This is a genomic window from Jiangella asiatica (assembly GCF_004349065.1).
Lineage (GTDB): Bacteria > Actinomycetota > Actinomycetes > Jiangellales > Jiangellaceae > Jiangella > Jiangella asiatica.
Map to the genome: position 1 here is coordinate 1 of NZ_SMKZ01000050.1, position 49,971 is coordinate 49,971.

Below are 49,971 nucleotides of genomic sequence, written 5' to 3' on the forward strand. Positions count from 1 at the left end.
GCCCAGGAGTCCGGGCGGGCCTGCAGGGCGGTGACGTGGTCGGGCAGCTGGTCGGCGATGACGTCGGCGACGGTGGTGGCCTCGAGCACGTCGCGGAGGCTGGCCCGCACCGCGACCCACACGCGCGTCAGCGGCTCGGCCGGCCCGGGGTAGACGGTGTCCTCCGGCGGCATGCCGCGCACGGCAGCGAGCGGTCCCTCGGTGGCTCGGACGATGTCGGCCAGGGTGATCTCGGCCGGTGGTTTGGTGAGGCGATAGCCGCCGGTGGCGCCCCGCTGGGCGTCGAGCATGCCGGCACGCCGCAGGTCGCCGAGGATGGTCTCCAGGAACTTTCCCGGGATGTCCTGAGCCTCGGCCAGCTGCTGCCGCGTGGCCGAGTCCGGCTGGAGTGACGCGAGCTGAACCACGGCCCGGACGGCGTAGTCGGCGCGAGCGGTGATGTGCACGTTCCCGATCCTGCCACTGCGGGTACGATGGAGCCAGTTACTAGGACGTCCAACTAAATGGAGACCCCATCATGGACGCGCAGGAGATCGAAGCAGGCCGGCGACGCTGGCAGGAGCGGCTCGACGCGGCGGTCGCCGCCGGACAGGTGCGCGACGCCGACTTCACCACGCTGTCCGGCGTCGAGGTCGACCCGGTGTACGGCCCGCCGGCCGGCACCGCCGACCCTCGCTTCGACCGCATCGGCTGGCCCGGCGAGTACCCATTCACCCGCGGCCTGTACGCCACCGGGTACCGCGGGCGTACCTGGACCATCCGCCAGTTCGCCGGGTTCGGCAACGCCTTGCAGACCAACGAGCGCTACAAGATGATCCTGCGCTCCGGAGGCGGCGGATTGTCCGTCGCCTTCGACATGCCTACTCTCATGGGCCGCGACTCCGACGACCCCCGCAGCCTCGGCGAGGTGGGGCACTGCGGCGTCGCCATCGACTCCGCCGCCGACATGGAGGATCTGTTCGCCGGCATTCCGCTGGGCGAGGTCACCACGTCCATGACCATCAGCGGTCCGGCGGTGCCGATCTTCTGCATGTACGTCGTGGCCGCCGAGCGCCAGGGTGTCGCCGTCGGCGACCTCAACGGCACACTGCAGACCGACATCTTCAAGGAGTACATCGCGCAGAAGGAATGGCTGTTCGAGCCCGAGCCGCACCTGCGCCTCATCGGCGACCTGATGGAGTACTGCGTCCAGAGCGTGCCGGCGTACAAGCCGCTGTCGGTCTCGGGCTACCACATCCGCGAGGCCGGCTCGACGGCGGCGCAGGAGCTGGCGTTCACCCTCGCCGACGGGTTCGGCTACGTCGAGCTGGGCCAGTCCCGCGGGCTCGACGTCGACGTGTTCGCGCCCGGGCTCTCGTTCTTCTTCGACGCGCACGTCGACTTCTTCGAGGAGATCGCGAAGTTCCGTGCCGCGCGGCGCATCTGGGCCCGCTGGATGCGCGACGTCTACGGCGCCGCCACCGAGAAGGCGCAGTGGCTGCGTTTCCACACCCAGACCGCGGGCGTGTCGTTGACCGGGCAGCAGCCGTACAACAACGTCGTCCGGACGGCGGTCGAGGCGCTGTCGGCGGTCCTCGGCGGCACGAACTCCCTGCACACCAACGCCTTGGACGAGGTGTTGGCGCTGCCGACGGAGTCCGCGGCCGAGATCGCGCTGCGCACCCAGCAGGTGCTGCTGGAGGAGACCGGCGTCGCCAGCGTCGCCGACCCGCTCGGCGGCTCCTGGTACGTCGAAGCACTCACCGACCGGATGGAGGCCGAGGCCGAGGCGATCTTCGCGCGCATCCGCGAGCTGGGCGACGGCACCTCGATGACCTCGGGCATCCTGCGCGGCATCGAGGACGGCTGGTTCACCGGCGAGATCGCCGACGCGGCCTTCCAGCACCAGCAGCGAATAGAGAAGGGCGACAAGCGCGTCGTCGGTGTCAACGTCCACACCGACACCATCACCGGCGAGCTCGACATCCTGCGCGTGTCCCACGAGGTCGAGCACGAGCAGCGGCGCGTGCTGGCCGCCCGCCGCGCCGAGCGTGACGACGCCGCCGTCCGGGCCGCGCTCGACCGGATGATCGAGGTGGCGCGCACCGACGCCAACGTCATCCCGGCCATGCTCGACGCCGTGCGCGCCGAGGCCACGCTCGGCGAGATCTGCGACGCCCTGCGCGCCGAGTGGGGCGTGTACACCGAGCCCGCCCGCTTCTGATCCCGATCGTCTGCCCCTCCCGTGTCCCAACCGGGCGGGCTGTCTCGTCTCGGGTCCCGAAGACAGGCTTCCGGAAATCGGGAAGGTGATGGGACATGCGGGTGTTCGTGGCAGGCGGGACCGGCGTCATGGGGCGGCGGCTGGTGCCGCAGCTCGTGGCCCGGGGTCACCAGGTGACGGCGACGACGACGAGCCCAGCCAAGGTGGGACAGCTGCAGCAGCTGGGCGCCGACGCCGTCGTGATGGACGGGCCGGACGCGGCGTCGGTCGGCGAGACCGTGGCGGCGGCCCGGCCGGACTCGATCGTGCACCAGATGACGGCGCTCTGCGTGGTGCACGCCGGCGAGCCCGACTTCAAGCACCCCGACCGCTGGGCCGCCACCACCATCCGGCGCGCACCGAGGGGACGGATCACCTGCTGGCTGCCGCCGAGGCGACCGGCGTATCCCACGTCGTCGCGCAGAACAATGCCCAACTGGTTCGGAGACGTCGAGGGCGAATGGTGTCGTCGTGTTGCGCGAGGTGTTCGGATTCGGTTTCTCCGAGGTCGCGGCGGCGGTGGGGCGATCGGAGACGGCGTGCCGCCAGCTCGCGGTGCGGTCGCGGCGCCACATGGACGCCGGGCGCCCTCGGTTCGAGGCGGACCGCGGGGAGCGGGAGGAGCTTGCGGCGCGGTTCTTCGATGCGCTCCGGGAAGGCGACGTCGAGGGCCTGCGGGACCTGCTCGCCGCTGACGTTCAGGTGGTTGGGGACGGCGGCGGCAAGGCGCCGCAGTTCGCCAGGGGCGCCCCGGTGGCGGACGCCTGGGCGATCGCCCGCAGTGCGCAGCAGGCTCGCGAAGGTCCTGGACCGGGTGGACGGCGACTCCCTGGTGGTGATGGCGAGGATCTGTCACCATGCGCACAAGCGTCCGCGCGGACCGGGAGGCATCATGATCGTGCCGATCCTGCTCGTGGCCATGGTGGCCGTCCTGCTCCTGCACGGCTATGTCCTGCGCAAACGCGCCACCCACGACGAGCACGGCATCTTCTTCGACGTGAACGGGTCGCACAACCAGACGTTCGCCAACTCACTGCAGGACTTCGCGCCGTCGCCGCGCAGCCACGGCTTCGACACCAAGCACTGGACCAGCGTCTACTGGGGCTGACCCTCCCGACGCCGACCCGTGTGGCACGCGACGCGGTGATCGGGAGAGGATAGGCCCCATGAGCTCGCAGAGTTTCAGCCGCCCCGGCGCTGTCGACCTGTCCGCGCTGAACGCGGCGCAGCCTCAGCAACAGGGCCGGCCGGCCGCCGGCGCAGGCGGCTTCGTCATCGACGTCACCGAGGCGACGTTCCAGTCCGAGGTCCTCACCCGGTCCATGTCGGTGCCCGTGGTCATCGACTTCTGGGCCACGTGGTGCGAGCCGTGCAAGACGCTGTCGCCAATCCTGGAGCGCCTGGCCGCCGAGTACGAGGGCCGGTTCGTGCTGGCCAAGATCGACGTCGACGCCAACCAGGCCATCGCGCAGGCCGCACAGGTCCAGAGCATCCCCACCATCGTGGCCGTGCTGCGCGGCCAGTTGGTCCCGCTGTTCCAGGGCGCCATCCCCGAGGCCCAGGCCAAGCAGGTCATCGACCAGCTGCTGCAGATGGCGGTCGCGAACGGCGTCGCCGGTCGCGCGGATCCCATCCCGGGCGCCGGCCCGGCGGCCGACGCGGCTGACGCGGCCGACGCCGAGCCGCAGGAAGAGCCGTCCGACCCCCGGTTCGACGCCGCCTACGAGGCCATCAACGCCGGCGACTTCGACAAGGCCGCCGCCGCGTACCAGGCCGTGCTGGCCGAGTCGCCGGCCGACGCCGAGGCCAAGGCCGGCCTGGCCCAGGTCGACCTGCTGCGCCGCACGGCCGGCGTCGACGACGCCGCCGCCCGGGTCCGGGCCGACGCCGAGCCGACCGACGTCGACGCTCAGCTCCTGGTCGCCGACCTCGACGTCGCCACCGGTGACGTCGAGGCCGCGTTCGACCGGCTCATCGGCACCGTCCGGCGCGTCTTCGGCGACGACCGCGAGCGGGTGCGGTCCCGCGTCGTCGAGCTGTTCGAGGTCATCGGACCCGCCGACCCGCGAGTGGCCAAGGCACGGTCCGCGCTGGCCAACGCGCTGTTCTAGCCGCCAGCGTCAGGGCAGCGGCGCCGGGCCGGTGAATACCTCACCGAGCCCGGCGTTCGTCGCGCGCCGGCGAGCCGAACTGCGTCCGCTCCTCGACCTGGCCACGCCTGCCGAGCGTCCATCGGCCGGGCGAGCTTTCGTCGCGCCCGCTGGGTCACCGAGCCGTCACGAGGATTCTGCGCGCCCCACCGGGCTTACAAGCCTGGTGCGGCATGGGTTTTCCTGCTGAACGTGATCAGTACGAAGCGGTGATCCAGTGACCGCGACGCGTCCCCCGAGCAGGCGCGAAGCGGTTGCCCGGATCACGGGTTCGTATCGGCGACTTGACGGGACCGTGTCGAGCGCGATCCAATGGCAAGCACACCTCGGAAACGTTTCCCAGCATCCCACACCCACACGCGGAAACGATTCCGAGCGCCCGGAGTACCCGAGCACCCGAGCACCCGAAGCGCCCGAGCGAAGGAGGTCCAAGGCGCATGACCCAACGGCATCGACCAACGATCCATGAGGTCGCGAAGGTGGCTGGCGTGTCGATCTCCTCGGTGTCGCGGGCCCTGAACGGCAACACGTCCAACGCCGACATGGTGGCCCGGGTCAACGCGGCCGTGCAGGAGGTGGGCTACGTCCCGAGCATGGTGGCGCAGTCGCTGAAGACGCGGCACACGGGGCAGGTCGCGTTCGCGATGGAGGACATCGGAAACGCCGCGTACCTGGAGATGGTGCGGCGCATTCAGCCGACGCTGCGCGAGGTGGGCTACCGGCTGCTGCTGCACAGCACCGGCGCGGACGCCGAGGACGAGCTCGGCGTGCTGGCGAGCCTCAGCCAGAACTACGTCGACGGGCTGATCCTGTGCCCGCTGCGGGTGACGGGCCGACACGTCGAGGCGCTGCGCCACCCGGCGGTGCCGGTGGTCGTCATCGGGCTGCTGCCCGACGACGTTCCCGTCGACAATGTGCGGGCCGACTCCCGCGTCGGGGCGAGGATGGCGGTCGAGCACCTCCACGAGGCCGGCGCCCGGCGCATCGCGTTCATCGACGGCCCACTCGACACCGTGCCGGGCCGGGCTCGTCATGACGGCTACCGGATGGGCCTCGAGGCGTGCGGGCTGAAACCGGACGATCACCTCATCAGGTTCGCCGACTTCCAGTTCGAGGGCGGCCGGCACAGCGCCCGTGACCTGCTCACCCAACACCCGGACGTCGACGCCGTCCTGGGCGCCAACGATCTCATCGCGATGGGCGCCATGCACGCGCTGCGGGAGCTGGGCCGCCACGTACCCGGCGACGTGCGCGTGGTCGGGATGGACGACACCCCGCTCGCCGCCACCAGCTTCCCGCCCATGTCGAGCGTCTCGCTGGGCTCGGCCGACCGCGGCCGCATCGCCGCCGAGCTACTGCTGAGGCGGCTCGACGGCGACGGCTCGCCGCCCGAACGGGTCACCGTCCCGCCGTCGCTGACCATCAGGGAGAGCAGCCGATGAGCGACACCGCCGTCGCCGCGAAGCCGAGGCCGACGCAACGAAAGCCGCAGCAGCGGCGGACCTGGCTGGGCCTGGACCGTGACGGCCTGATGCTCGCCGTCCCGGCGCTGATCCCGGTCGTGCTGTTCAGCCTGTATCCGCTGCTGCGCGGCATCTACCTCGGGTTCACCGATGCCCAGGCCGGGCGCGCCGCCACGACGGAGTTCACCGGCTTCGAGAACTACAGCCAGCTGCTGGGCGACTCGTACTTCTGGGAGTCGTTCCGCATCGGCCTCATCTGGGCCTTCGGCGTCACCATCCTGCAGTTCTTCGCCAGCCTCGGCCTCGCGCTCCTGCTGAACCAGAAGCTGCGGCTGCGCTGGCTGGCCCGCACGTTGGCGCTGGTGCCGTGGGCGATGCCGCCGGTGGTCATCGGCATCATGTGGCGGCTGGTGTACCACCCCAACGCCGGCATCCTCAACAGCGTCCTCAGGGACCTGGGCATCATCGACTCCAACGTCGAGTGGCTCAGCTCGCTGTCGCTGGCGCTACCCGCGGTGATCGTCGTCGGGGTGTGGTCCGGCATGCCGCAGACGACGGTGGTGCTGCTCGCCGGTCTGCAGAGTGTCTCCGAGGAGCTCAAGGAGGCCGCCGCGGTGGACGGGGCGGGCCCCTTGCAGCGCTTCCGCAACGTGACGTGGCCGGCCCTGCGCCCCATCGTGACGGCGATGACGACGCTGGACTTCATCTGGAACTTCAATTCCTTCAGCCTCGTGTACGTCCTCACCGAGGGCGGACCCGGCGGCTCGACGAGGCTGCCCATGCTCTTCGCGTACGAAGAGGCGTTCCGCTACGGCAACTACGGCTACGCGGCCGCCCTGGGCAACGCCATGGTGCTGGTGATCGGCGTGTTCGTCGTGTTCTACCTGCGACGGCGCTACCGGGAGGAGGGTTGAGCATGCGAGGCAGCAGCCGCGTCCTGGCGACACCGTCGAAGTACCTGGCCCTGGCCGTGTACCTGGTGTTCCTGGCCTTCCCGCTGCTCTGGCTGATCTCGACGGCGTTCAAGTCGCCGCAGGAGATGGCGCTGATCGAACCGACGATCATCCCGGAGCACCCGACGCTGGACAACTTCCGGCTCGCCTTCGAGCAGCAGCCGCTGGCGCGCGCCCTGCTCAACACGCTGATCATCGCGGGCGTCTCGGCCCTCGTGACGGTCCTGCTCTCGATACCGGCGGCCTACGTGATGGCCCGCTACCGCTCGGTGGTGAGCCGGATGACCGCGCTCTGGGTGCTGCTGAGCCAGATGTTCCCGTTCATCCTGGTGATCATCCCGCTGTTCCTGCTGCTGCGCGACGCCGGGCTCTACGACACGCAGATCGGGCTGATCATCGTCTACGTCGTCTGGAGCATGCCGTTCGCGCTGTGGATGCTGCGCAGCTACGTCGTGGGGATCCCGGTCGAGCTGGAGGAGGCCGCGGCGATGGACGGCGCCGGCAAGCTGCGCACGCTCAAGGACATCGTGGCGCCGCTGCTGGTCCCGGGCGTGGTCGCCGCGGCGCTGTTCGCGTTCGTCTCGGCGTGGAACGAGTTCCTCTTCGCCCTGGTGCTGCTGCGCACGCCCGAGCTGCAGACCATCTCGCTGACCCTGGTGAAGTTCATCGGGGCCGAGGGGGTGGCCCGGCTCGGCCCGCTGGCGGCCGCCGCTCTCGTCGCCACCATCCCGAGCCTCGTCTTCTTCGCCATCATCCAACGCCGTCTCGTCGGGGGGATGCTCGGCGGCGCGGTGAAGTCCTGACCACATCCAGAACGACCGAAACCACCCCCAGGAGGGATCGTGCGCAGAGCAACGATCGTGTCGGCAGCCGTCTTGAGCGCAGGCCTCGTCCTCGCCGGCTGCGGATCCGGCGACGACGCCGGAACCGGTGACAGCGGCGACGACGGCCCGGTGACGCTGACGTTCCAGAGCCTGGCGTTCCAGCCGGAGTCGATCGCCGCGAACCAGCAGATCATCGAGCAGTGGAACGCCGACAACCCCGACATCCAGGTCGAGTACCTGCAGGGTGACTGGGCGTCGGTGCAGGACCAGCTGGTGACGGCGTTCGAGGGCGGCACCGCTCCGGACCTGATCCACTACGAGTCGTCATACCTGCAGGACTTCGCCGACCGCGGCTGGATCCTCGACATCACCGACCTGGTGCCCGACGAGATGAACGACGACATCCTGGACGGCGCGTGGGAGGCGGTCACCTTCGACGACGCCGTCTACGCGGTGCCGTTCCTGCTGGACGCCCAGGTGATCTTCGCCAACAAGGCGCTGCTCGACGCGGCCGGCATCCCGGTGCCGGCGCCGGACGACCCGTGGACGTGGGACGAGTTCGCCGAGATCTCCAAGCAGCTCACCGACGCCGACACCTACGGGGTCGCGTGGACGCTGAAGGACCCGGCCAACCGCATGCTCAACCTCGCGCTCAACTTCGGCGGCGGGTTCTTCGAGGAGTCCGACGGCGCCAGCACGGCCGTCTTCGGTGACGCGGAGAAGGAGGCGTTCCAGCGCATCCACGACCAGCTGTACGTGGACAAGACCGCCGCCACCGACGCCATCGGCATGGGCGGTTCGGACCCGCTGCCGGCGTTCTTCGCCGGCCAGTACGCGATGCTGCCGAAGGGCATCTGGTTCCGCCAGCAGATCATCGACCAGGCCCCGGAGGACTTCGAGTGGGTGACGATCCCGGCGCTCGAGGGTGACTCCCAGGCCCAGGCCGCGGCACCGCAGACGATCTCGATCGCGGCCGAGTCCGAGCACCCCGAGGAGGCGATGGCGTTCCTCGAGTACATGCTGAACCCGGAGAACCAGGCACTGCTGGCCAAGGGCGACTGGATGATCCCCGCGAGCGAGGCCGCGGCCCAGGACCCGGTGCTGACCGAGACGCCGGACTGGGCCGTCGCGGCCGCCTCCGGCGAGTTCCTCGAGCAGGCTCCGTTCCAGCGCGTGCGCGGCTACGAGGAATGGAAGAACAAGGTCGCCAACCCGTCGATCGAGGAGTACTTCGCGAACTCGATCTCGCTCGACGAGCTGGGCACCAGACTCACCGAGGACGGCAACGAGATCTTGGAGCGGTACAACCGTTGATGAAGGACAGGGCGGAGGGCTGCCTGCTGGGGCTCGCCGTGGGCGACGCCATGGGCGCGCCCGCGGAGAACCTGACGGCCGAGGAGATCGCGGCCAGGTGGGGCACGATCACCGGTTTCCTCACCGACAGCCCGTCCGGCACCGACGACACCGAGTACGCCGCGTTCAGCGCGCTGCTGCTGCTCGAGCACGGGCACGCGCTGACCAGCGACCACGTCGCCGACGCCTGGATCGAGCACCTGGCCGGCCGTGAGGGCGGATTCCCGGGTGCCGGGTTCAGCGAGCTGGGCACCATCGAGAACCTGCGGGCCGGGCTGCGCCCGCCGGCCAGTGGGCGGCACCTGCACTCGTGGAGCGACGGGCTGGCCATGCGGGCCGCGGTGCACGGCATCTACGCCGTCGGCGACCCCGCCGGCGCGGCCCGCCTCGCCACCATCGACGGCGTGGTGAGCCACGACGGCGAGGGCATCCACGCCGGCGTCGCGGTGGCCGCCGCGGTCGCGGTCGCGATGACGGGGACCGCGACGCCACGCGAGATCGGGGCCGCCGCGCTGGCCGCCGTCCCCGCCGACTCGTGGACGGCGCGGTCGCTGCGGGTGGCGCTGGACCGGGCCGGCGACCTGCCCGGCCTGCTGGACGCCGTCGTCGTCCGGGCCTATCCCTGGACCGACCTCGCACCGGAGGCGGTGGCGCTCGCGTTCGCCGCGTTCCTGGCCGCCGACGGCGACCTGCCGCGGTCGGTGACGGGCGCCGTCGCGATGGGCCGCGACGCCGACACCACCGCGGCCATCGCCGGCGCGCTCGCCGGCGCCCACGGTGGGCTGGACGCCGTTCCGGCGGACTGGCGCGCGCAGATCGGGCCGGTCACCGGCCGCTGCCTGGGCGAGGTCGTGGCCGGGCTGCACCCGATCGACCTCGCCGACCGACTCGCCGCGCACATGGAGGCTCCGTCGTGATCGACAGGTTCGGCCGGCGCGTGGGCGCGCTCATCGGGCTGGCCATCGGCGACGCCGTCGGCTGGCCGGCGGTGCGGCACCGGGCCCAGCTGCTGCCGCCGTGGACCCGCAGGCTGCACCGCGAGCTCGACGCGTTCGCCGAGGTTCAGCAGGTGACGACGATGCCGGTGCCGTTCGCGCTGAACCAGCCCACCGCGCCGCTGCGGCTGGGGCCCAGTGACGACGCCGAGTGGGTCGCGTGGACGCTGACCTGGCTGCGTGCCGCCGACGGTCCGATCGGCCGCGACGACGTGCACGCCCGGTGGCGCTCCGCCGTCGCCGACGGCACCCTGCCGCGCGGCCGGATCAGTGTCGCGACGGCGGCCGACACACTGCGCCGCGACGTCGACCCGCCGCGGACCGGGCACGACAACCCGCACCACTTCGACGACGCCGCGGCGGTTCGGGCGGTCGCCGCCGGCATCGTCGCGGCCGACCCCGTGCAGGCCGCGACGCTGGCCGGCTGGGACGCGGAGGTCACGAACGCCGGCGACGGGCTGGCCGCGGCGACGGCCATGGCACAGACGATCAGCCGGCTGGTCGCCGGCGAGTCCGTGACGACGGCGTGGGCGACGGCGGCCGTGTCGCTGCCGGCCGGTGGCCTGCTCGCGGGCACCGTCGCCCAGGCCCTGGAGGCCACCAGGGACGTGCCGTCGCCGGCCGAGGCGGTCCCGCTCCTCGCCGACCTGGTCGACCACGTCTACAGCTACGGCGTGGCGGCCGCCCAGACGATGCCGGTCGCCGTCGCGCTGGCACACGTGACCGAACGCGGCGGTGCCCGGCCGATCGACGCCGTCACCGCCGCCGCCTGCCTGCCCACCCTGGCCGACAGCGCGCCCGCGCTGACCGGGGCGCTGGTCGGCGCCGGGGCCGGCATCACCGCGCTGCCGACGACCTGGATGGAACGATGCCGGCGGCTCGCCGGCTGCTGTGCGCCTGGCCTGGCCGGGACCGACCTGGTCGATCTCGCCACCGGCCTCGACGAAAGGACGATTCGTGACCAGTGACGCACTCGTGGACACCGCGGTCGGGTGCCTGACGGGGGCCGCCGTCGGCGACGCACTCGGCGGCGCGACGGAAGGCTGGTCACCGCAGCAGATCCGGCAACGCTGGGGCGGCTGGGTCGAGGGCATCGTCCCGCCGTACTACGAGGACTGGCGCACCGCACGGCCCATCGCGCCGTACCACAAGGGCGACGGCCACGTCACCGACGACACCCTGATGACGCACCTGATCGTCGAGGTGTACGAGCAGGCCGAAGCGCACCTGACCGCCTACGACGTCGCCGAGCGGCTGGTGCCGCTGATGATCGGGCGGCAGGTCTGGATCCCGGAGTTGGAGACCGAGGCGCTGCCGCTGCAGCGGGTGTTCCTGGCCGAGAAGTACATGGCGCTGCGGCTGCACTGGGGCCACGCCGACCCGCGCGAGGCCGGCGTCGGCAACGCGGTCAACTGTGGCGCGGCCATGTACATCGCCCCGATCGGCATCGTCAACGCCGCCGACCCCGACGGCGCGTACGCCGAGGCCGTCGACGTCGCAGGTGCTCACCAGTCGTCGTACGGGCGCGAGGCCGCCGGTGTGATGGCCGCGTGCGTCGCGGCCGCCGCCAGAGCGGGTGCCACCGTCGACGACGTGCTCGGCGTGGCGGTGCGGCTGGCCAAGGACGGCACCAAGGCCGGTATCGAGGCGGTGCTCGAGACGGCGGCGTCGATCGGGCACTGGACCGAGGCGGTGGAGTCGGGCAAGCTGCGCGCCGCCGTGGCGCCGTACGACACCGTCGGCGACGACTACCGCGACCAAGGTCTCGGCGCCCGCCGGCCCAGCCGGCTGCACACGATCGAGGAGCTGCCGATCGCGTTGGCGATGCTGGCCATCGCGGGCGGAGACTGGCGGGAGGCGGTGCTCGGCGGCGTCAACTACGGCCGCGACTCCGACTCCATCGCCTCCATGGCCGGTGCCATCGCGGGGGCGATGGGGGGCCGGGCCGCGGTGCCGGCCGACCTGGTGACGGCGGTCGCCGAGGCCAGCCGGGTCGACCTGGTCGGCCCGGGGGAGCGGCTGGCGGCCGTGACGGCGCGGGTGCGGGCCGCGGACCGGGACCGGCGCGCGGCGGTGGACGAGGGGTTCGGGGGACTGACGTGAGACTGACCTGGGTGCAGCCGGAGGATCTGGTCGGGCACGCGCTGGCGCAGGCCGGCGAGGACGGCGTCGACGTCGCCGACCTGCGGGCGCGGTGGATCGAGGCGGGCGGCGACCCGGCGCCGGCGGTCACCGGAGCGTCCGGCCGGGCGGCGTCACCGGCGCTGCGGGCCCTGGCCGGGGACGTGCTCGACGAGATCGACGCGCGGCCGTCGCGGTACGACGAGACCGAGCCGACCGACCTCGACGCGATCACGGACCTGACCGGTGCCGCCCCGCGCCGGGCCGCCGGTCCGCCGGCCCTCGACCGGGTGCACGGCGCCTGGCTGGGCCGGGCCGCCGGCTGCCTGCTCGGCAAGCCGGTGGAGAAGATCCCCCGGCGGGGCATCCGCGAGATCCTCGAGGCTACCGGCCGCTGGCCGCTCGCCGACTGGTTCACCGCGCGCGGCCTGCCCGACGACGTCGCCGCCCGGTGGCCGTGGAACCGGCGCAGCGCCACCACCAGCCTGGCCGAGAACATCGACGGGATGCCTGAGGACGACGACCTCAACTTCCCCATGCTCAACCTCGCGTTGCTGGAGGAGTACGGGGCCGAGTTCACCACCGAGGACGTCGCGCAGCGGTGGCTGGCGGAGCTTCCTGCCGGACGGGTGTTCACCGCCGAGCGGGTGGCGTACCGCAACCTGCTCCTCGGCCGTTTGCCGCCGCTGACCGCGCGGGTGCGCAACCCGTTCCGCGACTGGATCGGCGCGCAGATCCGCGGCGACGTGTTCGGCTGGGTCCGCCCCGGCGACCCCGCCGGGGCGGCCGCGCTGGCCTGGCGCGACGCCGTCCTCAGCCACACCCGCAACGGCGTCTACGGCGAGATGTTCGTGGCCGCGATGTGCTCGGCGGCGCTGGTGTCTTCCTCAGCGGACGACGTGCTCGACGCCGGGCTGTCGGTGGTGCCGACGGCGTCCCGGTACGCCGACGCGGTCCGGTTCGGGCGCGCGGCGGCGGCCGGGGAGGGCGACTGGGAGTCCGTCGTCGACAAGATCGAGGACGCGTACGGCCACCTGCACTGGGTGCACGTGCTGAACAACACCGCACTGGTGGCCGCCGCGCTGGTGCACGGCGGCGGCGATTTCGAGCGCACCGTGACCGCCGTCGTCGCCGGCGGCTGGGACACCGACTCCAACGGCGCCACCGCCGGCTCCGTCGCCGGCGCGCTGACCGGTGCCGCCGATCTTCCCGCGCGGTGGATCGAGCCGCTGCGCAACCGGGTCACCACCACTCTCAGCGGCTTCGACCGCGTCGGCTTCGACGAGCTCGCCCGCCGCACCATCGACGTCGCGGAGGCACTGGCATGATCGCGATCCTGGGCAGCGCCAACATGGACCTGGTCGTCACGGTCGAGCGGGCCCCCGGCCGCGGCGAGACCGTCACCGGCCGCACGTTCGTCACCGTCCCCGGCGGCAAGGGCGCCAACCAGGCGCTCGCCGCCGCCCGGGCCGGCGGGCAGGTGGCGTTCCTCGGCGCCGTCGGCGGCGACGAGTTCGGGCGCGGCATCACCGACCTGCTCACCGGCGCGGGCATCGACGTCTCCGGCCTGACGGTGAGCGACCAGCCCACCGGTACCGCCCACATCACCGTCGACGCAAGCGGCGACAACTCCATCGTCGTGGTGCCCGGCGCGAACGGCACGGTGACCGCGCTGACCGACGCGCACCGGGCCGGGATCGACGCCGCCGACCTGCTGCTGCTCCAGCTCGAGCTGCCGTTGGGGCTGGTCGTCGAGGCGGCGCGGTACGCGCGCTCGCGCGGCGTACGGGTGGTGCTGACCCCGGCGCCGGCGGTGCCGCTGCCGGTGGAGCTGCTGGACGCCGTCGACGTGTTGGTGCCGAACGAGCACGAGGCCGCGCTGCTCGCCGGGGTCGACGACCCGGTCGCGGCGGCCCGGAACCTCGCGGGCCGCGGCGGCGACGTCGTCGTCACCCTCGGGTCGCAGGGTGCGCTCTGGCTGCACGACGGCGGCGAGTGGCCGGTGCCCGCGTTCCCCGTCCAGGCCGTGGACACCACGGCGGCCGGTGACACCTTCGTCGGAGTGCTCGCCGTCGGCCTGGCCGAGGGCGTGGAGTGGGCGGAGGCGCTGCGGCGGGCAGCCGCGGCGGCCGCGCTGTCGGTGCAACGGCCCGGCGCGTCGTCGTCGATGCCGCACCGCGCCGAGATCGACGCGTTCCTCGCGAAGGCCGCGGCATGATGGCGCCCGGCACCTTCGGCGGGCCGCTGACCGGACTGCGGGTCGTCGACGCCGCGACACTGTTCGCGGGGCCGATCGCGGCCATGCACCTCGGTGACCTGGGCGCCGACGTCGTCAAGGTGGAGCACCCGCGCCGGCCGGACCCGGCCCGCGGCCACGGCCCGGCCAAGGACGGGCACAACCTGTGGTGGAAGACGCTGGGCCGCAACAAGCGGACCATGACGCTCGACCTGTCGCAGGAGCGTGGCCAGGAGGTGTTCCGGCGCTTGGCCGGCCAGGCCGACGTCGTCATCGAGAACTTCCGCCCCGACACGCTGGAACGGTGGAATCTCGGCTACGACCGGCTGTCGGCGCAGAACCCCGGGCTGATCCTGGCCCGGGTCACCGGGTTCGGTCAGGTCGGGCCGTACCGGCGGCGGCCCGGGTTCGGGACCCTCGCCGAGGCGATGAGCGGGTTCGCCGCGATGACCGGCGAGCCGGACGGGCCGCCGACGCTGCCGCCGTTCGGGCTCGCCGACGGCATCACGGCGCTGGCCACCGCGTTCGCCGTCACGTCGGCGCTGCACGCGCGCTCGGCCAGTGGGGTGGGGCAGGTGGTCGACCTCGCCATCATCGAGCCGATGCTGTCGGTGCTGGGGCCGCAGATCACCCGCTGGGACCAGTTGGGCACGGTGCAGCCGCGCACCGGCAACCGGTCGGCCAACAACGCTCCGCGCAACACCTATCGCACCGCCGACGACCGCTGGGTCGCGGTGTCGACCAGCTCGCAGAGCATCGCCGAGCGGGTGATGCGGCTGGTCGGGTGGCCGGAGGTGGTGGCCGAGCCGTGGTTCGCCACCGGCGCCGGCCGCGCGGAACACGTCGAGGAGCTGGACGCCGCCGTCGGCGCCTGGGTGGCCGCGCGCACCCGCGACGAGGTGGTGGACGCGTTCGAGAAGGCCGAGGCGGCGGTCGCGCCGGTGTACGACGCGTCCGACATCGCGGCCGACCCCCAGCTCGCCGCGCTGGGCACGGTGCTGGAGATGCCGGACGACGACCTCGGGTCGGTCGCGATGCAGAACGTGGTGTTCCGGCTGTCCGGCACGCCGGGCGCGGTGCGGTGGCCGGGCCGGGCGCACGGCGCCGACACCGACGAGGTGCTCGGTGAGCTGGGGTACGAGGCGTCGGAGATCGCGGCGCTGCGTGCGGACGGTGTCGTGTGAGTCCCCTCGTGCTGACGCTGCTCTACGTGCCGGCCGACCGCGTCGGCCGGGCCCGGAAGGCGCTGGCCTCGCCGGCCGGCGTCGTCATCCTCGACCTGGAGGACGCGGTGGCGCCGGCGGCGAAGGACGCCGCGCGCGAGGCCGTGCCGTCCCTGGTCGCCGAGGCGCCGGGCCGGGCGGTCCAGGTGCGGGTGAACGCGGCGGCGACGCCCTGGGGCGCGGACGACCTCGCGATGGTGGCCGGGCTTCCGGCCGCGGTGTCGGTGCGGGTGCCGAAGGTGGAGACCGCCGCGGACGTGGCGGCCGTGCGCGAGGTGGTCGGGGAGCGGGACGTCCACGTCCTGATCGAGACCGCGGCCGGAGTCGAGGCGGCGTACCTGGTCGCGTCGGCCCCCGGCGTGGCCTCGATCGGACTGGGGGAGGCCGACCTCGCCTCCGACCTGGGTGTCGTCGACGGCGACGGGCTCGCGTGGTGCCGGCAGCGGCTGGTGGTCGCGGCCCGCGCGGCCGGGCTGCCGCCTCCGGCGATGGCGGTGTGGACAGACCTGGCCGACGCCGACGGGCTCGCGGCGTCCTGCCGGGACGGGCGGCGCCTGGGCTTCGTCGGCCGGGCCGCGATCCACCCCGAGCAGCTCGCCGTCATCGAGGCGGCGTTCCGCCCGTCCGCCGACGAGGTCGCGCGGGCGAACGAGGTCGTAGCTGCCGTCGACGCCGCCGCGCGCGCCGGCTCGGGGACGGCGGTGCTGCCCGGCGGGCGCTTCGTCGACGTCGCCATGGTCGAGCAGGCCCGGCGCGTGCTCGACCTCGCCGCTCGTCCCGGGCACCCGGGGTAGCGTTGCGGGCGTGACCACCCACATCGTGGCGCGGCTGCGCGCGGCGGGCTGCGTCTTCGCCGAGGACGAGGCGAGGCTGATCCTCGACACGGCCCGCACGCCGGCCGAGGTGGAGGCGATGGTCGAGCAGCGGGCCGGCGGGCTGCCCCTGGAACACGTCCTGGGCTGGGCGGAGTTCTGCGGGCTGCGCATCCAGGTCGACCCCGGCGTGTTCGTGCCGCGGCACCGCAGCGAGCTCCTGGTCGCGGCGGCGCGACGCCGGGTCCGGCCGGGTGCTGTCGTGGTCGACCTGTGCTGCGGGACCGGCGCGATCGGCCTGGCGGTGGTGAACGGGGTCGACGGGGTCGAGCTGCACGCCGCGGACGTCGACCCGGCCGCCGTCGCGTGCGCCCGCCGCAACGTCGAACCCGTCGGCGGGCGGGCGCACCTCGGCGACCTCGACGCTGCACTGCCGCCGACGCTGCGCGGGCGCGTCGACGTCCTGGTGGCCAGCCCGCCGTACGTGCCGACGACGGCGATCGGCCTGATGCCGGCGGAGGCGCGGGTCCACGAGCCGCGGCAGGCGCTGGACGGTGGTGCCGACGGGCTGGACCTGGTGCGCCGGCTGGCCACGGCCGCACCGGTCTGGCTGAGGGCCGGCGGAGTCCTGGTCCTCGAACTGAGCGAGGGGCAGGCGGCCGCGGCCGCGACGGCCGTCGAAGCGGCCGGGCTGACCGCCGCCGTCGAGCACGACGACGAGGGTGACGCGACCGTCGTCGTCGGCCGGTCGACCGCCGATGTTCAGCGCGGCCAGCCGGCCGCCAGCGCCGCGGCGGCGGCCGAGGCACGCGACACCGCGGCCTCCACCGCGTCGTCCCCGGTGCCCCAGGTGCCGTCGAGCAACAGCGACGCGTAGCCCTGCGTCGCCGCGGCCACCAGTTCGTCACGGTCGGAGAAATGGCGGTACGGAGCCGCCGACGTGACGCCGACCCGCCGGCTCGCCTCGGCGATGGAGAACCCGTGGATGCCCTGCTCGGCGATGAGCGCCACGGCCTCGTCGATCATGGCGTCGCGCAGGCCGCCATGGTGGCAGGTCTTCCTGGTCCGTTCCGGCACGGTGATCAGCCTGAGGTTCCTACCTGGAGAGGAAGCGCACGCCGGTCAGCTCCTCCGACGCCGTGCAGAGCCGTCCGGCGGTCGCCAGGTCGTGCGACTGCGGGCTGGTGGAGACGACGCGGGGCGCACCGCGCGACTGTGCGACGCCGGACGGGCCGATGCACTCGCCGCCGACCGCCGGCCCGGTCGCGGTCAGGTTCGACCTCGCCACGCCCGGGTGACAGGCGACGGAGAGGCGTGTGTGCCTCAGCAGGCTTGCATGCCTGGTGGAGCGTGCGCAGTCCTGGGGATGGGCTCGGCGAGCCGCAGCGATCCGCCACCCGCCTTCGCCCCGTCCGGCGAGCACGCGGCACGCGGGCGGTACGCATATGTGCTCATTGCAGGGGGCGGCGCGAAAGCTGCTCCGCCGAGCGCGGCGGGCGGCGGGGCGCGCGGCCGGCGAACAGCCCTCTGGCGGAGCAGCGCGCCGGCGGGATGGCCTTACTGCCAGAGGGCGTTGGCGACCTGCGGGAACAGGCCCTCGGGGTGCGAGCGGTACAGGGGCTCGGTGCCGAACAGGGTGACGTCCGCGCCGTCGGCGACGCCGCTCACGACGACGGGCTGGCCGGCGGCGGCCTCTTGTCCGATCCAGTGTCCGGCGAGGAAGAACCCCTCGTCGCCGAGACGCTGGTCGACGCGGACGCCGTCGCCCAGGGCGGTGAAGTGGCGCGGTTCGCTGACGAACGACGACGGCAGAGCGCCGCCGGTCACCGGCGAGGCCGGGTCGTTGACCACGGCCACGATGCCGTTCGCGTCGCTGCGCGCCGGCACGGCGGTGACCGGCAGCAGCCCGGCGAGCTCGTTGAACGTGACGCCGTCCTCGCCGCGTGCGACGATCGTGCCGCCGGCCGCGCGCCAGGCCGCGAACGCCTCCTGTTGCGTGCTGTCCAGCTGCACGGGGTTGAACCCCCTGGTCGAGACGTAGAGCGCGTCGAAGTCGTCGAACGCGTACTCGCCGGTGTTGAACCCGGCGGCGTTGATGTCGGTGGTGGGGAAGCCCATCCGGGCCAAGGCGTGCAGCTCGCCGGCCGGTGCGCTCGTCCCGACCAGGCGCACGTCGACGGGGACCGCCCCACGCACGTCCGACGCCCTGAGCGCGGTGAAGGCGATGCCGTAGGTTGCCGCCGCGTCCTGCACAAGACCGCGCGCCGACCCCGGCACCGTGAATGTCCCGTCGCCCGTTCGCCGCACCGGCACCCCCGACGCGACGAACGCGTTCACCGCCTGGATGCCGGCCAACGTGTCGCCGCTGAAGCCGTAGTGAGCGGGCCGGCCGGGCGCCACCCAGCCCGTCGGCGCCACCGACTCCAGCGGTGACAGTGCCCGCACGTCCAGCGAGCCACCAGCCGGCACCGTCGCCACCGGCGCGCCCCACAGGTGCCCCTGGCTCCACGCGGAGATGTCGTACATGGTTGGGAAGTTCGTGGTCACGTCGCGGCCGACGTCGAGGATCGTGTTGGCCAGGCCGCGCTTGGACTGGTGCAGGTCCACGACGTACGAGCCGGCGGGATAGACCTCGCCGCCGGCGGTGAACGGCCGCCGCGCCTGATGCACCTCGACGTCGTTGTCGAGAAGGAACTGCGCCAGTCGCGCGGCGGCCGCGTCTCCGCGCCGCTCGGCCGGGATGACGTAGGCCCGCGGGTAGTCCTGCAGGAACGTCTTCCCGTTCTCACCGAGGGCCAGCGACAGCGCCAGCTCGTCGTCGATCGGCCGCGACGCCTCACCGGCGTCGCCGCGCCGGAAGATCTCCAGCTGGTCGGCGAGCAGGCTCATCCGGTTCTCGTGCGCCCAGGCGAAGTTCGCCTCGATGGTGGCCCGGGCGACGGCGGTGTTGATGCGGGTGTACTCGTGCCGGATCGCCGGGTCCGGCTCGTCGCGCGGGTTGTGCGGGATCTCGACGGTGTGCCCGACGGCGCCGTGGTACATCGCGTACATCGGCGTGAAGATCGGCGGCCAGTCGTCCCAGCCGTCGGTCTGGTTGCGGAACGGGATGTTGACCTCCGTGACGCTCGGCTCGCCGAGTGCCAGCACCGCCGCCTCCATGGCCAGCCCGTTGCGGATGGCCTGCCGGATGTAGAGGTCGTACTCGTAGTTCTCGCCGTGCGGCCCGGTGGTCGGCTCGATCAGAGTCGTTCCGGTGTAGCCGTGCTCGTCCAGCATGGTCAGCGGGTCGTAGCGGATGAGCTGGTCGCGGACGGCGCGCGACTCCGGCTGCGATGCGGTGATGTAGTCGCGGTTGATGTCGAAGCCGTTGCCGTTGGCGCGGGTCCCAGCGATCCGCCCGTCCGGGTTGTTCGTCACGACCATCGCGATGACGTGCTGGTCGAGCAGCTCGGCGACCTCGGGGTCGTACGAGAACGCCAGGTCGTCCAAGACCTGCAGGGTCGCGTCGGTGCCCTCCCACTCGTTGCCGTGGATGTTGCTGTTGACGAACAGCGGCGACTTCCAGTCGTCGTACTCGCCGGCCTCGAACGCGGCGATGGCGGCGACGGGGTCGTCGGTGCGCAGGTCGGACAGCCGCTGCCACTCCGCCCACTCCGCGTCGGTCATCGGCGAAGTGACGACGACGAGGTGCAGGTCGCGGCCGAGGGCGGACTGACCGATGATCTCGACGCTGACCCGCTCGCTCTCCTGCAGCGCCCGCAGCGCCGGCGGGATCGCGTGGTACGGCGTCAGGTTCATCGGGATGGAGGCGTCGTCCGGGTTGACGGGCACGTCCTCGATGACGTCGTCATGGGGCTGGCCGGGCAGGTCGGCCGCGGTGACGGAGAAGGGCGTCGGCAGGCCCTCCGCTGACGGCGCACCGGTCCCGGCGTCGGCCGGCGGCGACGTCGCCGGCCGAGACCGATCCTCGGGGGCGCGCACCGCCGGCTGGAGCGTGCCAACGCCGGCGGACGGGCCGCTAGAGGGGTCGGCGACGGGATCGGCGGTGGCGCCGAGCGCCGTCGTCACCGTGACCATCACACCCGCGATGCCGGCGACGGGCAGCGTGCGAGTCCACATGGCGACTCCCTCGTTGATCGCGGGCTGCGCGGGTGCTGATCATCCTGGCGTCTCCGGGCCGGCCGTGACAAGAGTTGCCGGCGATCACGATCCGTCCGATATGCGGCACAGCGAGCCGCCCGTTTCGGGATGACTTTCCGTGACAAAATCGAGCGACTTGCCGTCATCGGCTTCCAATCGGGGTGAACCCGGCCATAGGTTACGGTTCGACCCGCCCGATCGGCGGGGCTTGTCATGCCTTTCGACTTCATGAGGAGCGTCGATGACACGACCATCGAGAGCACCCGGCAGGCGGGCCGTCATCCGGCGCGCCGGCTTGGCGGCCACGGCCGGGATCGCGCTGACGACCGGGACGCTGGTCTCGCTCACCGCCGTCTCCGCCGATCCGGCAGCCGACGGGTACCTCGGCTCGGCCGCGGAGCTCGCCGGTGCCCCGGCCGCCGACGGCGAGCTGGTGCCGTCGCCGACCGGTTCCTGGTTCGTCGAGCTCACCAGTGAGCCGGTGGCCGAGGGCGGCACCCGTGCGGCGGCGCGGCGCCAGCAGGACCGGCTCCTCGCCGAGGCCGCGACGCTCGATGCCGACCTCGACGTCCGCTACCGCTACGACCGGCTGTGGAACGGACTGTCCGTCACCGCATCGCAGGCCGACATCGCGCGCATCGCCGGCTCCCGCGAGGTGACCGCCGTCTACCCGGTGGTCGCCGTCGAGGCGCCCGACCCGGCACAGACCGTGCCGGCCATGGACTCCGCGCTCGGCATGACCGGCGCCGACATCGCGCAGAGCGAGCTGGGCCTGACCGGCGAGGGCCTCCAGGTCGGCATCATCGACACCGGCATCGACATCGATCACCCGGACCTCGGCGGCGACGGCGAGCCCGGCGGCACGGTGTTCCCGACCGACCGGGTCGTCGCCGGCCACGACTTCGTCGGCGACCACTACAACGCCGACGACACCTCGGCCGCCTATCAGCCGACACCGCAGCCCGACGACAACCCGGACGACTGCAACGGACACGGCAGTCACGTCGCCGGGATCGTCGGCGCGAACGGCGACAGCGCCACCGGCGGCGTGCTCGGTGTCGCTCCCGGCGTGGAGTTCGGCGCGTACCGCGTCTTCGGCTGCGGCGGCTCGACGACCTCCGACATCATCCTCGCCGCGCTGGAGCGCGCGCACGCCGATGGCATGGACGTCGTGAACATGAGCCTCGGCGCCGGCTTCGTCACCTGGCCGGAGTACCCGACCGCCGTCGCCAGCGACGCGCTGGCCGACGCCGGCATCGTCGTGGTGGCCTCCATCGGCAACAACGGCGCCTCCGGCACCTGGTCCGCCGGTGCCCCGGGCGTGGGCGACAAGGTCATCGGTGTCGCGTCGTTCGACAACACCGAGTACGACGCCCAGATGTTCACCGCGTCGCCGGACGACCGCGAGTTCGGGTACAGCCCGGCCGCGGCCGCGCCGGACGTGCCGACCGAGGGCAGCCTGCCGATGTCGCGCACCGGCACCCCGGCCGCGACCGCCGACGCGTGCACCGCGACCGGGCCGCTGCCGGACCTCACCGCAACCGCGGCCCTGATCGAGCGCGGCACCTGCTCGTTCTACGAGAAGGCGATCAACGCGCAGAACGCCGGCGCCGCGGCCGTCGTCCTCTACAACAACGTCGCCGGCGCCTTCGCCCCGACGGTCGCGCCGACGACCCCGGCCGACCCCCCGGTCACCATCCCCGTCGTCGCGGTCTCGCAGGCCGACGGCCTCGAGCTGGACAGCCGCATCGCGGCCGGCACCACCACGCTGACGTGGACGGACGAGACGACCACCGTCGAGAACGTCACCGGCGGGCTGATCTCGTCGTTCAGCTCTTACGGAATGGCCGCCGACCTGACGCTCAAGCCGGACCTCGGCGCACCTGGCGGGCTGATCCGGTCGACCTACCCGCTGGAGAGCGACGGCTACGCCGTCATCTCCGGCACCTCCATGGCGTCGCCGCACGTGGCCGGCGCGGTCGCGCTGTTGCTGGAAGCCCACCCGGAGCTCGAGGTGGGCGAGGTGCGCGACGTGCTGCAGAACCACGCCGATCCCGCCGACTGGTCGCTCGTCCCGGACCAGGGCTACGTCGAGCCGGCGCTCCGTCAGGGCGCGGGCATGCTCGACGTCGACGCCGCCATCCTGGCCGAGACCGCGGTCACGCCGGGCAAGGTGTCGCTCGGGGAGAGCGAGACCGGCCCCGCGACGCGCACGCTCACGCTCACCAACGCCGGCGACGCCGACGTCACCTACGAGTTATCGCACATCGACACCGTCAGCACCGGCGACGCGCCGAACAACCCCGGCTTCTACCTGGGCGGGGCCACCGTCGACTTCGGCGCGTCCTCCGTCACGGTGCCGGCCGGCGGCGAGGCGTCGCTGGAGGTCACGGTCACCGCACCGGACGAGCCGGCTCTCGGCCAGTACGGCGGCTACCTCGTGCTGACCCCGGCCGACGGCGAGCCGCTGCGGGTGCCGTACGCCGGCTTCATCGGCGACTACCAGGACCTGCCGATCCTGACCGACGCCGGGTTCGGGCTGCCGGGCCTCGGCGACGTCACCGCGTGCGACCGGTACGTCGGCGTCGACTGCACCATGGGAGGCGAGTACGCGCTGCTGCCCGACGGCGCGACGTTCACGATGACGGAGGGCGACTACCCGGTGATCATCGCGCACCTGGAGCACCAGGCGCAGAACGTCTCGGTGCAGCTGTTCCACGCCAGGGCCGACGGCACGGCCGGGCGTCCGTACGCCGGCAGCCTCAACACCGTCCTGTCCGAGGACTTCGTCGGCCGCAGCGGCGCGGCGACGGCGTTCACGCCCTACGTCTGGGACGGCACCCGGCCGCGCGGCACCGGAACCGACCGGCGGGTCGAAGTGCCCGACGGCCGCTACGTCCTGCGGTTGACGGCCACCGCGCCGCTGGGCGACCCGTCGAACCCCGACCACGTGGAGACCTGGGACTCGCCGGTCATCACGGTTGACCGCGACGGCTGACGTCGTCTGGTTGATCGAGAGGGCGCCGCTACCCCGCCACGGGTACCGGCGCCCTGTCGATCACGCGTCAGAGGTGCAGTCGGATCTCCACGCCGGCCGGCGCGGCATCGGCGATCTTGCGGCCACGGATCAGCCGCAGCACATATGCGGACACCGACATCCTCTCGGCGGCGGCTCGGGTGCGCAGCACGGCGTGGGTGTCGTCCGGGACGTCACGGACCTAGAGGCTGCGCGTGCTCATCGATCGATGCTGGCACTCTGCTATCAGTCATCGCAGGATGCGACACCGGTCAGCCGGGGCGGAGCCAGAGGGTGCCCAAGGGCGGCAGGCGCAGCCGGGCCGACGCGGGCCGGCCGTGCCAGGGCTCGTCGACGGCGCTGACGGTGCCGAGGTTGCCCACGTCGGAGCCGCCGTAGACGCCGGCATCGGTGTTGATCAGCTCCTGCCACCGCCCGGCGACGGGAAGGCCGAGCCGGTACCCCTCGTGGGGAAGCGCGGAGAAGTTGGCCACGCACACCAGCACCTCGTCGTCCGGGCCGTGGCGCAGGAACGAGAAGACGTTGCCGGCGGCATCATTGGCGTCGATCCACTCGAAGCCGGCCGGGTCGGCGTCGCGGGCCCAGAGCTGCGGCGCGTCGCGGTAGGCGCGGTTGAGGTCGGCCACCAGCCGCCGCAGGCCGGCGTGGTCGGGGCGGTCGAGCAGGTGCCACTCGAGCTCGCGGGACTCCGCCCACTCCGACTCCTGGCCGAACTCGCCACCCATGAACAGCACCTGCTTGCCCGGGTGCGCCCACATGAATGCGTAGAACGCGCGCAGGTTGGCCAGCTGTTGCCAGTGGTCGCCGGGCATCTTGCGCAGCAGCGAGCCCTTGCCGTGCACGACCTCGTCGTGCGACAGCGGCAGCACGAAGTTCTCGCTGAACGCGTACATCATCGAGAACGTCATCTGGTGATGGTGGTACTGCCGGTGGATGGGGTCTCGCGACAGGTAGCTGAGGGAGTCGTGCATCCAGCCCATGTTCCACTTCAGCCCGAAGCCCAACCCGCCCAGATGGGTCGGCCGGGTGACGCCGGGCCAGGCCGTGGACTCCTCGGCGATGGTGACGATGCCCGGCACGGAGCGGTACGCCGTCGCGTTGGTCTCCTGCAGGAACGCGATGGCGTCGAGGTTCTCGCGACCGCCGTGGACGTTGGGCAGCCACGTGCCGTCCGGCCGGGAGTAATCGAGGTAGAGCATCGAGGCGACGGCGTCGACCCGCAGGCCGTCGATGTGGTACTCGGTCAGCCAGAACAGCGCGTTGGCGACCAGGAAGTTGCGCACCTCGGGCCGGCCGAAGTCGAAGACGTACGTGCCCCAGTCCGGATGCTCGCCGCGGCGCGGATCGGCGTGCTCGTAGAGCGGGGTGCCGTCGAACCGGGCCAGCGCCCAGTCGTCGCGCGGGAAGTGTGCCGGGACCCAGTCCAGGATCACCCCGATTCCGGCCCGGTGCAGGGTGTCGACCAGGAACTTGAAGTCGTCGGGGGTGCCGAACCGGGCGGTCGGCGCGTAGTACGACGTCACCTGGTAGCCCCACGAGCCGCCGAACGGGTGCTCGGCCACCGGCAGCAACTCGACGTGGGTGAAGCCGAGGTCGGTGACGTAGTCGGCCAGCTCCACGGCGGCCTGGCGGTAGGAGCGTCCGCGCCGCCACGAGCCCAGGTGCACCTCGTACACCGACATCGGCGTGTCATGGGCCGACCGGGGCCGCCCGGCCAGCCAGACGTCGTCGTTCCACACGTAGTGCGACCGGTGCACGATCGATGCCCGCGCCGGCGGCACCTCGGTGCGGAACGCCATCGGGTCGGCCTTGTCGCGCCACACCCCGTCCGCGCCGCGCACCTTGTACTTGTACAACGCGCCGTCGCCGGCCTCGGGAACGAAGGCTGCCCAGATGCCGCCACTCAGCCGCGTCATCGGGTTGGCGCCGCCGTTCCAGCCGTTGAAGTCGCCTGCCACCTCGACCGCGCGGGCACTCGGCGCCCAGACGGTGAATGCCGTTCCTTCGACGCCGTCGATGCTGGTCACGTGCGCGCCGAGGACGTCCCAGAGGCGCTCGTGCCGGCCCTCACCGATGAGGTGGAGGTCGACCTCGCCCAGCAGTTGCTGCGCATCGATCATTCCGACGAGCTTAGCTGTCGAAGGGCTGTGGTCGGTGGTGGGTGTCGCGGATCTCCGGAGGGCCATCGAGGCGCCGGTAGCGCAGCAGCAGCACGCCTTTCGCGAACGCCTTCGGCGGTTCGGCCAGCGCGAACCTGGTGGGTGCTGTGCCGTCGGGGAAGATCTTCTTGCCCTGCCCGATCACGACCGGACACATCCACAGGTTCACCTGGTCGACCAGGCCTTCGCGGAACAGGGTCTGCAGCAGGTTCCCGCTGCCCCAGGTGTGGATCTGCCGATGGCGCTCGCGCAGTTCGGGCACCTGGGTGGCCGCGTCGGAGATCTGGGTGCTGGTATCCCAGGACAGCTCCGGCGTGCCGCGGGAGGCGACGTATTTGGGGACCCGGTCGAAGGCCCGCCCGATCTCGTCGGGCTGGCCCGGCCAGTAGGCGCGGAAGATGTCGTACGTCGTGCGACCCAGCAGGAGCGCGTCGGATACCCGGACGTCCGCGTTCACCTGTTCGCCGGACCCCGGATCCCAGAACGGGCGCTCCCAGCCGGCGTACTCGAAGTCTCTGTCCTGCTCGGTGGGTCCACCGTTGGCCTGGATCACGCCGTCGAGCGTGACGTTCATGTTGACGTGCAGCTCACCCATGTCCCCGTCTCCTCGTCGTTCTCGTCCGTTCGGATCGTCTCCGCGGTCAGCATCCGATCGGCGCTTGGGACCCACTCGACGAGATCGTAGTCTCGGCTCGGCTCGGCTCGGCCGGCTTCGGGTGCGGCGCCAGGACGATGTCGGGCGGGGCCGCGGAGAACCTGCTCACCCCGTAGCCCAGCACCGCCAGGGGTCAGCGGGGCTGCGCGAGCCGCTCCACCGCGGCCAGGGGAATGGGCAGCCAGCTGGGCCGGCGCCGGGCCTCGTACACCACCTCGTACACGGCCTTGTCGGCCTCGTACGCGGTGAGCAGATCCAGATCGCCGCGCGGATCGGTGGCCGACGCCGAGGCGTAGCCGTTGCAGAACGCCTCGCTGTTGCGCTGGGTCCACTCCTGCGCGCGGTAGACGATCTGGTCGTGCGCCGGATCCTCCGGCGGGTGGTCGGTGATCAGCAGGTGCCGGGCGGCGTAGTCGAACGAGCGCAACATCTGGGCGACGTCGCGCAGCGGCGAGTGCGGTGCCCGGCGCTCCTCGGCGCTGGCCAGCACCTCGCCCTCGAAGTCGACCAGCTTCCAGCCGACGACGGTGCGCAGTACCTGCCCCAGGTGGTAACTGCCATGGATGCGCTGGACCGGCACCGCCTCGGTGCGGTCGCGCAGGACGTCGAAATGGGCCCGCAGGCCAGCGGCGAACGGCTCGAGCTCGGGCACGATGACGACGGCGGCGTCCAGCCGGCGGTTCATCGCCGCGCTGAGCGCGGCGAGGTCGGCCGGGGACATGGTGCCCGTGGGCAGCACCTCGGCTAGGGTCTCGTGCACCCGGGCGGTGGACATGCCCAGCCGGTAGGACTCCGCCGCGAAGTCGCCGCCGACCTCGTCGGCGTGCAGGTCACCCTCGGCGTAGAGGTCGCGGACGCTCGCCGTGGCCAGTGCCCAGCCGTCGGATGCTGTGGTGAGGTAGCCGCGCAGCATGGCGAGGTTCGCCGTCCGCTCGGAGCCGTCCTGGGGGTCCTGCCAGGTGCCGTCGACCCAGCCCTCCAGCGGCGCCACGAGGTCGCAGCCGGCGTCGGTGAGCGCCTCGTGGATCTCCACGTCGGGATTGCGGCCGGGCTCGATGCGGCGGAAGACCTTGAGCATGGACGCGTCACCGTAGGCGAGACTGGTGTTGTGGTGCTCGCCGGGCATGACCAGCGACGGCTGGCCGAGCGGGACGGTGGCCCCCTTCTGCACGTGGAACGTGAGGCCGTCCGCCACCGGCGCACCGTCGGCGAAGTGGCTCAGCAGGATCGCGGTGGCGTCCTTGTCGTGCAACGCGTCGTAGACGTGGCCCTCGCTGGTGCGGCCCAGGTGCACGTGGTCAAGGCGGTCGGCGCGGTGCGGGTGCACCGAGATCGGGACCTGGTAGATCTGAACGCCCTCGGCGTGCCGGACCTCGGCAAGCACGTGCCACAGCCGCGGCTCGGACTCGTGCAGAAGGGTCGCGAAGACCGCCCGCGCCTCGATCGGCCCGGTGCGGCTGCCGGTGAACCAGTGTTGATGGCGCAGCCACTCCGGCAGCAGCGCGACCGCTTCGGCGAGGCCCGCATCGATCCTCACGGCATCGTCTCCTCCGGCAGCTTGGCCAACCGGAACCAGTAGAAGCCGTGCGAGCCGAGCGTCAGCAGGTACGGCAGTTCGCCGATCGCGGGGAACCGCACGCTGCCGATGAGCTCCACCGGTTGCATGCCTTCGAACCGGCGCAGGTCGAGCTCGACCGGCTGCGGGAAGCGGGACAGGTTGTTGACGCACAGCACGACGTCGTCACCGAACGCTCGCACGTAGGTCAACACGGTCGGGTTGGACCCGCCGAGGTCGACGAAGTCGCCCAGCCCGAAGGCCGGGTTCTGCTTGCGCACCTCGATCATCCGCTGGGTCCAGTGCAGCAGCGACGACTTGTTCGCCATCTGCGCCTCGACGTTGGTGACCTGGTATCCGTAGACGGCGTCCATGACCACCGGGAGGTCGAGCCGGCCCGGGTCGGCGGTGGAGAAGCCGGCGTTGCGGTCCGGCGTCCAGTGCATGGGCGTGCGGACGGAGTCGCGGTCGCCGAGCCAGATGTTGTCACCCATGCCGATCTCGTCGCCGTAGTACAGGACCGGAGAGCCCGGCAGCGACAACAGCAGCGCGTTGAACAGCTTGACCTGGTTCATGTCGTTCTCGAGCAGCGGCGCGAGGCGGCGGCGGATGCCGAGGTTGGCCTTCATCCGCGGGTCCTTCGCGTACTCCGACCACATGTAGTCGCGCTCTTCGTCGGAGACCATCTCCAGCGTCAGCTCGTCGTGGTTGCGCAGGAACACGCCCCACTGGCAGCCGGCCGGGATCTGCGGCGTCTGCGCCATGATCTCGCTGATCGGGTAGCGCGACTCGCGCCGCACGGCCATGAAGATCCGTGGCATGACGGGGAAGTGGAAAGCCATGTGGCACTCGTCGCCGCCGACGTCGGGGTCGCCGAAGTACTCCACGACGTCGCTGGGCCACTGGTTGGCCTCGCACAGCAGCACGGTGTCGGGGAACTCGTCGTCCATCACCTTGCGCACCTTCTTCAGGAAGGCGTGTGTCTCGGCCAGGCTCTCGCCGTCGGTGCCCTCCCGCTCGTACAGGTACGTGACGGCGTCGAGGCGGAACCCGTCGACGCCCAGGCGCAGCCAGAACCGCACGACGTCGAGCATCGCCTCGTGCACGGCCGGGTTCTCGTAGTTGAGGTCCGGTTGGTGGCTGAAGAAGCGATGCCAGTAGTACTGCTTGCGCACCGGGTCGAACGCCCAGTTCGACGTCTCGGTGTCGTTGAAGATGATGCGCGCTTCGGGGTAGCCGGTGTCGTCGTCGGCCCATACATAGAAATCACCGTAGGCGCCGTCGGGATCTTCGCGGGAGGCCTGAAACCACGCGTGCTGGTCACTGGTGTGGTTCATCACCAGGTCGGTCATGACCCGCATGCCGCGGCTGTGCGCCTCGGCGACGAAGACGGAGAAGTCCTCGAGCGTGCCGAACTCGGGCGCGACGTCCATGTAGGCGGCGACGTCGTAGCCGCCGTCGCGCAGCGGGGAGGGGAAGAACGGCGGCAGCCAGAGGCAGTCGACCCCGAGCCATTTCAGGTAGTCCAGCTTCTGGATCAGGCCCTGGAGGTCGCCGACGCCGTCGCCCTGGGAGTCGTAGAACGACCGCACCAGGACCTCGTAGAAGACGGCTCGCTTGAACCACTCGGGGTCGGTGCCCCGAGCCGGCAGCGCCCAATCGGGCCGCTCGGCGAGTACCGCCTGCGAGGGCGATTCGCTCATGACCGACACCATTCGATGGTAAGAGGGCCAGCGTCGGTCGTCCCAGTGCCGGGTTGCGCCGGGAGGAACACGGGCGCGGTCGAGTCGGTGAGCACGTCCTGACCTCTCGTGAACGTGTGCGTCTTGTCGGATTGCGGGGTGGTGCGGCGGCGGGATCCACCATGCCCGGACGCCCGGTGGGGCGGATCAGGGGTCGTGCTGAACGATCAACGCGATTCGGTGATCTGTGCAACGTGCAGATTACGCAGACGTTTCCGGGCGGGGTGTGCCCGGCGAATAATATTCATGCGCGTCAGCCGTGCGCCAAGCACTTCGCGCGTGTCATCGGCGACACTCGAGGCTCCGGTCGGCGTCAAGGCTCTGACCTGCTGTAACGGGGGAGTCTGAGGCACGGTGTTCGCTATGGGAGAGCACCCTGGCGAGTGCGGTGTCGGTCGTATTTCTTCCCATTCTCCACAGCACACCGGGACCTTCGCAAATAGGGCGCCGACGGAACCCGCAAACGTGGTTCAGCTCACGTTCTCGGGCCGGGACGTGGGCACGGTTCCGGCCGTGCTGTCGGGGTCCCGGCTCCGCTGCGCCTCGTGATCATCAACGATCCGCTACATCACCAGGGTGTGTGTTGCTTCACCAGGCTTGTAGGCATGGTGAGGCGCGAGAACGCCTGGTGATGTACCGGATCGTTGGCGATCAAAGGGAGTCGAGGATCTCGCGCATGCGGGCGATCTCCGCGGACTGCGTGGCGTTGACGTCGGTGGCCATCTCGACCGCCGTCTGGTCGGTGCCGCCGGCAACCTCGGCATCGGCCATCTCCAGGGCGCCGGCGTGGTGCTGGCTCATGTAGGTGAGGAACAGCTCGTCGAACTCGGCACCGGAGGCGTCGCGCAGCTGCTCGAGCTGGAACGGCGTGATCATGCCGGGCAGGTCGCCGTGGTCGTGGCCGTCGGTCTCGGCGGGGACCGGCAGGTCGCGTTGGGTGAGCCAAGCCTCCAGCGCCAGGATCTCCGGCGACTGGCCGGCCGCGATGCGGTCGGCGACCAGGAGCACCCGCTCGTCCTCGGCGCGTTCTGGTGCCAGCTGGGCCATCGCGACCGCCTGCCGGTGGTGCGGGATCATCTGCTCGACGAAGCGTACGTCGGTCTCGCTGTACCCGCCCTCGATGATCTCGAACGACTCACCCGGTTCGATGACCTCGGCGGTCTCGCCCGGGCGGCCGGGCACGATGACGCGGGCGTCGGACGTCGCCGTCGAGGTGGAGGGGGCCACGCCGCGGTCCGCGGAGTCGTCCGATCCGCCGCAGCCGGTCATGACGGCGAGGGCGGTGGCGGCGGCGAACGCGGCGCCCGCGGCCGGACCGGGGACGCGGGGAGCAGCCCGTCGAGACCTCGCCATCGTTCCTCCTCGCCCCGGCGTCGCAAGCCGGACGGATCATGACATCGCGACGATACACAGAAGTTTCGACGAGAAACGCGGAAAGTGTAGCCACGACCCTTTCGCACCGTTATTGTCACCTTTGACCATGATCGGGTCAGTCCCAGCGATCCCTGCGAGGTGCCCATGACCGGACATCGTTGGAGAAGGCGAGCGGCGGGCATGACTATCGCCGTCGTCGCGACCGGTGGCCTGGCCATCGGATCGATCGGGACATCGGCGGCCGACGACGGCGAGCTGCGCGGCACCGGCTCCGAAGAGAGCGCGGAGTGCGCTGAGGCGCTCGCCGACGCCGTCGAGGGTCTTGGGGACAACTTCGAGGAGAATTGCCTCACCGAAGAGGAACTGGACGAGGTCACCGACGCCCCGGCCGCGTCGAGCATCCTCCCGCCCGACGAGGTCGCCAGTTCGCCGAACATCAGCCTGGTGTCGAACCTCCCCAAGGAAGGGCCGTTCACGCCCGCCAACGCGCTCAACTCCGACCTGGCTTTCCAGGGCAAGTACGCGTTCGCCGGCAACTACAACGGGTTCACGGTCTACGACCTGCACAACCCCCGCAAGCCGGAGGTCGCGGCCCAGGTGCTCTGCCCCGGCTCGCAGAACGACGTCACCGTCTACGGCGACCTGCTCTTCCTCTCCACCGACTCGCGGTGGACCGACGACTCCTGCAGTGCCGAGGGACCGCTCAGTGCGGAAGAGGCCGCGGAGTTGGATGACTACTGGGAGGGCATGAAGATCTTCAGCATCGAGGACCCGACGAACCCCGAGTACATCGGTGCCGTCGAGACCAAGTGCGGCTCGCACACGCACACGCTGGTGCCCGGCGACGACAGCGTCTACATCTACGTCTCGTCCTACGACACCAACTCGCTGCTGTCGAACTGCCAGCCGCCGCACGACCTGATCTCGATCATCGACGTGCCACTGGACGACCCCGCGGCGGCATACGTCGCTGCCGAGCCGGTGCTGTTCCCGGACGCGGGCAACCAGGGCTCCAACACCCGCGGCTGCCACGACATCACCGCCTACCCGCACCTCGGGCTGGCCGCCGGTGCGTGCATGGGTGACGGCGTCGTGTTCGACATCTCCGACCCGTTGAACCCGACCGTCCTGGACCAGGTGCGCGACGCGAACTTCGCGTTCTGGCACTCGGCGACGTTCAACAACGAGGGCACGTCGATCATCTTCACCGACGAGCTCGGTGGCGGCAGCGGCCCGACTTGCAACCCGACCGTCGGACCGAACCGTGGCGCCAACGCCATCTACACGTGGGACGGCGACTCGATGGAGTTCGCGTCCTACTACAAGATCCCGCGCGAGCAGGCGGACACGGAGAACTGCGTGGCGCACAATGGCTCGCTGATCCCGGTGCCGGGCAAGGACATCTTCGTCCAGGCGTGGTACCAGGGCGGCATCTCGGTCTTCGACTTCACCGACCCGTACAACCCGACCGAGATCGCGTGGTACGACCGGGGTGCGTGGACGGGTGAGTCGATCGCCGGCGCGTGGTCCACGTACTACTACAACGGCTACATCTACTCCAACGAGATCCAGCGCGGCCTCGACGTGTTCAACCTGCGCGACCCGCTGGTGGCACCGGCCAAGGGGGTCCGGTACGACGAGCTGAACGTCCAGACCCAGCCCGTCTACTGATTGATCACATCGACGATGGGCGCTCCCGCTTCACGCATACGTGGAGCGGGAGTTCGCCGGTCGGAGTGCGTCGCCGTCCGCTCGCCGGCGAGTAAGCGTCCTGTAACAGTCATTGGCTACCGTGGTCGCCGTGCGCGCGATCCGACGACTCATGGTCCGTACCGTCCTGCCCGAGCCCCTCGCGGCGCTGGGCGATCTGGTCACGAACCTGCGCTGGTCCTGGCACCAGCCGACCCAGGAACTCTTCTCCGCCGTCGACCCCGGGCTGTGGGACGAGGTGGGTCACGACCCCGTCCGGCTGCTCGGTGAGGTCACCCCCGAACGGCTGGCCGAACTCGCGGCCGACCCGGCGTTCCTGGGGCTGGTCCGCGCCACCCACGACGACCTGCAGAACTACCTGACCGAGGCGCGCTGGTACCAGGACGCCGACGGGCGCGCCCCGGCCGGCATCGCCTACTTCTCCCCGGAGTTCGGCATCACCCACGTGCTGCCGCAGTACTCCGGCGGCCTGGGCATCCTCGCCGGTGACCATCTCAAGGCAGCCAGCGACCTCGGCGTCCCGATCATCGGGGTCGGCCTGCTGTACCGGCACGGCTACTTCGTGCAGTCGCTCTCGCGCGAGGGCTGGCAGCAGGAGCGGTACCCCGTCGTCGACCCCGACAACCTCCCGCTGGTGCGGCTGCGCGAACAGGACAGCCGGCCGGCACAGATCACCGTCGGCATGCCGGGCGGGCGCACCCTCACCGCCGCCATCTGGCTGGCGCACGTGGGCCGGGTGCCGCTGCTCCTGCTCGACTCCTACATCGAGGACAACGGCCCGGCCGAGCGCGAGGTCACCGACCGGCTCTACGGCGGCAGCCGCGAGCACCGGCTGCTGCAGGAGATGCTGCTGGGAGTCGGCGGCGTCCGCGCGGTCAGGGCGTACTGCCGGATCACCGGCACCCCGGCGCCGGAGGTCTTCCACACCAACGAGGGCCACGCCGGCTTCCTCGGGCTGGAGCGCATCCGTGAGCTGGTCGAGGAGCGAGGGCTGACCTACGAGGCCGCCCTGGAGTTCACCCGGGCCGGCACGGTCTTCACGACGCACACGCCGGTGCCTGCCGGCATCGACCGGTTCCCCGTCGACCTCGTCCAGCGCTACTTCGGCGGCGACAACGCCAGCGGCGGCCTGCCGATCGAGCAGATCCTCGCGCTGGGCGGCGAGGACTACGAGGGCGGCGACCCGGCCGTGTTCAACATGGCCGTCATGGGGCTGCGGCTGGCGGCTCGCGCCAACGGAGTCAGCACGTTGCATGGCGAGGTCAGCCGCGGCATGTTCGCCGGGCTGTGGCCGTCGTTCGACGAGCGCGAGGTGCCGATCGGCTCGATCACCAACGGCGTCCACGCGCCGACCTGGGTGGCGCCGGAGTTCCTGCGGCTGGAGGAGAAGGCGATCGCCGGCGGCGGGTGGAAGTCGGCCACCACCACGGTCTCCGATCGCGACATCTGGACCACGAAGCGGCAGCTGCGCGAGCGGCTGGTCGACGGCGCCCGGGCCCGGCTGCGCGCGTCCTGGGAGGGCCGCGGCGCCAGCGAGGCCGAGCTGGGCTGGATCGACGACGCCCTCGACCCGGACATCCTGACCGTCGGTTTCGCCCGCCGGGTCCCGTCCTACAAGCGGCTCACCCTCATGCTGCGCGACCCGGACCGGCTCAAGGCACTGCTGTTGCACCCGGAGCGGCCGGTCCAGATCGTCATCGCCGGCAAGGCCCATCCCGCCGACGACGGCGGCAAGCGGCTCATCCAGGAGATGGTGCGCTTCGCGGACGACCCCGAGGTGCGCCACCGCATCGTGTTCCTCCCCGACTACGGCATCGGGATGGCGCAGGAGCTGTACCCGGGCTGCGACGTGTGGCTCAACAACCCGCTGCGGCCCTACGAGGCCTGCGGTACGTCGGGCATGAAGGCCGCGCTCAACGCCGGGCTCAACCTGTCCATCCGCGACGGCTGGTGGGACGAGTGGTTCGACGGCACCAACGGCTGGGACATCCCCTCCGCCGAGGGCGTGGCCGACCCCGACCACCGCGACGACCTCGAGGCCACCGCGATGTACGAGCTGTTCGAGAACGAGGTCGCGCCGCGCTTCTACGACGTCGATGCCGACGACATCCCGCGCCGCTGGGTCGAGATGCTGCGGCACACGCTGACCTCGCTCGGCCCCAGGGTGCAGGCCACCCGAATGGTCCGCGAGTATGTCGACCAGCTCTACCGGCCCGCGGCGGTGTCCAGCCGCGCGCTCAACGCCGACTTCCACGGCGCCGCGTCGCTCGCGGACTGGAAGGAGCGGGTGCGCGAGGCCTGGCCCCAGGTCGGCGTCGACCACGTCGAGAGCACCACCGTCGACACCTTCGAGCGCGGCCAGACGCTGCGGCTGCACGCGTTCGTGTCGCTCGGGCCGCTCACCCCCGGCGACGTCGACGTCCAGGTGGTGCACGGCCCGGTCGACGACAACGACACCCTGCGCGAGCCCGCCGCCACCGCGATGGCGGTCAGCGAGGAGTACGGCGACGGCCGGTGCCGCTTCGACGGTGAGGTGCACCTGGATCGCACCGGAGCGTTCGGCTACACCGTGCGCATCGTCCCGCGCCACGAGCTGCTCGGTGACGGCGCTGAGCTCGGTCTGGCCGCACTGCCCGGGTGACGCGCCTGATGGCGGGGTGGAGCGGCGGGCGGGGCTCAGTAGTCGTAGTCGAAGTCGGAATCGGAGCTGTCATCCGGCGACGAGCCGCCGGAGGTCCCGCCCTCGACGGTGACGGCGTGCCACACGAAGTGAGTGCCCTGGAAGTCGTCCTCGAAGCCGTCGCCGATGAACGAGCCGGGGCCGGTGTCTTCGGCGAACGTGTACAGCGGGCTGCCGTCCAGCGTCAGCTGCTGCGAGCCGTCCGGGCGGTCGATGACGGCGAACTCGCCGTCGACGCCCTCGACCTCCGTGGGCAGCTCGTCGTCAGTGGGTGCCAGCGGCGGCCAGAACTCGGCGCAGCCGTCGACGCAGCGGATCGTGCCGTCGTCCTCGGCCTCGGTGGTGTACAAGGTGTTGCCCTCGGCGTCGACGAGCACGGTGCCGAAGCCGTCGATCTCGGCGGTGCCGACGGGGCCGTCCGTCGTGGAACCCTCGGCGCCCGCGGCGGTGTCGCCGCCGCCGTCAGCGCTGCCGCCGTCGTCGTCGTTCCCACATGCGGCCAGCGTCAGCACGAGGGCGGCGGCCCCGCCGAGCAACCCGCGGCGGAGACCGGCTGAAAGAGAAGTGTTCATGCCAGTTTTACGGACGTACCGGCCCTCGGGATTGCCGCCGCGCGTCGCCGCAGGTCAGCGAGCAGATCAGCCGGCGGGTCAGCCTACGACGCGGAGCAGCAGGCAGCTGCGGTCGGTGAGCGTGACGGTGGTGCCCGCCGGGTGGTCGCCCTGAAGCGCCTCGGCGGTGTCGAGGATGACCTCGTACGACGACGCCCAGATGCCGGCGGGCAGCGTCACGTCGAGCGGCTCGGGACCGGCGTGCAGCCACACCAGGAACGACTCGTCGACGATGCGCTCGCCGCGCACCCCGCGGGACCGGATGCCTTCGCCGTTGAGGTACATGCCCAGGGTGCGCAGCGACCCGTCGTGCCACTCCGCGTCGGTCATCTCGCGGCCGGACGGAGCGAACCAGGCGATGTCCTTGCGGCCGCCCTCGACCACCGGGACGCCCTCGAAGAACCGGCGCTGCCGGACCACCGGGTGCTGGCGGCGGAACCGCAGCAACCGCTGGGCCAGCCTCAGCAGCTCCGGGTACTGCTCGGGCAGCGACCAGTCCATCCAGCTGATCTCGTTGTCCTGGCAGTATGCGTTGTTGTTGCCGCGCTGGGTGCGGCCCATCTCGTCGCCGGAGAGCAGCATGGGCACGCCCGTGGACAGCAGCATGGTGGCGAGCAGGTTGCGGATCTGGCGCAGCCGCAGCTCGCGGATGGCGGGGTCGCCGTCCGCCTCGATGCCCTCGGCGCCGTGGTTCCAGGAGCGGTTGTCGTCGGTGCCGTCGCGGTTGTCCTCGCCGTTGGCCTCGTTGTGCTTGTGGTCGTAGGAGACCAGGTCGCGCATGGTGAAGCCGTCGTGGGCGGTGACGAAGTTGATGGACGCGTAGGGCCGGCGGCGGTCGTCGGCATAGAGATCGGACGACCCGGACAGCCGGTAGGCGAGGTCGCGGACCCCGGGTGCGGCGCCGCGCCAGTGGTCGCGCACGGCGTTGCGGTACTTGTCGTTCCACTCCGTCCACAGGTGCGGGAACTCGCCGACCTGGTAGCCGCCGGGGCCGACGTCCCACGGCTCGGCGATGAGCTTCACCTCCCGCAGCACCGGGTCCTGCCCGATGACCGTCATGAACGAGCCGAGCATGTCGACGTCGTGCATGGACCGGGCCAGCGCCGAGGCGAGGTCGAACCGGAAGCCGTCGACTCGCATCTCGCCCACCCAGTACCGCAGGGAGTCCATGACCAGGCCGAGGCCCGCCGGGTGGGCCACCCGGAAGGTGTTGCCGGTGCCGGTGTAGTCGAGGTATTGGGACGGGTCGGCGGGGTCGACGTGGTAGTACGCATCGTTGGCGATGCCGCGGAAGGACAGCATGGGGCCGCCGTCGCCCTGCTCGGCCGTGTGGTTGTAGACGACGTCGAGGATGACCTCGAGCCCGGCCTCGTGTAGCGCCCGCACCATGCCCTTGAACTCGGTGACCTGCTGGCCGCGCGCGCCGGACGAGGCGTAGGCGTTGTGCGGTGCGAAGAACGCGAGGGTGTTGTAGCCCCAGTAGTTTAGCGACCCGCGGTGCAGGAAGTCCGGCTCGCTGACGAACTGGTGCACGGGCATCAGCTCGACCGTGGTGATGCCGAGGTCGGTGAGGTACTCGACCGCCGCGGGATGGCCCAGCCCGGCGTAGGTGCCGCGCAGCTCGGCCGGGATGTCGGGGTGGCGCATGGTGAAGCCGCGGACGTGGGTCTCGTACAGGACGGTCTCGGCCCACGGCACCCGCGGCGCGGCGTCGCCCCGCCAGTCGAACGGCTCGGGGTCGACGACCACCGACTTGGGGACGTACGGCGCGGAGTCGGCGTTGCCGCGGACGGCGTGGTCGCCGCCCTCGTCCATGGATGGGCGGTCGTGCCCGAACACCGCCGGATGCGCGACCAGCTCGCCGTCGACCGCCCGGGCATACGGGTCGACCAGCAGCTTGGCGGGGTTGAAGCGCTGCCCCTTCGCGGGGTCCCAGGGGCCGTGAACGCGGAACCCGTACCGTTGCCCGGCACGCACCCCCGGAACCGCACCGTGCCGGACGTCGAACGTGCGGTTGGGCAGGACGTGCCTGGTCTCGGTGTCGTCCTCGGCGAACAGGCACACCTCGACCTGCTCGGCGTCGGGCGCCCAGAGCGCGAAGTTGGTCGCCTCAGGGTGGTACGTGGCACCGAGCGGGCTCCAGTGACCGGGCCAGGGAGTCGAGTCGTTCACGCGGGGCATTGTTGCTCATGTGACCGACAACGACCTCTTTGGGCAGGTCGCGGGGGTGTCTGCGGGCGGCGTGCACGGTACGGTGCTCAAGATGAGCGATCCAGATCCCGTGCGGCTGGAGGTCGCCGACGGCGTCGGCACCATCCGGCTGGACCGTCCCCCGATGAACGCCCTCGATGCCTCGATGCAGGACGCGCTGCTGGCGGCCGCGACCCAGGCGGGGGAGCGCCGCGACGTGCGCGCCGTCGTCGTCCACGGCGGCGAGAAGGTCTTCGCCGCCGGCGCCGACATCAAGGAGATGGCCGGCTGGTCCTACACCGACATGGTCGACCGGTCGGTGGCGCTGCAGGCGGCGTTCACCGCGGTCGCGCGCATCCCGAAGCCCACGGTGGCGGCGGTGACGGGCTACGCGCTGGGCGGCGGCTGCGAGCTGGCGCTCGCCTGCGACCTGCGCTTCGCCGCGGCCGACGCCAAGCTGGGCCAGCCGGAGATCCTGCTCGGGCTCATCCCGGGCGCCGGCGGCACCCAGCGGCTGTCCCGGCTGGTCGGGCCCTCGCGGGCCAAGGACCTCATCTACACCGGCCGCATGATCGACGCGTCCGAGGCCTTCGACATCGGACTGGTCGACCGGGTGGTGGCGGACGCGGCCGGCGTCTACGCCGTCGCGGTGGAGTGGGCGGCGCGGTTCGCGTCCGGGCCGGCGTACGCGCTGCGCGCGGCCAAGGAGGCCATCGACCGCGGGCTGTCGGCCGACCTCGACACCGGCCTTGAGATCGAGCGGCAGCAGTTCGCCGGGCTGTTCGCCACCGAGGACCGCACCATCGGGATGCGGTCGTTCATGGAGGACGGGCCCGGCAAGGCCCGCTTCGAAGGACGCTGAGTGGGCGGTCGGGAGGAGCCGGCGGAGGACGGCGGCCGGCCGCCGGCGTCGGCGGAGGACGTCGAGCGGGCCTGGAACGACACCAAGCTCGCCCAGGTGCTCTACCACGACTGGGAAGCCGGCAGCTACGACGACAAGTGGTCCATCTCGTTCGACGAGCGCTGCATCTCCTACGCCCGTGACCGGTTCAGCGCCGTCGCCGGGACGGACGGCTGGCCGTACCGCCGGGCCCTGGAAGTCGGCGCCGGCACCGGGTTCTTCTCGCTCAACCTGCGCCAAGCCGGGGTGCTGTCAGACGTCACGGTCACCGACATCTCACCCGGCATGGTCGAGGCGGCCCGGCGCAACGCCTCGCAGCTCGGGTTCGAAATCGCCGGTGAGGTCGCCGACGCCGAAGGGCTGCCGTTCGACGACGCCAGCTTCGACGTCGTCGTCGGGCACGCCGTCATCCACCACATTCCCGACGTTGAGCTGGCCTTCCGCGAGATGCTGCGGGTGCTGCGGCCCGGCGGCCGGGTCGTCGTCTGCGGCGAGCCGACGCGCTACGGCGACAAGGTGGCGCGGGCACTGTCGCGAGCCACCTGGTGGGCGACCACACGGGTCACCCGGCTGTCGGCGCTGTCTGGCTGGGCCCGGCCGCAGGAGGAGCTGGACGCGTCGTCGCGCGCCGCCGCCCTCGAAGCCGTCGTCGACCTGCACACGTTCGACCCGGGCGAGCTGACCGCGTTGGTCGGACGAGCCGGGTTCGACGACGTCTACGCGGTCACCGAGGAGCTGACGGCGGCGTGGTTCGGCTGGCCGGTGCGCACGTTCGAGCACGCCGTCAACCCCGAGCGGCTCGGCTGGGGCTGGGCGATGTTCGCGTACAACAGCTGGCTGCGGCTGTCCGCCGCGGACCGCCTGCTCGCCCGCGTCGTTCCTCGCGAGCTTTTCTACAACCTCTCCGTCAGCGCCGTCCGCCCGGAATGATCACGTTCAGCACGAGATCTCGTGTCGCACCATGCTCGTAGGCCTGGTGATGCGCGGGAACGCCTGGTGATGTGTCCGGTGCTGTCGCGACGGCGTCAGGCCGCAGCGGTCCTGCCGAGCTCGGCGGGCAGCCGGGCCGGTGCCGGGCGCAGCGGCAGCCGGGTCGCGTCGTAGCCGGCCGCCTGCTCGATGTCGACGGCGCCCAGGCGGGAGAGTGCGCGGCGGAACCAGCCGTCGCCGGGCAGGCAGGCGGCGTACACCTCGCCGTAGCCGACCAGGCGCGCCATCGCGACCAGGTGGTGCAGCAGGATCGTGCCGAGCCCGCGCCCCTGCCAGGCGTCCTCGACGAGGACGGCGAGCTCGCCGGCGTCGTAGGCGTCGCGGCCGAGGTTGGCCAGCGCGACGATCGCGTGGTTGGGTGCCTCGGCCACCAGCGCGATGTCCGTGCCGAGGAGCTGCGAGAGGAACCGACCGGTCATGGGCGGGACGGAGTGATAGCGGTGGTGCACGGTCTCGGTGGAGCAGCGCACGTGCATCGCGCTGACGTCACCGGCGTCGCGCGGCAGTGTGGTGCGGATGGTGACCGCTCGCTTGTCGCGGAGCGCGGTGGTGACGCCCGAGCCGGCGAACAGGTGGGCCGAATCGGCGAGTCGCGTCGTCTTCATGGGCACCAGGCTCCGCCGGGACTGTTTCCGCGTGATCTCGTGCCCGTAACGGGCCGATCAGCGCCTCGGGCCGATGCCTTACGGTGGCGGCTGTGTTCGGCCGACGTCGCGACCCCCGCCAGGTGCGTTACGTCACGCCCGCGCACCTGCGCTGGGTGATCCGGCACCGGGCCTGGACGCCGTGGTATCTGGTCCGCTACGCGCGGCTGGCGCGGCTGCGGCTGCTGCATCCCGAGGTGGTCACCGAGGGCATGGTGTTCCTGGGGCGACGGGTCACGGTCATGGGCCGCCCGGGGTACGGCCGCGTGGTGCTGGGCCGATGGGTACACGTCGGCGACCAGACGCGGCTGTGCGCACACGAGGGGACGCTGCGGGTCGGCGACAAGGTGGTGTTCGGCCGCGACTCCACCGTCACCTGCTACCTCGACGTCGAGATCGGCGCGCGCACTCTGATAGCCGACTGGGTGTACGTCACCGACTTCGACCACCGATTCGACGACCTCACGGCGGCCATCAAGGATCAGGGAATCGTCAAGGAGCCGGTGCGCATCGGTCCGGACTGCTGGCTGGGCGTCAAGGTGAGCGTGCTGCGCGGCACCGTCGTGGGACGCGGCTGCGTGCTCGCGGCGCATGCCGTCGTCCGCGGCGAGCTGCCGGACTCCGTCGTCGCCGGTGGTGTTCCGGCACGAATACTGAAACGTCGGATGCCTGGCTCGGGTACCTAGCCTCTTTTACCTGAAAAGGTCTCCACAGATTGTCCGAATGGAGTCAATGGCGCCGCGCGTTCTATCGCGCTGTGCCGGAATCGCGACCTATCACGGACTTCGATTGCATTTCGCTTGGGTACCCAAGTAAATAATTCAATTCTCTAGGTCAAGCGGTTAGTCATGTGCGTAGCATCGCACCCGTCCGCAATCACCCTCACATCTCGCGCGGGACGACATCCTGGCGATCTGCCAGGTAGCGCGAAACGGCACATCCCCTACAAGAGGAGAAGGGCATGGCAGACACGGCAGCACATCGCCGTCGGCGCCGAGTAGCGGGTTCGCTTCTTGCCGCCGGGCTGGCTCCGATCATCGCAGTCGGCGCGTGGTTGATCCCCGCCTCGGCGGCAGAAGGTGACGAATCCCGCGCGGCGGCGCGCTTCGTCGACGGGGAGGTGCTGGGGATCGACCTCGACACCGTCGCCGAACTGGCCGGCGTCGAGGTGGAGAACCTCGGCACGCCGGAGCCCGTCACCGACGCCAACCCGCTGGACCTGACCGCGCTCGGCGCGATCAACGTCGAGATCCCCGGTGGCGTCCAGCTCCCGCTGAGCGACGTCCTGCAGCTGGGTGCGGTGAACCAGTGGGCCTCCGCCGAGGACGGCGGCGCATCTCACGCCGCGACCGGCGCGGTGGCCGACAACGGCGGCGTCGGGACCGGGGCCGAGGCAGGCTTCCCCGGCAACGCGACGTTCAACCTCACTGACCTGGTCGGCGAGGCGCTGACCGATCTGATCGCCGACCTCCAGCTGGAGCTCGGCGCCATCTCTTCCGAGGCGCACCTCGCGGCGACCGACAGCGCGTTCGAGGTGACCCGCGACTACGAGATCGCCGGCGGCCAGCTGCGGCTCACCGTCCCGCTGCTCGCCGACCTCGGACCGCAGATCGAGGACCTCGTCGGCACCGTCGACGAGACCGTCAACGGCCTGGTCGGGCCCGAAGGCGCGGTCACCGGCGCGGTCCAGACGCTGGACTCGCTGCTCAGCCTGCTCGAGGTGATCGGCGCCGAGGAAGTCACCGTCGCCACGACCCTGGAGGCCGACCTGCAGGGCGCGGTGCAAGAGTTCCTCGCCACCCCGCTCGGCGAAGGCACCGGCGTCGAGCTCAACCTCGCCGAGGGCACGCTGGTCATCGACCTGGACACGCTGCTCGGCGGCCTGAACGACCAGGCGCCCAACACGCAGGTGCTGAGCAACGCCGTCGTCGACCAGCTCGCCACCACGATCGGCCAGCTGCTCGACACGCTGGTCCAGGACCTGGTGACGACGATCGAGAGCGCGCTGCAGTCGGCGACGCTCAACCTCACGATCCAGGCGACGGTGACCGACCCGCTGCTGGGCGTCGAGCTCGGCACGCTGGACCTGACGCTCAACGACACGCTCGGCAACATCATCGCCGGCGAGGCGGAGATCGTCGACAACAGCTCCGGCGTCGTGCCTGCCCTGATCGCGCCGCTCCTCGCGCCACTGCTGGAGACGCTGATCGACACGGTCGGCGGCGTGCTCGACGAGACCCTGTTCGGTGAGGCCGGCGCGGTCGCGACCCTGGGCGAGACCGCGGCCGGCCTGGTGGGCGGCTTGACCGATGCACTGACGCCGGTCGGGGAGCTGTTGGCGTCGATCCTGTCGATCAAGCTCAACGTCCAGCCGGACCAGCCCGACGCGCCCGTCGGTGAGTCGGCCGCCCGCGCCAGCGACGGCCCGTACAGCGTGGCCGCGATCGAGGTCGCCGTGCTGCCGGACTCGCCGGCCGCGGTCCTCACCCTCGCGCAGTCGACGGTCGGCCCTAACACCGCTGGTGACGATGGCACTGAGGTGGACGGGACCGAGGTGGACGGCACTGAGGTGGACGGCACTGAGGTGGACGGCACTGAGGTGGACGGCACTGAGGTGGACGGCACTGAGGTGGACGGCACTGAGGTGGACGGCACTGAGGTGGACGGCACTGAGGTGGACGGGACCGAGGTGGACGGCACTGAGGTGGACGGCACTGAGGTGGACGGGACCGAGGTGGACGGCACCGAGGTGGACGGGACCGAGGTGGACGGGACCGAGGTGGACGGGACCGAGGTGGACGGGACCGAGGTGGACGGGACCGAGGTGGACGGGACCGAGGTGGACGGGACCGAGGTGGACGGGACCGAGGTGGACGGGACCGAGGTGGACGGGACCGAGGTGGACGGGACCGAGGTGGACGGGACCGAGGTGGACGGGACCGAGGTGGACGGGACCGAGGTGGACGGCACCGAGACCGACGGCGTCGAAACCGACGGTGTGGAGGTCGGCGGAGAGATCCCGCGGCCGGACGCACGGGCCGGCCGATGACGATCCGGACGCCTCGGACGACCGCGCGAGGGATGGCGAGACGCTTCCCGATACCGGCGGCGACTCCAACCAGCTGATCATCCTCGGGCTCGGCAATGATGCTCGCCGGCGGCATCGCGGCCTACGCCGTGAGCCGCAAGGGCGGAGTGAACCAGGGCTGATCCAAGGCTCTGCCGGCGGCCGCGCATCCGTCATCGGGTGAGCGGTCGCCGGCATTGTTCGCTGGCACCCGCAGGAATGCATGCTTACCCTGCGCTGGCTATCACCCGAATGGCTGAACTGTCATCCGCTCAATGTCGCGACGGCATCGACATAGGGCCGAAAAATACGTCGCCGCAAAGGCTCGCGCGTGTCGTGCCAACGTAACAATTCGGTCACGAGAAGTGACCGCACGGTTTAGACCAGTGGTTCTGGCCCGTACCGGCGCGAGGTCACCTTTGTCCAGATTTGTCGAGCGAAGGACGCCCACCTATCTCCCTATATGCCCGAAATGCGCCACCTGAGCTGTCCGACCCCTTCGACACTGTTTGCGATAAAGGGTTGGTAGAGGCGTTTCGAGGCTTAGTGACCGGGCCGCGATGAATGGGCGGTGGATGGCGTCGGGGCCAAATTCACCAAGTACGAGACACGTCCTCGGAGCGGTTGTAGGTTCATGATCACGCTCCGCGGGCCAAGGCACATCTGATGGCTGCGGAGGAGCCCGCCATGTAAATGCCAAGAGGAGAAGGCATGCCTGCAACACCTGTATTGCGCCGGCGTCGTGCAGCGACAACGCTGCTCGTAGCCGGACTCGCCCCCGTCTTCGCTGTGGGCGCGTGGCTGACGCCCGCCGCAGCGGCCGAGGGTGACGAATCGCGCTCTGGTGCGCGGTTCCTGGACGGCGTTGTCCTGGGCACCGACCTGGACGAGATCGCCGAGCTGGCCGGTGTCGAGGTGGAGAACCTCGGTGAGTCCGCACCGGTCACGGAGGCCAACCCGCTGGATGTCACGCTGCTCGACTCGATCAACGTCAACGTCGAGGGCGGTGTTCAGCTCCCGCTGAGCGACATCATCAAGCTCGGTGCGGTCAACCAGTGGGCCACTGCTGAGGACGGCGCCACGTCGCACGCGGCCACCGGCGCCGTCGCCGACAACGGTGGAGTCGGGACCGGCGTCGACGCCGACTTCCCGGGCAACGCCACGTTCGACCTGACCGACTTGCTCGGCGATGGGGTCACGGACACCATCGCCGACGTCGAGCTCGAGCTCGGCGCGGTGTCGTCCGAGGCGCACCTGCAGCCGGCCGGCGACGACTTCGAGGTCACCCGTGACTACGAGATCGCCGGTGGCAAGCTGACCGTGACGGTCCCGCTGCTCGAGGGCCTGGACCTCACCCTGGGCGACGACGCCGCCGTCTGGATCGAGGACGGCGCCGTCGTCATCGACCTGAGCGCGCTGTTCGAGAGCCTGAACGACCTGCCGCCGAACACGGAGCTGATCGGCGAGGGCCTGTTCGACATCCTCGACTCCGTGCTCACCGAGCTGCTCGGTGACGTGGGTGGCGAGGTGGGCGACCTGCTGGGTGACCTGGGTGTCGACGGTCTCGTCGACGACCTGAGCTCGGCGCTGGCCGACCTGCTGTCGGTCAAGGTCAACGTCCAGCCGGACCAGGCCGACGCCTCCGCGGCAACGCCGGCCGTCGCTCGCAACGCCAACGACGTGCAGGCCGCTTCCACGTCCGAGACCTACAGCGTCGCGGCCGTGCAGGTCACCGTCCTGGGTGGCCTGGACAACGGCGGCGTCGAGGTGACGCTGGCCGAGTCGCACGTCGGCCCGAACACGGCCGACGACGGCGAGGAGACCGAGGTCGACGGCACCGAGACCGAGGTCGACGGCACTGAGGTCGACGGGACCGAGGTCGACGGCACTGAGGTCGACGGCACTGAGGTCGACGGCACTGAGGTCGACGGCACCGAGGTCGACGGCACTGAGGTCGACGGGACCGAGGTCGACGGCACTGAGGTCGACGGCACCGAGGTCGACGGCACTGAGGTCGACGGGACCGAGGTCGACGGCACTGAGGTCGACGGCACCGAGACCGAGGTCGACGGCACCGAGACGGACGGCGAGGCTGACGCCGGGGGCACGGACGACGGCGGCGAGCTGCCCGACACCGGTGCCGGCTCGAGCCAGCTGCTGATCCTGGGCCTGGGCCTGATGCTCGCCGGTGGGATCGCGGCGTACGCCGTGACCCGTCGTCGTGGCCTCGTGCAGGAGTAACAACGCATAACGCCCGATCACCGGTGGGTCCGCGTCCATGCCAGGGCGCGGACCCACCGGATCGGCGTTTCCGGATCACGGCCGCACAGCGGCCCCAGAGCACGACCAACGCACCGGTCGGTCAGGCGGTCGGCCGGGCACCGAGCACGAGAGTGCACGTACGACGAGGGCAGGGCACGATGCAGGACACACGGCCGGACAACCAGCGCCCGGTGTGGATCAAGGTCGTCGCCGGGATGCTGGGCGGGTTGCTGTGCGCCCATCTGCTGGCGACGGCGGTGTTCGTCGGTCCGGCGAACGCGGCCAAGGAGACGCTTGGCGCGTCGCTCACCGACTACATGGAGCCGTACTTCCAGCAGGAGTGGAGCCTCTTCGCGCCCACGCCCATCAGCGTCGGGTACTCGCTGCACGTCCGCGGCTGGTACGACGCGGAGACCCCGACCGACTGGGTCGACGTGACCGAGGTCGAGGTCGAGGGCAACATCCTGCACAGCCTGGCGCCGTCGCGCGCGGGCATCGTCACGCGTCGGCTGGCCGGCAACATGCGCAAGCAGTACAACGACCTCACCGTCGAGGAACGCGCCGTGCTCGCCGGCGACTACCACGAGAACGCTTGGCCTCGCATGGAGGAGGCGATGCTCGCGGCCGACGAGCACAGCTCCGACGCGCGCATCTCCTACGTGCTGCGGCTCGACCGCGCTATGGCCGCCTACGCGACGCAGTTCGCCTGGGCCTGGTGGGGTCGCGACGCCGGCATCGAGTACGTGGAGTTCCAGATCGTCGAGACCCGCGCCCCGCGGTTCGACGAGCGTGACTCCGACCCGTCGGTCACCACCCGCGAGTTCGGGCGCCGGCCGCTGTACCAGTACGAGGGCCAGGACTCCGAGGCTTTCGCCGAGGCGATCGAGAGGTTCCGTTCGTGATCGGGCCGGCCGTCGACCGGGGGCTGGAGGCCGCCGCGGTGCAGGTCGCCAAGGGTGAGGAGTGGCTGCTCGGAGCGCGGCGCGCCACCTACGGCGTCGCGGCCGTACGCATCATCTTCGGCCTGGCGGGCATCTGGTTCCTGCTGGCCAACTGGAGCAACCGGCACTACCTGTGGGGCGACGCCGGCCAGTGGATGTCGCCGCTGGCCCGCAACGGTGGCTTCGGCTGGCCGTTCACGCTGTTCGAGGGCGGCGGCAGCCAGACAGAGGTGACGGTCAAGCTGCTGGTCGTGCTCGCCCTGGCGGTCGCGTTCACGCTGGGCTGGCGCACCCGGATCGTCGCGCCGCTGCTGCTGGTCTGCTGGGTCAGCCTGATCGAGTCGAACCCGCTCTACGGCGACCAGAGCGACAACATCTTCCGCATCCTGCTCATCTACCTGTGCTTCGCCGACCTGTCCGGACGGTGGTCGCTGGACGCCCGGCGCCGGGCACGCCGCGCCGCCGGCACCGGCCGCCGGCTGCTGCCGTCGTCGCTCGGGCTCCCGTCGAACGTCCGGCGCAACATGGGCCTGTTCGGCACCCTGGTGCACAACCTCGCCGTCGTCGCCGTCGCCGCTCAGATCTGCATCATCTACGTGGCCTCGGCGCTCTACAAGGTGCAGGGGGAGTACTGGCAGGACGGCACCGCGGTCTACTACCCGATGCAGGTGGGGCAGTACCGGCCGTGGCCGTTCGTCAACGACCTGCTGTCGTCGAACCCGTTCGGCGTCCTCGTCGTCTCGTACTTCTCGGTCTTCATCCAGCTGTTCTTCCCGCTGATGCTGCTGCGCCGCACGACGCGCGTCATAGCCCTGCTCGGCGTGATCGGGATGCACATGGGGATCGCGGTCATCATGGGGCTGCCGTTCTTCTCGCTGTTCATCATGGCCGGCGACCAGATCTTCATCCGCGACGCCACCTACGCGGCCATCGCCGGGCGGTTCCGTGGCTGGCGGGACGACCGACGGCGACGGCGTCAGCCCACTCCCGACACGCCGGTGATCGTCAACGATCAGCGACCTCATAGTGTCGCCAACCGTTGACGATCACGGGCGAGGGGTTAGCCTGGCGGCCGTGTCGAGCGTCAACCCGCCACCGATCGCCAAGGGCGTCGCGTTCTTCCTCGTCGGCGTGGTGGCCATCCATATGGCCGTCACGTTCCTGTGGAACGCGCCGGACAACCCGATCAAGGACTCCGTCGGCGGCGAGGTCTCCGGGTACATGCGGCCGTTCTTCCAGCAGAACTGGAGCCTGTTCGCGCCGAACCCGGTGAACGCCGAGGACGAGCTGCTGGTCCGGGCGCAGGTCGCCGACCCGCAGACCGGCGAGCTGACCACCACCGACTGGGAGCGGCCGACCCTCATGGAGTGGACGCTCGTCCACCACAGCCCGGCGCCGTCGCGGGCCAGCCGCATCACGTCCAACCTGCACCGGCGCATCGACAGCGCCTGGGACGACCTCACCGACGAGCAGCAGGACATCGTCTCCGCCGACTACCAGGACATGTCCGACTGGGAGCCACTCGCCGACGACCTCATCGCCGCCCAGGGCGGCCAGACGTCGTCGCGGGTGGCCTCGATGGTCCGCGCCGACCGGGTCGCCACCGGCTACGCCTCGCAGTTCGCCCGGGCGACGTGGGGTGAGGACGTGGTGGCCGTGCAGTACCAGCTGCGCCGGACACCGGTGCCGCGCTGGAACGAGCGCATGGACCCGCCGGAGAACCCGTCGTTCACCACCCAGGAGTTCGGCTGGCGCCCCGTCCTCGTCGATGAGAACCAGGACGAGGACGCGTTCGCCGACGTCATCGAAGGGCTGACGAGCGGATGATCGGCGACGCGGCCCGCTACGTCGGCTGGGCCATCGGCCGGACCATCGACGCCGGCGAGCAGTGGCTGTTCGACGGCAAGAAGGCCACCTACGGCCTGGCGACCATGCGCATCCTGCTCGGGGTGGCGATCCTCGGCTCGCTGACCGTGAACTTCGCCGAGCGTCACTACGTGTGGGGCCCCGGCGCGCGGTGGCTGACGCCATGGCTGACCGTCGACGAGTACGGCTTCCCCTTCACCGCGGTGTTCAGCGAGAGCGACTCCACCACCGTCTTCACGCTCAAGTACCTCGTGCTGGCGGCGCTCGCGGTCGCGTTCACCCTCGGCTGGCGCACCCGCATCGTGACGCCGCTGTTGATGATCGGCGTGGCGAGCCTGATGCGGCTGAACCCGCTCGGCGACGACGCCGGCGACAACATCGTCCGCATCATGCTGCTGTACCTGTGCTTCGCCGACGTGTCCGGACGGTGGTCGCTCGACGCCCGCCGCCGGGAGCGCCCCGACCACCGGCCGCTGGTCCGCACGCCACCGTGGATGGGGGTGCTCTTCCACAACGTGGCGCTGATCGCCGTCGCCGCGCAGATCTTCATCGTCTACATGACGTCCGGGCTGTCGAAGGTCCAGGGCAGCATGTGGCAGGAGGGCGTCGGCCTCTACTACCCGCTGCAGATCGGCCAGTACGCGCCGTGGCCCGGCCTGAACGAGCTCGTGTACACCAGCGGGTTCTTCGTCACCGTCGGCAGCTACGTGACGGTGTTCGTGCAGGTGCTCTTCCCGCTGCTGCTGATGCGCCGCGGCACCCGGGTCTTGGCGCTGCTGGCCATCTTCACCATGCACATCGGCATCGCGATCACGATGGCGCTGCCCTGGTTCTCGCTGGCGATGATCGCTTCCGACGCCGTCTTCATCCGCGACGACACCTATCGCGCGCTGATCCGCTGGATACGCCGGTCCGGGCGGCGCCCGCCCGCGGCGTCTGCGTCGGAGGGGGAGTCGGTGTCGGCGGCGGAGAGACCGGCCGAGGCGCTGGGCTGACGGCCGGCGAACTGTTCTCAGAGGTCCCCGCGCACGCGCCGCCAGGCCTGCTGGACCGCGGCCGGCCGGCCGGCGAGGAC

39 protein-coding genes and 3 pseudogenes are annotated in these 49,971 nt (G+C 71.2%); 29 read left to right on the forward strand and 13 right to left on the reverse strand.

From position 1 onward, the window contains the following. Positions 1 to 446 (reverse strand): RrF2 family transcriptional regulator (locus tag E1269_RS25460; RefSeq protein ID WP_131899865.1); only part of this gene is annotated, 446 nt, incomplete at its 3' end. 71 nt (positions 447 to 517) lie between these two features. Here E1269_RS25460 and E1269_RS25465 point away from each other — a divergent pair. The 17 genes and pseudogenes from E1269_RS25465 (at position 518) to E1269_RS25540 (ending at position 17,249) form a co-directional block, all read left to right on the forward strand. Beyond that, entirely contained in the window at positions 518 to 2,203 is a 1,686-nt protein-coding gene (locus E1269_RS25465; RefSeq protein ID WP_131899867.1) for a coenzyme B12-dependent isobutyryl-CoA mutase large subunit, read from the forward strand. 128 nt (positions 2,204 to 2,331) lie between these two features. Continuing rightward, positions 2,332 to 2,457, forward strand: a pseudogene (locus E1269_RS34390) (NAD(P)-dependent oxidoreductase); the annotation flags it as partial. Positions 2,458 to 2,707: 250 nt separating this feature from the next. Beyond that, positions 2,708 to 3,004 (forward strand): annotated as a pseudogene (locus tag E1269_RS34395) (RNA polymerase subunit sigma-24); the annotation flags it as partial. A gap of 130 nt (positions 3,005 to 3,134) precedes the next feature. Then, the gene (locus E1269_RS32500) at positions 3,135 to 3,350 is read left to right on the forward strand and encodes a hypothetical protein (protein ID WP_162606627.1); all 216 of its coding nucleotides are present in this window, start codon (positions 3,135 to 3,137) and stop codon (positions 3,348 to 3,350) included. A 58-nt stretch (positions 3,351 to 3,408) separates the two neighbouring features. Beyond that, entirely contained in the window at positions 3,409 to 4,353 is a 945-nt protein-coding gene (gene trxA / locus E1269_RS25480) for a thioredoxin (protein WP_131899869.1), read from the forward strand. Positions 4,354 to 4,829: 476 nt separating this feature from the next. Continuing rightward, entirely contained in the window at positions 4,830 to 5,834 is a 1,005-nt protein-coding gene (locus E1269_RS25485; protein ID WP_131899871.1) for a LacI family DNA-binding transcriptional regulator, read from the forward strand. Beyond that, positions 5,831 to 6,769 (forward strand): carbohydrate ABC transporter permease, encoded by a 939-nt coding sequence (locus E1269_RS25490; protein ID WP_131899873.1) that lies wholly within the window; start codon positions 5,831 to 5,833, stop codon positions 6,767 to 6,769. Before E1269_RS25485 ends, E1269_RS25490 begins: the two co-directional genes overlap by 4 nt. Before the next feature lie 2 nt (positions 6,770 to 6,771). Next, the gene (locus tag E1269_RS25495; RefSeq protein WP_131899875.1) at positions 6,772 to 7,611 is read left to right on the forward strand and encodes a carbohydrate ABC transporter permease; all 840 of its coding nucleotides are present in this window, start codon (positions 6,772 to 6,774) and stop codon (positions 7,609 to 7,611) included. Between the two features lie 39 nt (positions 7,612 to 7,650). Beyond that, positions 7,651 to 8,946 (forward strand): ABC transporter substrate-binding protein, encoded by a 1,296-nt coding sequence (locus E1269_RS25500; RefSeq protein ID WP_203434066.1) that lies wholly within the window; start codon positions 7,651 to 7,653, stop codon positions 8,944 to 8,946. Continuing rightward, positions 8,946 to 9,902 carry an ADP-ribosylglycohydrolase family protein gene (locus tag E1269_RS25505; protein ID WP_131899879.1) on the forward strand — a complete coding sequence of 319 codons (957 nt, stop codon included), beginning with the start codon at positions 8,946 to 8,948 and terminating at the stop codon, positions 9,900 to 9,902. Before E1269_RS25500 ends, E1269_RS25505 begins: the two co-directional genes overlap by 1 nt. Next, entirely contained in the window at positions 9,899 to 10,948 is a 1,050-nt protein-coding gene (locus E1269_RS25510) for an ADP-ribosylglycohydrolase family protein (RefSeq protein WP_203434067.1), read from the forward strand. The genes E1269_RS25505 and E1269_RS25510 overlap by 4 nt, the downstream gene beginning before the upstream one ends. Continuing rightward, positions 10,938 to 12,083 carry an ADP-ribosylglycohydrolase family protein gene (locus E1269_RS25515; RefSeq protein WP_131899881.1) on the forward strand — a complete coding sequence of 382 codons (1,146 nt, stop codon included), beginning with the start codon at positions 10,938 to 10,940 and terminating at the stop codon, positions 12,081 to 12,083. Before E1269_RS25510 ends, E1269_RS25515 begins: the two co-directional genes overlap by 11 nt. Continuing rightward, entirely contained in the window at positions 12,080 to 13,429 is a 1,350-nt protein-coding gene (locus tag E1269_RS25520) for an ADP-ribosylglycohydrolase family protein (protein ID WP_131899883.1), read from the forward strand. The genes E1269_RS25515 and E1269_RS25520 overlap by 4 nt, the downstream gene beginning before the upstream one ends. Beyond that, positions 13,426 to 14,319, forward strand: a complete 894-nt coding sequence (gene rbsK, locus E1269_RS25525; protein WP_131899885.1) for a ribokinase — start codon at positions 13,426 to 13,428, stop codon at positions 14,317 to 14,319. The genes E1269_RS25520 and rbsK overlap by 4 nt, the downstream gene beginning before the upstream one ends. Next, on the forward strand, positions 14,316 to 15,521 hold the full coding sequence (locus E1269_RS25530; protein WP_131899887.1) for a CaiB/BaiF CoA transferase family protein: 1,206 nt from the start codon (positions 14,316 to 14,318) through the stop codon (positions 15,519 to 15,521). Before rbsK ends, E1269_RS25530 begins: the two co-directional genes overlap by 4 nt. Beyond that, on the forward strand, positions 15,518 to 16,354 hold the full coding sequence (locus tag E1269_RS25535; protein ID WP_131899889.1) for an HpcH/HpaI aldolase/citrate lyase family protein: 837 nt from the start codon (positions 15,518 to 15,520) through the stop codon (positions 16,352 to 16,354). The genes E1269_RS25530 and E1269_RS25535 overlap by 4 nt, the downstream gene beginning before the upstream one ends. A gap of 10 nt (positions 16,355 to 16,364) precedes the next feature. Continuing rightward, a complete protein-coding gene (locus E1269_RS25540) occupies positions 16,365 to 17,249 on the forward strand; it encodes a putative protein N(5)-glutamine methyltransferase (RefSeq protein ID WP_131899891.1) in 885 nt (294 codons plus the stop codon). On the opposite strand, the gene E1269_RS25545 is transcribed toward E1269_RS25540, so the two are convergent. The 3 genes from E1269_RS25545 to E1269_RS25555 form a co-directional block, all read right to left on the reverse strand. Further along, positions 17,135 to 17,449, reverse strand: coding sequence for a TetR/AcrR family transcriptional regulator (locus E1269_RS25545; protein ID WP_203434068.1), 315 nt, complete (start codon positions 17,447 to 17,449; stop codon positions 17,135 to 17,137). The genes E1269_RS25540 and E1269_RS25545 overlap by 115 nt on opposite strands. 19 nt (positions 17,450 to 17,468) lie before the next feature. Further along, the gene (locus E1269_RS25550) at positions 17,469 to 17,660 is read right to left on the reverse strand and encodes a hypothetical protein (protein ID WP_131899893.1); all 192 of its coding nucleotides are present in this window, start codon (positions 17,658 to 17,660) and stop codon (positions 17,469 to 17,471) included. Positions 17,661 to 17,929: 269 nt separating this feature from the next. After that, a complete protein-coding gene (locus E1269_RS25555; RefSeq protein WP_131899895.1) occupies positions 17,930 to 20,491 on the reverse strand; it encodes a M14 family zinc carboxypeptidase in 2,562 nt (853 codons plus the stop codon). A gap of 262 nt (positions 20,492 to 20,753) precedes the next feature. Between E1269_RS25555 and E1269_RS33930 the strand changes: the two genes are divergently transcribed. Beyond that, on the forward strand, positions 20,754 to 23,510 hold the full coding sequence (locus E1269_RS33930; protein ID WP_131899897.1) for a S8 family serine peptidase: 2,757 nt from the start codon (positions 20,754 to 20,756) through the stop codon (positions 23,508 to 23,510). 67 nt (positions 23,511 to 23,577) lie between these two features. On the opposite strand, the pseudogene E1269_RS33935 reads toward E1269_RS33930, so the two are convergent. From E1269_RS33935 to E1269_RS25585, 6 genes and pseudogenes are all read right to left on the reverse strand, one after another. After that, positions 23,578 to 23,718: pseudogene (locus E1269_RS33935) on the reverse strand (hypothetical protein); the annotation flags it as partial. Between the two features lie 82 nt (positions 23,719 to 23,800). Continuing rightward, a complete protein-coding gene (glgB, locus tag E1269_RS25565; protein ID WP_239001026.1) occupies positions 23,801 to 25,669 on the reverse strand; it encodes a 1,4-alpha-glucan branching protein GlgB in 1,869 nt (622 codons plus the stop codon). A gap of 10 nt (positions 25,670 to 25,679) precedes the next feature. Continuing rightward, positions 25,680 to 26,303 carry a dihydrofolate reductase family protein gene (locus E1269_RS25570; RefSeq protein WP_131899901.1) on the reverse strand — a complete coding sequence of 208 codons (624 nt, stop codon included), beginning with the start codon at positions 26,301 to 26,303 and terminating at the stop codon, positions 25,680 to 25,682. 193 nt (positions 26,304 to 26,496) lie between these two features. Further along, positions 26,497 to 27,900, reverse strand: coding sequence for a maltokinase N-terminal cap-like domain-containing protein (locus E1269_RS25575; protein ID WP_203434069.1), 1,404 nt, complete (start codon positions 27,898 to 27,900; stop codon positions 26,497 to 26,499). Further along, positions 27,897 to 29,621, reverse strand: coding sequence for a maltose alpha-D-glucosyltransferase (treS, locus tag E1269_RS25580; protein ID WP_131899903.1), 1,725 nt, complete (start codon positions 29,619 to 29,621; stop codon positions 27,897 to 27,899). Before treS ends, E1269_RS25575 begins: the two co-directional genes overlap by 4 nt. Positions 29,622 to 30,311: 690 nt before the next feature. Next, positions 30,312 to 31,013 (reverse strand): DUF305 domain-containing protein, encoded by a 702-nt coding sequence (locus tag E1269_RS25585; RefSeq protein WP_131899905.1) that lies wholly within the window; start codon positions 31,011 to 31,013, stop codon positions 30,312 to 30,314. A 201-nt stretch (positions 31,014 to 31,214) separates the two neighbouring features. On the opposite strand from E1269_RS25585, the gene E1269_RS25590 reads away from it, so the two are divergent. Next, positions 31,215 to 32,705 carry an LVIVD repeat-containing protein gene (locus E1269_RS25590; protein WP_131899907.1) on the forward strand — a complete coding sequence of 497 codons (1,491 nt, stop codon included), beginning with the start codon at positions 31,215 to 31,217 and terminating at the stop codon, positions 32,703 to 32,705. A 130-nt stretch (positions 32,706 to 32,835) separates the two neighbouring features. Then, positions 32,836 to 35,385: an alpha-glucan family phosphorylase gene (gene glgP / locus E1269_RS25595; protein WP_131899909.1), complete on the forward strand. Its 2,550-nt coding sequence runs from the start codon at positions 32,836 to 32,838 to the stop codon at positions 35,383 to 35,385. A gap of 35 nt (positions 35,386 to 35,420) precedes the next feature. Here glgP and E1269_RS25600 read toward each other — a convergent pair whose 3' ends face one another. Then, complete coding sequence (locus E1269_RS25600) at positions 35,421 to 35,996, reverse strand: COG4315 family predicted lipoprotein (protein ID WP_131899911.1); 576 nt, start codon at positions 35,994 to 35,996, stop codon at positions 35,421 to 35,423. 78 nt (positions 35,997 to 36,074) lie between these two features. Beyond that, positions 36,075 to 38,207, reverse strand: a complete 2,133-nt coding sequence (gene glgX / locus E1269_RS25605; RefSeq protein ID WP_239001027.1) for a glycogen debranching protein GlgX — start codon at positions 38,205 to 38,207, stop codon at positions 36,075 to 36,077. Positions 38,208 to 38,298: 91 nt separating this feature from the next. On the opposite strand from glgX, the gene E1269_RS25610 reads away from it, so the two are divergent. After that, a complete protein-coding gene (locus E1269_RS25610) occupies positions 38,299 to 39,087 on the forward strand; it encodes an enoyl-CoA hydratase/isomerase family protein (protein WP_131899915.1) in 789 nt (262 codons plus the stop codon). Continuing rightward, a complete protein-coding gene (locus E1269_RS25615) occupies positions 39,088 to 40,056 on the forward strand; it encodes a class I SAM-dependent methyltransferase (RefSeq protein WP_131899917.1) in 969 nt (322 codons plus the stop codon). A gap of 95 nt (positions 40,057 to 40,151) precedes the next feature. Here E1269_RS25615 and E1269_RS25620 read toward each other — a convergent pair whose 3' ends face one another. Next, the gene (locus E1269_RS25620; RefSeq protein WP_131899919.1) at positions 40,152 to 40,721 is read right to left on the reverse strand and encodes a GNAT family N-acetyltransferase; all 570 of its coding nucleotides are present in this window, start codon (positions 40,719 to 40,721) and stop codon (positions 40,152 to 40,154) included. A 92-nt stretch (positions 40,722 to 40,813) separates the two neighbouring features. On the opposite strand from E1269_RS25620, the gene E1269_RS25625 reads away from it, so the two are divergent. From E1269_RS25625 to E1269_RS25655, 7 genes are all read left to right on the forward strand, one after another. After that, positions 40,814 to 41,446, forward strand: coding sequence for an acyltransferase (locus E1269_RS25625; RefSeq protein WP_203434070.1), 633 nt, complete (start codon positions 40,814 to 40,816; stop codon positions 41,444 to 41,446). A 275-nt stretch (positions 41,447 to 41,721) separates the two neighbouring features. Continuing rightward, positions 41,722 to 43,809 carry a choice-of-anchor G family protein gene (locus tag E1269_RS25630; protein WP_131899923.1) on the forward strand — a complete coding sequence of 696 codons (2,088 nt, stop codon included), beginning with the start codon at positions 41,722 to 41,724 and terminating at the stop codon, positions 43,807 to 43,809. A 729-nt stretch (positions 43,810 to 44,538) separates the two neighbouring features. Beyond that, complete coding sequence (locus tag E1269_RS25635; protein WP_162606628.1) at positions 44,539 to 46,068, forward strand: choice-of-anchor G family protein; 1,530 nt, start codon at positions 44,539 to 44,541, stop codon at positions 46,066 to 46,068. Positions 46,069 to 46,247: 179 nt separating this feature from the next. Continuing rightward, entirely contained in the window at positions 46,248 to 46,991 is a 744-nt protein-coding gene (locus E1269_RS25640; RefSeq protein ID WP_131899927.1) for a DUF5819 family protein, read from the forward strand. Further along, a complete protein-coding gene (locus tag E1269_RS25645) occupies positions 46,988 to 48,073 on the forward strand; it encodes an HTTM domain-containing protein (protein ID WP_131899929.1) in 1,086 nt (361 codons plus the stop codon). The genes E1269_RS25640 and E1269_RS25645 overlap by 4 nt, the downstream gene beginning before the upstream one ends. 31 nt (positions 48,074 to 48,104) lie before the next feature. After that, positions 48,105 to 48,857 carry a DUF5819 family protein gene (locus tag E1269_RS25650; protein ID WP_131899931.1) on the forward strand — a complete coding sequence of 251 codons (753 nt, stop codon included), beginning with the start codon at positions 48,105 to 48,107 and terminating at the stop codon, positions 48,855 to 48,857. Further along, positions 48,854 to 49,891: an HTTM domain-containing protein gene (locus tag E1269_RS25655; RefSeq protein WP_131899933.1), complete on the forward strand. Its 1,038-nt coding sequence runs from the start codon at positions 48,854 to 48,856 to the stop codon at positions 49,889 to 49,891. Before E1269_RS25650 ends, E1269_RS25655 begins: the two co-directional genes overlap by 4 nt. The last annotated feature ends 80 nt before the right edge of the window (positions 49,892 to 49,971 follow it).

What these genes read in the sequence shown, in the direction of transcription:
- glgB (WP_239001026.1), bottom strand. Translation starts at nt 25,669, where the DNA reads ATGATCGATGCGCAGCAACTGCTGGGCGAGGTCGACCTCCACCTCATC.
- E1269_RS25465 (WP_131899867.1), top strand. Translation starts at nt 518, where the DNA reads ATGGACGCGCAGGAGATCGAAGCAGGCCGGCGACGCTGGCAGGAGCGG.
- E1269_RS33930 (WP_131899897.1), top strand. Translation starts at nt 20,754, where the DNA reads ATGACACGACCATCGAGAGCACCCGGCAGGCGGGCCGTCATCCGGCGC.
- E1269_RS25570 (WP_131899901.1), bottom strand. Translation starts at nt 26,303, where the DNA reads ATGGGTGAGCTGCACGTCAACATGAACGTCACGCTCGACGGCGTGATC.
- E1269_RS25585 (WP_131899905.1), bottom strand. Translation starts at nt 31,013, where the DNA reads ATGGCGAGGTCTCGACGGGCTGCTCCCCGCGTCCCCGGTCCGGCCGCG.
- E1269_RS25495 (WP_131899875.1), top strand. Translation starts at nt 6,772, where the DNA reads ATGCGAGGCAGCAGCCGCGTCCTGGCGACACCGTCGAAGTACCTGGCC.
- E1269_RS25620 (WP_131899919.1), bottom strand. Translation starts at nt 40,721, where the DNA reads ATGAAGACGACGCGACTCGCCGATTCGGCCCACCTGTTCGCCGGCTCG.
- E1269_RS25635 (WP_162606628.1), top strand. Translation starts at nt 44,539, where the DNA reads ATGCCTGCAACACCTGTATTGCGCCGGCGTCGTGCAGCGACAACGCTG.
- E1269_RS25640 (WP_131899927.1), top strand. Translation starts at nt 46,248, where the DNA reads ATGCAGGACACACGGCCGGACAACCAGCGCCCGGTGTGGATCAAGGTC.
- E1269_RS25600 (WP_131899911.1), bottom strand. Translation starts at nt 35,996, where the DNA reads ATGAACACTTCTCTTTCAGCCGGTCTCCGCCGCGGGTTGCTCGGCGGG.
- E1269_RS25590 (WP_131899907.1), top strand. Translation starts at nt 31,215, where the DNA reads ATGACTATCGCCGTCGTCGCGACCGGTGGCCTGGCCATCGGATCGATC.
- E1269_RS25485 (WP_131899871.1), top strand. Translation starts at nt 4,830, where the DNA reads ATGACCCAACGGCATCGACCAACGATCCATGAGGTCGCGAAGGTGGCT.
- E1269_RS25555 (WP_131899895.1), bottom strand. Translation starts at nt 20,491, where the DNA reads ATGTGGACTCGCACGCTGCCCGTCGCCGGCATCGCGGGTGTGATGGTC.
- E1269_RS25655 (WP_131899933.1), top strand. Translation starts at nt 48,854, where the DNA reads ATGATCGGCGACGCGGCCCGCTACGTCGGCTGGGCCATCGGCCGGACC.
- treS (WP_131899903.1), bottom strand. Translation starts at nt 29,621, where the DNA reads ATGAGCGAATCGCCCTCGCAGGCGGTACTCGCCGAGCGGCCCGATTGG.
- E1269_RS25490 (WP_131899873.1), top strand. Translation starts at nt 5,831, where the DNA reads ATGAGCGACACCGCCGTCGCCGCGAAGCCGAGGCCGACGCAACGAAAG.
- E1269_RS32500 (WP_162606627.1), top strand. Translation starts at nt 3,135, where the DNA reads ATGATCGTGCCGATCCTGCTCGTGGCCATGGTGGCCGTCCTGCTCCTG.
- E1269_RS25505 (WP_131899879.1), top strand. Translation starts at nt 8,946, where the DNA reads ATGAAGGACAGGGCGGAGGGCTGCCTGCTGGGGCTCGCCGTGGGCGAC.
- rbsK (WP_131899885.1), top strand. Translation starts at nt 13,426, where the DNA reads ATGATCGCGATCCTGGGCAGCGCCAACATGGACCTGGTCGTCACGGTC.
- E1269_RS25610 (WP_131899915.1), top strand. Translation starts at nt 38,299, where the DNA reads ATGAGCGATCCAGATCCCGTGCGGCTGGAGGTCGCCGACGGCGTCGGC.
- trxA (WP_131899869.1), top strand. Translation starts at nt 3,409, where the DNA reads ATGAGCTCGCAGAGTTTCAGCCGCCCCGGCGCTGTCGACCTGTCCGCG.
- E1269_RS25530 (WP_131899887.1), top strand. Translation starts at nt 14,316, where the DNA reads ATGATGGCGCCCGGCACCTTCGGCGGGCCGCTGACCGGACTGCGGGTC.
- E1269_RS25630 (WP_131899923.1), top strand. Translation starts at nt 41,722, where the DNA reads ATGGCAGACACGGCAGCACATCGCCGTCGGCGCCGAGTAGCGGGTTCG.